This window comes from Paenibacillus plantarum (assembly GCF_013141695.1).
GTDB classification, from domain to species: Bacteria; Bacillota; Bacilli; order Paenibacillales; family NBRC-103111; genus Paenibacillus_E; species Paenibacillus_E plantarum.
Map to the genome: position 1 here is coordinate 1 of NZ_WHNY01000008.1, position 57,671 is coordinate 57,671.

42 protein-coding genes and 1 pseudogene (1 of these 43 running past the window's edge) are annotated in these 57,671 nt (G+C 47.9%); 14 read left to right on the plus strand and 29 right to left on the minus strand.

Features of this window, described 5'->3' with window-relative positions; translation table 11 throughout:
- Nucleotides 1-464 precede the first annotated feature (464 nt).
- The 5 genes from GC096_RS03335 to GC096_RS39020 form a co-directional block, all read right to left on the minus strand.
- Nucleotides 465-623 carry a hypothetical protein gene (locus GC096_RS03335; protein WP_171628885.1) on the minus strand — a complete coding sequence of 53 codons (159 nt, stop codon included), beginning with the start codon at nt 621-623 and terminating at the stop codon, nt 465-467.
- Between the two features lie 161 nt (nt 624-784).
- Nucleotides 785-1,633 carry a hypothetical protein gene (locus GC096_RS03340; RefSeq protein WP_171628886.1) on the minus strand — a complete coding sequence of 283 codons (849 nt, stop codon included), beginning with the start codon at nt 1,631-1,633 and terminating at the stop codon, nt 785-787.
- Between the two features lie 100 nt (nt 1,634-1,733).
- Nucleotides 1,734-2,942, minus strand: coding sequence for a multidrug effflux MFS transporter (locus GC096_RS03345; RefSeq protein ID WP_171628887.1), 1,209 nt, complete (start codon nt 2,940-2,942; stop codon nt 1,734-1,736).
- Between the two features lie 416 nt (nt 2,943-3,358).
- On the minus strand, nt 3,359-6,649 hold the full coding sequence (locus GC096_RS03350; protein WP_171628888.1) for an OmpL47-type beta-barrel domain-containing protein: 3,291 nt from the start codon (nt 6,647-6,649) through the stop codon (nt 3,359-3,361).
- A 297-nt stretch (nt 6,650-6,946) separates the two neighbouring features.
- Nucleotides 6,947-7,081 (minus strand): hypothetical protein, encoded by a 135-nt coding sequence (locus GC096_RS39020; RefSeq protein ID WP_281366722.1) that lies wholly within the window; start codon nt 7,079-7,081, stop codon nt 6,947-6,949.
- 321 nt (nt 7,082-7,402) lie between these two features.
- Between GC096_RS39020 and GC096_RS03355 the strand changes: the two are divergent.
- Nucleotides 7,403-7,981 (plus strand): annotated as a pseudogene (locus GC096_RS03355) (AbfB domain-containing protein); the annotation flags it as partial.
- A gap of 100 nt (nt 7,982-8,081) precedes the next feature.
- On the opposite strand, the gene GC096_RS03360 reads toward GC096_RS03355, so the two are convergent.
- Nucleotides 8,082-9,215, minus strand: coding sequence for an NADH:flavin oxidoreductase (locus GC096_RS03360; protein WP_171628890.1), 1,134 nt, complete (start codon nt 9,213-9,215; stop codon nt 8,082-8,084).
- 154 nt (nt 9,216-9,369) lie between these two features.
- On the opposite strand from GC096_RS03360, the gene GC096_RS03365 reads away from it, so the two are divergent.
- Both GC096_RS03365 and GC096_RS03370 read left to right on the plus strand, forming a co-directional pair.
- Nucleotides 9,370-9,699 carry an ArsR/SmtB family transcription factor gene (locus GC096_RS03365; RefSeq protein ID WP_082595317.1) on the plus strand — a complete coding sequence of 110 codons (330 nt, stop codon included), beginning with the start codon at nt 9,370-9,372 and terminating at the stop codon, nt 9,697-9,699.
- A 232-nt stretch (nt 9,700-9,931) separates the two neighbouring features.
- Nucleotides 9,932-10,969, plus strand: a complete 1,038-nt coding sequence (locus GC096_RS03370) for a glycosyltransferase (protein WP_171628891.1) — start codon at nt 9,932-9,934, stop codon at nt 10,967-10,969.
- 71 nt (nt 10,970-11,040) lie between these two features.
- Here the strand turns inward: GC096_RS03370 and GC096_RS03375 are convergent, their stop codons facing one another.
- Nucleotides 11,041-13,032, minus strand: coding sequence for a glycosyltransferase (locus GC096_RS03375; protein ID WP_171628892.1), 1,992 nt, complete (start codon nt 13,030-13,032; stop codon nt 11,041-11,043).
- Nucleotides 13,033-13,388: 356 nt separating this feature from the next.
- Between GC096_RS03375 and GC096_RS03380 the strand changes: the two genes are divergently transcribed.
- Genes GC096_RS03380 through GC096_RS03395 form a run of 4 tightly spaced genes read left to right on the plus strand, consistent with a single transcriptional unit; the run spans nt 13,389 to nt 16,258 of the window.
- Complete coding sequence (locus GC096_RS03380) at nt 13,389-14,414, plus strand: GHMP family kinase ATP-binding protein (protein WP_171628893.1); 1,026 nt, start codon at nt 13,389-13,391, stop codon at nt 14,412-14,414.
- A 2-nt stretch (nt 14,415-14,416) separates the two neighbouring features.
- Complete coding sequence (locus GC096_RS03385; RefSeq protein WP_281366723.1) at nt 14,417-15,001, plus strand: D-sedoheptulose-7-phosphate isomerase; 585 nt, start codon at nt 14,417-14,419, stop codon at nt 14,999-15,001.
- Between the two features lie 4 nt (nt 15,002-15,005).
- Complete coding sequence (locus GC096_RS03390) at nt 15,006-15,710, plus strand: nucleotidyltransferase family protein (RefSeq protein WP_171628895.1); 705 nt, start codon at nt 15,006-15,008, stop codon at nt 15,708-15,710.
- Nucleotides 15,707-16,258, plus strand: coding sequence for a D-glycero-alpha-D-manno-heptose-1,7-bisphosphate 7-phosphatase (locus tag GC096_RS03395; RefSeq protein WP_171628896.1), 552 nt, complete (start codon nt 15,707-15,709; stop codon nt 16,256-16,258). Before GC096_RS03390 ends, GC096_RS03395 begins: the two co-directional genes overlap by 4 nt.
- 452 nt (nt 16,259-16,710) lie before the next feature.
- On the opposite strand, the gene GC096_RS03400 is transcribed toward GC096_RS03395, so the two are convergent.
- The 6 genes from GC096_RS03400 to GC096_RS03425 all read right to left on the minus strand — a co-directional run bounded on the left by GC096_RS03400 (nt 16,711) and on the right by GC096_RS03425 (nt 25,442).
- A complete protein-coding gene (locus tag GC096_RS03400) occupies nt 16,711-18,333 on the minus strand; it encodes a response regulator transcription factor (protein WP_171628897.1) in 1,623 nt (540 codons plus the stop codon).
- A gap of 3 nt (nt 18,334-18,336) precedes the next feature.
- Nucleotides 18,337-20,127, minus strand: coding sequence for a cache domain-containing sensor histidine kinase (locus GC096_RS03405; protein WP_171628898.1), 1,791 nt, complete (start codon nt 20,125-20,127; stop codon nt 18,337-18,339).
- Between the two features lie 107 nt (nt 20,128-20,234).
- Nucleotides 20,235-21,584, minus strand: a complete 1,350-nt coding sequence (locus tag GC096_RS03410) for an ABC transporter substrate-binding protein (RefSeq protein WP_171628899.1) — start codon at nt 21,582-21,584, stop codon at nt 20,235-20,237.
- Nucleotides 21,585-21,728: 144 nt separating this feature from the next.
- Nucleotides 21,729-22,556, minus strand: coding sequence for a carbohydrate ABC transporter permease (locus GC096_RS03415; protein ID WP_171628900.1), 828 nt, complete (start codon nt 22,554-22,556; stop codon nt 21,729-21,731).
- A gap of 18 nt (nt 22,557-22,574) precedes the next feature.
- Complete coding sequence (locus GC096_RS03420; protein ID WP_171628901.1) at nt 22,575-23,519, minus strand: carbohydrate ABC transporter permease; 945 nt, start codon at nt 23,517-23,519, stop codon at nt 22,575-22,577.
- Nucleotides 23,520-23,996: 477 nt separating this feature from the next.
- Nucleotides 23,997-25,442 (minus strand): DEAD/DEAH box helicase, encoded by a 1,446-nt coding sequence (locus GC096_RS03425; protein ID WP_171628902.1) that lies wholly within the window; start codon nt 25,440-25,442, stop codon nt 23,997-23,999.
- Between the two features lie 126 nt (nt 25,443-25,568).
- On the opposite strand from GC096_RS03425, the gene GC096_RS03430 reads away from it, so the two are divergent.
- From GC096_RS03430 to GC096_RS03445, 4 genes are read left to right on the plus strand one after another with little or no spacing between them, the layout of a single operon-like run.
- Nucleotides 25,569-27,155: a spore germination protein gene (locus GC096_RS03430; RefSeq protein ID WP_376769469.1), complete on the plus strand. Its 1,587-nt coding sequence runs from the start codon at nt 25,569-25,571 to the stop codon at nt 27,153-27,155.
- Nucleotides 27,156-27,192: 37 nt separating this feature from the next.
- Nucleotides 27,193-28,380: a Ger(x)C family spore germination protein gene (locus tag GC096_RS03435; RefSeq protein WP_171628903.1), complete on the plus strand. Its 1,188-nt coding sequence runs from the start codon at nt 27,193-27,195 to the stop codon at nt 28,378-28,380.
- 6 nt (nt 28,381-28,386) lie between these two features.
- Nucleotides 28,387-28,620, plus strand: a complete 234-nt coding sequence (locus GC096_RS03440) for a hypothetical protein (protein WP_171628904.1) — start codon at nt 28,387-28,389, stop codon at nt 28,618-28,620.
- Nucleotides 28,621-28,642: 22 nt separating this feature from the next.
- The gene (locus GC096_RS03445; RefSeq protein ID WP_171628905.1) at nt 28,643-29,743 is read left to right on the plus strand and encodes a GerAB/ArcD/ProY family transporter; all 1,101 of its coding nucleotides are present in this window, start codon (nt 28,643-28,645) and stop codon (nt 29,741-29,743) included.
- 192 nt (nt 29,744-29,935) lie between these two features.
- Here GC096_RS03445 and GC096_RS03450 read toward each other — a convergent pair whose 3' ends face one another.
- Nucleotides 29,936-30,370: a GNAT family N-acetyltransferase gene (locus GC096_RS03450; protein WP_171628906.1), complete on the minus strand. Its 435-nt coding sequence runs from the start codon at nt 30,368-30,370 to the stop codon at nt 29,936-29,938.
- A 174-nt stretch (nt 30,371-30,544) separates the two neighbouring features.
- Between GC096_RS03450 and GC096_RS03455 the strand changes: the two genes are divergently transcribed.
- A complete protein-coding gene (locus GC096_RS03455) occupies nt 30,545-31,417 on the plus strand; it encodes an AraC family transcriptional regulator (protein ID WP_171628907.1) in 873 nt (290 codons plus the stop codon).
- 582 nt (nt 31,418-31,999) lie between these two features.
- Here the strand turns inward: GC096_RS03455 and GC096_RS03460 are convergent.
- Genes GC096_RS03460 through GC096_RS03495 form a run of 8 tightly spaced genes read right to left on the minus strand, consistent with a single transcriptional unit; the run spans nt 32,000 to nt 46,396 of the window.
- Entirely contained in the window at nt 32,000-33,469 is a 1,470-nt protein-coding gene (locus tag GC096_RS03460) for a DHA2 family efflux MFS transporter permease subunit (RefSeq protein WP_171628908.1), read from the minus strand.
- Nucleotides 33,466-33,693: an MbtH family protein gene (locus tag GC096_RS03465; RefSeq protein ID WP_171628909.1), complete on the minus strand. Its 228-nt coding sequence runs from the start codon at nt 33,691-33,693 to the stop codon at nt 33,466-33,468. Before GC096_RS03465 ends, GC096_RS03460 begins: the two co-directional genes overlap by 4 nt.
- Nucleotides 33,694-33,722: 29 nt before the next feature.
- Nucleotides 33,723-40,895 carry a non-ribosomal peptide synthetase gene (locus GC096_RS03470; protein WP_171628910.1) on the minus strand — a complete coding sequence of 2,391 codons (7,173 nt, stop codon included), beginning with the start codon at nt 40,893-40,895 and terminating at the stop codon, nt 33,723-33,725.
- 13 nt (nt 40,896-40,908) lie between these two features.
- Nucleotides 40,909-41,832 carry an isochorismatase family protein gene (locus tag GC096_RS03475; RefSeq protein WP_171628911.1) on the minus strand — a complete coding sequence of 308 codons (924 nt, stop codon included), beginning with the start codon at nt 41,830-41,832 and terminating at the stop codon, nt 40,909-40,911.
- Nucleotides 41,833-41,850: 18 nt separating this feature from the next.
- Nucleotides 41,851-43,482, minus strand: a complete 1,632-nt coding sequence (locus GC096_RS03480; RefSeq protein ID WP_171628912.1) for a (2,3-dihydroxybenzoyl)adenylate synthase — start codon at nt 43,480-43,482, stop codon at nt 41,851-41,853.
- 14 nt (nt 43,483-43,496) lie between these two features.
- Nucleotides 43,497-44,705 carry an isochorismate synthase DhbC gene (gene dhbC, locus GC096_RS03485; protein ID WP_246302548.1) on the minus strand — a complete coding sequence of 403 codons (1,209 nt, stop codon included), beginning with the start codon at nt 44,703-44,705 and terminating at the stop codon, nt 43,497-43,499.
- A 24-nt stretch (nt 44,706-44,729) separates the two neighbouring features.
- A complete protein-coding gene (locus GC096_RS03490; protein ID WP_171628913.1) occupies nt 44,730-45,515 on the minus strand; it encodes a 2,3-dihydro-2,3-dihydroxybenzoate dehydrogenase in 786 nt (261 codons plus the stop codon).
- 8 nt (nt 45,516-45,523) lie between these two features.
- Nucleotides 45,524-46,396 carry an alpha/beta hydrolase gene (locus tag GC096_RS03495; RefSeq protein WP_171628914.1) on the minus strand — a complete coding sequence of 291 codons (873 nt, stop codon included), beginning with the start codon at nt 46,394-46,396 and terminating at the stop codon, nt 45,524-45,526.
- Nucleotides 46,397-47,245: 849 nt separating this feature from the next.
- Between GC096_RS03495 and GC096_RS03500 the strand changes: the two genes are divergently transcribed.
- A complete protein-coding gene (locus GC096_RS03500) occupies nt 47,246-47,416 on the plus strand; it encodes a hypothetical protein (RefSeq protein WP_171628915.1) in 171 nt (56 codons plus the stop codon).
- A 377-nt stretch (nt 47,417-47,793) separates the two neighbouring features.
- On the opposite strand, the gene GC096_RS03505 is transcribed toward GC096_RS03500, so the two are convergent.
- From GC096_RS03505 to GC096_RS03530, 6 genes are all read right to left on the minus strand, one after another.
- Entirely contained in the window at nt 47,794-48,822 is a 1,029-nt protein-coding gene (locus tag GC096_RS03505; RefSeq protein WP_171628937.1) for a FecCD family ABC transporter permease, read from the minus strand.
- Nucleotides 48,815-49,822, minus strand: coding sequence for a FecCD family ABC transporter permease (locus GC096_RS03510; protein WP_171628916.1), 1,008 nt, complete (start codon nt 49,820-49,822; stop codon nt 48,815-48,817). The genes GC096_RS03505 and GC096_RS03510 overlap by 8 nt, the downstream gene beginning before the upstream one ends.
- Nucleotides 49,823-49,832: 10 nt before the next feature.
- Nucleotides 49,833-50,840 carry an ABC transporter substrate-binding protein gene (locus tag GC096_RS03515; protein ID WP_171628917.1) on the minus strand — a complete coding sequence of 336 codons (1,008 nt, stop codon included), beginning with the start codon at nt 50,838-50,840 and terminating at the stop codon, nt 49,833-49,835.
- A 100-nt stretch (nt 50,841-50,940) separates the two neighbouring features.
- Nucleotides 50,941-52,533 (minus strand): AraC family transcriptional regulator, encoded by a 1,593-nt coding sequence (locus GC096_RS03520; RefSeq protein ID WP_312886178.1) that lies wholly within the window; start codon nt 52,531-52,533, stop codon nt 50,941-50,943.
- An 85-nt stretch (nt 52,534-52,618) separates the two neighbouring features.
- Nucleotides 52,619-53,371 (minus strand): 4'-phosphopantetheinyl transferase family protein, encoded by a 753-nt coding sequence (locus GC096_RS03525; protein ID WP_171628918.1) that lies wholly within the window; start codon nt 53,369-53,371, stop codon nt 52,619-52,621.
- A 93-nt stretch (nt 53,372-53,464) separates the two neighbouring features.
- A complete protein-coding gene (locus GC096_RS03530) occupies nt 53,465-54,598 on the minus strand; it encodes a serine hydrolase domain-containing protein (RefSeq protein ID WP_171628919.1) in 1,134 nt (377 codons plus the stop codon).
- Between the two features lie 190 nt (nt 54,599-54,788).
- On the opposite strand from GC096_RS03530, the gene GC096_RS03535 reads away from it, so the two are divergent.
- The gene (locus GC096_RS03535; RefSeq protein WP_171628920.1) at nt 54,789-55,373 is read left to right on the plus strand and encodes a P-loop nucleotide/nucleoside kinase family protein; all 585 of its coding nucleotides are present in this window, start codon (nt 54,789-54,791) and stop codon (nt 55,371-55,373) included.
- Between the two features lie 76 nt (nt 55,374-55,449).
- Here GC096_RS03535 and GC096_RS03540 read toward each other — a convergent pair whose 3' ends face one another.
- Nucleotides 55,450-57,671 carry the 3' portion of an S-layer homology domain-containing protein gene (locus GC096_RS03540; protein WP_171628921.1) on the minus strand. The gene runs 1,924 nt beyond the window's last position, so the window shows 2,222 of its 4,146 coding nt (coding positions 1,925-4,146); the start codon falls outside the window, past its right edge — the gene reads right to left on this strand; the stop codon is at nt 55,450-55,452.

The following is a 57,671-nucleotide window of genomic DNA, read 5'->3' on the forward strand; positions in this document are numbered from 1 at the left end:
AACTGCTGAAAATAACTACATGTTATCCAGTTAAATGATTATTTCAGCGATATTAGTTGAAAATAGCTGTACTTTTTCCATCTAATGTTGGGTTACGTGTAATGTTGGGGGGAGTAAAGGGCCTGTTGGTTACATGCAATACTGGGGAGTGAGGGAGAGAGTGCTTAGTTACTTGCAATGTGTGGAGAGTGTGGGAGTTGCTGGGTTACGTGTAATATTGGGGAGTGAGAGAGAGAGTTTGGGTGGAGAGTAAATGAGAGTGGAATGGAGTAAAAGAAAGTGAAGGGAGCATCGGTAGCAGGCATAAACAAATGTCCATCGGAATTGGGAATTATGAGCAAGCTAATTTGTTCTGACGGGAATCACCAGTTAGCGCATCTAAGTTGTTCTGTCGCGATTCAACGGTTAATAGTTAATGCAGCTAATCTCTTCTTACTGGAACGCACAATTACTTAACTAACCACTCACTTTTGCGGCTCCACAGTCACTTTCTCCTTCTCCGCCTCACCTGAGCACTCAAAACATACTAACGATTTATCCGCCTGCATGACCCCATCCAGAAATCCCATTTTACAATAAATGGGCTTCTCACATGTGCAACAATGTCCAATGAGCTCTTCCATATCGGCTCCTCCTCCTTTGAACGTCTCTTCTCTTCTCTTTCCACACCAACTAACCGCTTCCCTCCATCGCACCCGACTCGGCACAAAAAAGGTTGCCTTCGCTCGATGTTATCGAATGTGGCAACCTTTTGCTATCTCTATTCGCCAATCATGACTACGAATTACGTTGACGAAGGCGTTGCTGACGGTGATGACGGAGCTGGTCTGCGCTCCCCGCCGTGGCCTGGCTTACCTTTGAACGAACCACCGTCTCCACGTAGCTGTGGTACTGGGCGCTCGCCGCCACCTTTGCGTTCAACGAAGTTTTTCAGTTCATCTGTCAGGCTGTCTTTGAGCTTAGCGATCAACTGATCCTCCGTGAGGCCTTTCGCAGCTGCGATCTCGGCTAGGGACTTCCCTGCTTTTCGCTCAGTCGCCAGTTCTTCTTCGGTTATACCGAGAATCGGAGCGATTTTGTTCGGAGCAACCCCAACGCCACCAGGCATTGGCATGTTAGGCATGTTGCCGCTGCGAGGCATCGGCTTTTTATCAAAATTCATCGCATGGGGTTTCGCTTCTACCATTTTTTTCAAACGATCGGCAAGCCCTTCTTTGAGCTTATCCGCCTGTTCTTGCTTGATTTTGCCCTCGCTAAGTGCTGTATCGATTTTCTTCGTTTCTGCCTCTGTCAATTTAGCAAGTAACGCGTCTTCACTGAGGTTGGCTTTCTCCTGCGCGATTTGAACGAGGGTTTTGCCCGCATCAATTTCTGCTTTAAGAGCCGCTTTATCGATGCCAAGGATGGAAGAGAAATCGATTACGCCTCCAATACCGCCGCCTTTACCAAAATCAAAACCGCCCCTTGGTCCTTGTTGCCTCTCAAAGCTATGTTTATCCTGAAACTTCTTAGGTGTTGGTGTCGTGTTGGTGTCGTTAGCAAACGCTTGATTATGCTGAAGTACGAAGCCGCCACTGATCAATAATCCAGCTGCGAGTGTGCCGATAAGCCACGTTTTATGAATGCGCTTCATCCGTGTATGCCACCTTTTTCACAATTTGGTCAATTCTTCTTTCAGTATAAACCTTAATTGTGAAAAATCCTTGAATTTTTCTAAAAAAAGTGAGCCGATCTTACGCTTTTTCTCGCGTCATGAAAACGAAACAGAGTACGCCACCCAGCTCCATAACAGCGATGATTATGCCTAAAGGCACAGCTGTCTGGCTGCCGCCAAGACCGACTAGCGGTGCTACTAAACCGCCGATGACGAAGGTCATAAGGCCCAACAAGGCTGCGGCGCTGCCGGCTGTTTTGCCTTGATTTTGCAGCGCCAAGGAGGACGTCGATACCGAAACCGGACCAATACAGGCCACGATAAGGAAGAACGCTGGCAATATCACAATCAGCCCAGCTCCGCTAAGCGTTGCCACGAGCAGCAGCAGTCCTCCTAGAACAGCTATCACTAAGCCTCCGGCTAGCAAACGGTGATTGCTGACTTTGCCCGCAAGTCGCCCCGTAATTTGCCCGGCGAGGATGACGCCAGCCCCATTCACGGCAAAGATCACACTGAACATTTGGGGAGAAACATCAAATATATCCTGCAAAACAAACGGCGATCCCGAAATATACGCGAACATGCCCGCGAAGATGAGCCCCTGCGTTAACGCATAGCCCATGAACAAACGGTCTGTGAGCAGACCACGGAATATGCGCAGGGTATTCGTAAGCCCGCCTTTCGAGCGGCGTTCCGGCGGGTGGGTTTCTTTTAGCCCAAGCACAACAATGATGAGCATCACGACACCGATCAAACTGAGCACGAGAAACACACCGCGCCATGAGGTGAATTGCAGCAGTTGGCCGCCGATAATCGGTGCAAGGATGGGAGCCGAACCATTCACCAGCATCAGCAGTGCAAAAAATTTCGTCAACGCCACGCCCTCATACATATCACGAACGATCGCTCGGGAAATGACGATCCCAGCAGCTCCCGCCATCCCCTGCACGAAGCGCAGGATCAGGAACGCCCAGATCGATGGCGCAACCATGCACAATGCGGAGGCGACGCCATAGATCAAAAGGCCGACCAACAGAGGCATACGTCTTCCGCGCACATCACTCACCGATCCAGCGATGAGCTGGCCTAGCGAGAGACCGAGCATGCAGGCAGTTAAGCTCATTTGTGCGAGCGAAGTTGTTGTATGGAGATCACCTGCAATGACAGGCAGCGCCGGCAGGTACATATCGAGAGAAAGCGGCCCGAAGGAGGCGAGTAAACCGAGTACCAGCACCATCCATAAGCGGCTGCCGCTCGTTGTTTCTTTGGTTTGTGAAGCGATAGACATAAGTGATCACATACTTTCCTAATGATCCATTTAACCTACCATTGGGATATGGATTTGTCTAGTTGGTTCGTCCTGAAGGAAAAACCTGCTTCTTAAGAGCCCTGAGGAGACGCGGAAGGGAACCTAGGTGCGCTATTTTTGATTAAAACAGCGCATTCGCTGTGGAAGGGAACGTAGGGGCGCTATTTGTGCCATTTTTGCTTAAATCGCCCTTTTTCTTAGAAATAGCGCACTCTCGTTCCCTATCCGCCCCAAAAACGGGCAATTTCGCGAAAATAGCGTCCTCTCGTTCCCTTCGAGGTTGGGGTTGCGGTTCGGGTTCGGGTTGAAACTCCCCCATCCGAAACAAATAACAACCCCTCTGGTCTATGACCAGAAGGGCTGTCCTTCAAGCTCTGTGCCTTTCTGTCCTCCGGTTATTTCGTAACCGTGACACTCACCACGTCACTTGTTGTTACGCCAGCTGCATTGAACAGCTCGACGCGATACTTATACACGCCGATTGCGCGACCAGCGATGGCTGTAACAGCGCTTTGTGCACTTGGCGTAGCGGCTTGCAAACTTTTCTCATCAATGAGCACGTCATTTTCGTAGAGGCGATACCCTGTTGCGTTGGTGCCCCACCACATGTTCATGGTCACATTGTAGTTGCCATCGCCATCCCAATTATTCTGCGATAAGACAGGCTTACCTGGGGATGCCTCTGTGATCGTTACAACGATGGGCTGACTAGCTGTCGTACCGAATAAATTAATAAGTTCACTGGTATACGTGTACGTGCCGTTTGGTTTACCGGATATATCCAATTTGACGACTTGAGCCGCTGGGGAGGCATCGGAAAGTGTTTTCGTGCTAATAAGAACACCGTTCTCGTATAGTTTGAAAATGGAACCATTATTCCCCCACCACATGTTCATCGTGATCGTGTAGTTGCCATCTTTTAAACCAGCATAACCGTTGTTGGAGGATAATACAGGCTGGCCAGGAGCGCCGATCGATAATGGTTTAACCACGTTAAGTGTCTGCGAAGCAGTCGTCGTGTTCCCTGCAGCATCCGTTACAAGATACGCCACCGTGTGTGCACCTACGGCTAAACTGCCTGCGGCAATCGTTTGACCACTTGTAATTGCTTGACCATCCAAGGTCAGGGATTGCGCTACAACTCCCGAAATGGCATCATTGGCGACCAAATTGAATGTCACCGAAGTTCCATAAGCCACATCCTTGACGGCATGCCCCGACTCCGTAAGGGTCGCGGTTGGCGCTGTTTTATCCAGCTTCACTTGCAAGGACTTTGCCGCTTCAACATTGCCCTGCGCATCCGTAGAGGAATAGCTCACTGTTGTTGAGCCCTCAGAACTAATCGAGATTGGCGCTGTGTATGCCGTAGAAGTTCCGCCATTGATGCCATATAGCGTAGTCACCGCTCCTGCTTGATCATCTACAGCAGTTAATGTTACGGTAACGTCATCCTTGAACCAACCCGCTGCATTCGGTACACCGGATAAGGTTGCTGTCGTTAACGGTGCTGCGGTATCAGCAGCCACGCTGAAATCGCTCAAGCCCCGTGGCTTCAATTGGAATACACTTTTGAAAATCGCGCCAACACCTTGAATCGTCACCTTTTGCCCCGCTGAGTAAGGGAAGGTGCTTAAAGATAAACCTGTTCGTGTATCGACACGAATGTGGTTGCTTACGCCATCTTTGACAGCGTCGAATTCAAAAGAACCCGTCGGCGTTGCCGTGATGATGTTGCTGATTGTGACGTCATTCAGTGTGAGCAATTGCCCTTGGTTGTCCGCTGTCACAGCGGATACTGGGGTGGATGCTGGGAGCGCAGCGACGCCTGTTTTGGCAATCTCTACAGGATCAGTAAGTTCAAACTCCGTATTGAATAGCGCTGTTGAAGCTGTTACTTTTACCGTATCCTCTTGGTGGAAGCCGCTCAAGCTTTGGAATACATACATGCCGCCTGTTGCATCTTGCAAGTAGAAGGCTTGCCCGCCAAAAGCACCCGGCTCTGTCGTAACGACACCTTCAACAGTCACCAACGTACCTGCGGCTTTCGCACGTGCTTCCGAAATGGCGATCTTGGCAGGAATCGGATTTTCCTCTTCCGGCAAGTTTTCTGCAGGTACGTTACCAAGCGTGACGGCTTCTGTTTTCAGATTCGTACCATTCAGGCGCAATCTGAGATTCGCCGGCGCGGTCGTTCCCGGAACAACGCGTACATTCAGGTCCTTCGTGGCGTGTCCGTTGATATCTGCCGTTACGCTAAAAGCGGAGCTATACGCATAAGCTGTTGGCCACGTGCCATCTGCATTTTGTACCTTGGCGATTTGTGATCCACCGGTAACTAAATAGATGCCAAGGCTGAAGCCCGAGACCGTTGTCGATGGCGGCAAGTTATCCACAACGACCCTGATTGGGAAGTCTACTGCATTCGGCAATACCGCTTGTTTCACGAAGCTGTACGTCGTATTCGCCGTAGCTGCAGGTCCGCCATACGAGCCGGCTTTGAACGTGCTGCGGTCGTACCATTTATAGCCAGCGTTTGGTGCTGCCCAAGGCTCTGGTTGTGGTTCCGTCGATGCTGCCGGAGCTTCAAAAGGCAGCAAAGCCGTCGGCTGATCCAGCTGCAAGCCGCTTACTTCAGCGAAGCTGGTATAGCTTTCTTTCGTCGAAAGCCAGTTCACCATGTTGACGAGTAGTTTGCCGTCGTCCACTTCTTTAAACCCATCATACGTCGTCTTCTTCGCGCCCGTATCCTCGCGCACATATTTCGGCGTTGCATCCTCGACCGGTGAGGAATCCCCGATGAAAGCTGCCTTACCTGCGCCTGCTTTTGCAACAGCCACATACGGCCCTTCTGCCACTCCGCCGCCATTGTACACACCTTGATCAACCGCATTCGCCCAAGCCTCATTCGTCTGTGGCAAGTACACAATGCCCTTCGCCTTCGTCGGGTCAATAATGGCTAGCGTAGATCCTGCGTGCATCGCCACACTGGAGACACCTGTCGTTATCCCAAAAGCTTGCGCAGGCGCTACGATGTTATTCGCATTAATATCGCCGAGGGCGTTATAGCGGAAACGCAGACCGAACTGTGTCGCTAGCCAGTCCGAGCTTGCTACATCTTGCATCGCAGAAGACGCTGACTCTTCCGCGCTCATGCCTGCTGCTGGATTCGTCCAGGCTCCACGGCGATAGCCGTTGAATACCTCGGAGCCATCCCAGCGGTTTTTGTTACGGTCGGCGTTGTAATGATCGCCGATGAAAAATATACTGCCGCCTGCCGCCACATATTGGGCTAGGGCGTTTTGCTCACTTGTTTTGTACGGAACATTGGACTCCGCTACCACGAACACATCATAACCGCTCAAATCGGCCAACGTAATTGGTGTCGTTTTGCGCAGTTCTTTTACATAATAACCATTGTTCGCTAACGCATTGCCGAAATCCGAAAAAGCCCCATCAATGACCCAATCCGCTGCTCCAGCTGTCTGCTCATGCGTATTGTCAAAAAGTACTTTCTTCCCTGCATTCCCGTTGACGACTTTGGCTTCAATGAACGGCGCTGGATCTGTTGGTCCCTCCGCCATTACTGCCTGCCAGCTGCTTGTCGCCAGCACTTGGAACGGTATTGCTACTGTCAACGCCAACGTTGTCTTCCATAACCTCGTCTTCCATCCTTTGAGCCTACTCATTACAATTCCTCCTTAGCTTATTGGCTGAGTCAAAATCTTTTCTACATAAGCGCTTGCATATCGGACAGACAAGCTATCTAAGAACCACCTTATTTTACCATAGGATAATTGCGAAATTTGCTATTTTATTGTAAAGACATGGAAATTTGTGCAGAAAACCAAAGAACTAGATGGATTTCCAAAAGAAACTCTAATTACTGCCCACTTGTGCCACCTACTATCGCGCGTCGCCTGCCTCCGCTATTCTCATCTCCGCTCATCCACCTACCCACCCTCACCTTCTATTTGCATCTCTACTTAACCCACTTGCCTCCAACTAATCTCATCCACACTTCTCCCCACTTGCCTCCCTCTAATCTCATCCATACTTCTCTCACTTGCCTCCTCTAATCTCATCCACACTTCTCTCCACTTGCCTCCCTCTAATCTCATCCACACTTCCCTCCACCTACCACCAACTAATCTCATCCAAACTTCCCTCCACCTGCCTCCCCCTTACCTCCCTCCTCCCTCATCTCCACCTCCCCCGACTATAGTTAGATGGAAATTCTCCAGTTATTTCAAGCAATTTTCCTCATTAATTGGATTTATATGGAAAATGTACAGCTAATTCAACCCCATTCAGTTAAAATAGCGATAATAGCCAAATTTAGCTGCATGTTTTCCAGTTAGTTCATCAAACACCTCGAAAATCACGAATTTAGATGTAGGTTTTCCAGTTATTCTGTTCGAGGAGGAAGGATTGGCCAACCCACCACCTATGGTTTTACAACGGATACGGTACACTTCACGGCGCGCTATGTGCGGATCAACCTCGTGAATGCTGTGTTGTTCAACAATCCGAGCAACTGGTACACGCCGACGTTATACGAGGTTCGTCTCTTCGGGCCTTCGACGGCCGATGCCACTGGCTATAGTAAGTTTGCGTCGTACAATTTCCCTACGTACTTCATACGTCACTCTAATTACACGCTTCTCGTAGATCCTAACGTTTCACCTGCTCTGGATTCACAGTTCCGCGTGGTACCTGGTTTGGCTAACGCGTCTAGCGTTTCACTCGAATCCATCAATTTCCCAGGCTATTTTATCCGGAAAAATGCGAGTAATCAGATCGTCCTTGCACAATTTGATGGAACGACGGCTTTTAACCAGGATGCTACTTTCAACCTTGTGGCCGGTTGGGCCGACAGCAGCAAAGTTTCCTTCCAATCCTATAGCGCTCCTACCTATTACATCCGCCATTATAATTACGTACTGAGAGTTGAGGTCATCAACGCTTCTAGCACGGCAACAGTCAAAAGTGATGCAACGTTTACGCGTACGAATTACTGAGCATCTGTCTGATTGCGGTAAAAAGAAAAACAAGGCAGCCGGTTCATCCGGTTGCCTTGCTTCGTTGTAGCCAGATAGCGAGTTTCACATGTCTGACGGTTTAATATAAACGCTTTAGAGCATCAGCGGTGAATGGCAGCAATTCGTCGAGTCGACCGCCCCGCACTTTGTCAGCCCACGCAGGGTCAACCAACAGCGCGCGCCCAATCGCAACGAGATCGAACTCATTCTGCTCTAGGCGAACAAGCAGCTCATTGATGTCAGCTGTGCCTGAGCTTTTCCCACTGAAGGAGCCCAAGAATTCATCATCTAAACCAACTGATCCTACTGTAATCGTAGGTTTGCCCGTTAACTGCTTCACCCAACCTGCAAAATTGAGGTTAGATCCTTCGAACTCGGGCTCCCAGAATCTGCGAGTCGAGCAATGGAATATATCCACGCCTGCTTCTACAAGCGGTGCAAGCAATTGACCGAGCAATTCAGGTGTAGCAGCAAGTTTGGCTGTATATTCTGCCGATTTCCACTGTGACAGCCTAATAATAATCGGGAAATCTGGCCCTACTGCGCGGCGGCAAGCTTCAATGATTTCAACGGCAAATTGCGTACGAGCCAACATACTGCCACCGTACTTATCCGTACGTTGATTCGTTTTCTCCCATAGGAACTGGTCAATCAAGTAACCGTGGGCGCCATGAAGCTCGATGCCGTCGAATCCAATTCGTTTCGCATCCGCTGCCGCTTGCGCGAAGGCTTGCACGACTTGATCGATTTCTGCCTGCGTCATCGGTTCATTCAGTTGTTCGCCTGTTAACGTGCGGCCTGACGGTCCAATCGATGGCGCTTCCGGGTGCGGAAGTGACCCATTCGCGCGAGTCATTCCGACATGCCAGAGCTGAGGCACGATACGTCCTCCTGCTTCGTGCACAGCAGTGACAACACGTTTCCAACCTGCGAGCGCCTCTTCTCCATGGAAGTTAGGGATATTGGGATTGTCGGTCGCCGCTGGATGATTGATTAGTGTTCCTTCGGTAATAATAAGACCAACGCCATTCTCCGCGCGGCGGCGGTAATAATCCACCACGTCCTGCCCAGGGACACCTCCTGGCGAGAAGGCTCGCGTCATCGGAGCCATCACGACTCGATTCGCAAGTTTAAGATTGCCTAGTGTAAAAGGTTGGAACAACGCCTCCACAGAATGGGATTGCGTCGTTTGATTGGTATTGGTAGTAGACATGGTCGTTCCTCCGTTTCATTTGGGGGTAGGGCTTGTTTATGCTATGCGTTCCCCGCACTTATCTTTTCTTTAATTCGATTGTTATCGAACAATAGAAATATAGCACGCAATGTGGTAAAATGCAATCACTAAGCGTTAACGAGGAGGAAGCATCCTGAAAGTACTATTTCACCCAGACAGAGCGGATATGCATCTCTCATCCGTCCTCTATGCGTTAAGCGATCCCGTCCGGTTATCTATCGTTTCCGATCTCCACAAACAAGGAGAGTGTACATGTGGCGGCATTGATGTTAGTGTCGTGAAATCAACCATGTCTCATCATGTGCGCACGATGCGTGAAGCTGGTGTTGTTCACGTCCGCGTGCAAGGGACCCAGCGCTTCTTGTCATTACGCAAGGATGATTTAGAAGAAAGATTCCCGGGTCTGCTCAATTCGATCCTACATGCTTACGAAAACTCTAAGGAACCTATCCCCGAACCATAATTAGATGAGATGGAAATTTTATATGTAAATTGGACAAAGTAAATAGTTGAATCAAAAGGAGCTAAGCAGATTTGTGCTTAGCTCCTTTGCTATCTACCCACTGCTGTTTCTTTCGCCGCGATTGGGCCGACAAAAACTCATACGTAGTTATTCGTCCATTCGTAGGTAGAAACGCCTGAATATACTAAGTTGGATTACAGATCGCTCACCCTTACAGCGAAGGAGGTCCTCTATGAAAAAAGTTCTCCGGCAGGCAGTTAGAAAGACGGCCAAACCAAACCGGAAACAAAAGCTGCTTAAGAGAAGCCGCAGGAAAAACGGAATCAAATTGACACAAAAGCGGAGAACAATCAAATTGCGCAAGCGTCCATTGCGAACTATCAAACTTCGCAAGCGTCTACTGCGAAAAGTTAAAAAACGCCTGCGAAGAAGCCGATCATTACGATCGACTCCCCAGGCCAAGCGGCCTCCTCCTTTATTACATGTTCCTGCCGTTTATAAACCGCTGAATGTTCCACATGCTCCGCTAGTAGAACCGAAACCCAAGCTTTCGGTTATTGTGCCGATTTTGAATGAGGAAAAGTTCCTCCCACTGTTTCTAGAAAGTGTCGCTTCCTATGCAGATGAAATCCTTATTGTGGACGGAGGAAGCACCGACGACAGTATAAATATCATCAATCAGTGGAAAAACCGTGCGAATATTCGGCTATTCCATATGAAGCAGACGGGCTTACCCTACTCCGATGACTGGAACGAGTCCGTCGTAAGGAATTTCCTGGTCGACCAAGCAATTGGAGATTGGATTATGGCGATCGATGCAGATGAAATCATGGACGATAGCTTCCGTGATGCCTTGCCTCGGCTTATGGCCCAGAAAGAAGCAGATGCTATCTCATTTCCGTGGGTGCAATTCTGGATGAACCCCCAAACAATACGCATAAGTGCACCTAACGACGAACACTGGTCTGTCAATAAATGGTTTATGTGGCGCAATCATATGGGTATACGATACGACGATGCCAAGAATCACTGCAAAGTGCATCTGTTCGGACGTTACATGTGGGAAATTCCCAATAGGGCTGAGCCGATTTCAGCCTTCCATTACCATTATGCTTTCGGTTCCCAAGTGAAAGCGAATGATAATCGCCGACGCGATGTCGATCAATATTTAGGAAAATCGATAGGTCGTATCGAATATGACATCGTGACGAAGCCTTTCACTGGGAAACATCCAGCTGTTATGGACCGTTATTTTGCTAAAAAGATGTGAAAAACAGAAAAAAAGTGCCTGAAAGTCGAAACTTTCAGGCACTTTTTTCATTTCTCTACATTTTTCCTGCACTATAAGGCGGACCTCATACTCTCTAAGGCTTTTGCTCGGGAGAAGTAAGTTTCTACGTACATCCTACTTTGTTCGGCCTTATGCGCTAATAGACTGTCATTGTTGTATAACTGGATAATTTGTTCAGCAAATGCATGAGGAGCGTTCACAGGCTCAATAATCTGCCTAATATTCTGCAGCCCTTCTATCCCCGTGTTGGTCGTAACTAATGGCATATGATGGCGCATAGCTTCCACCGTTTTGCCTTTCACACCTGCACCGTACCGAAGTGGAATGATGGCAATCTTCGTATTTCCATATAGCTGTCTAAGCACATCGTCCGGTATAAATCCGGTGACAGTAATCCGATCTGATTGTAATCCTATTAAAGCAGGCGGTGGATTGGAACCCGCGATGAACAAGTGTATGTGAGGAATGGCTTGTTGAACAATAGGCAGAATATCGCGACAAAACCACAAAATACCGTCTGTGTTAGGACTATGGTTGAAGCCGCCAACAAAGAGCAGACCATTGCGTTCATGCCATTGCTTCGATGTCGGTATCGTATGGTCAAAGTAGTAGGCTGGAAGTAATACCGTTTGTTTATTTGGAAAATTCCCTTCGATAATTCGTTTTTCCGAGTCGCTGCAGGTCAGAACCGTATCCGCTTTGCTGAACATGTCGAACTCCAGCTTTTTAATGAATTCGGAGGCTTGGAGCAGTTCGCGGTTGTTCTCCAAACCGAATCGCCTCAGCTCTCGGACATAATGCATATCATGACCATAATACAGAATTTTTGCACGGGTAAAAGCCTTGATCAGATCCATATAGTGATGTGAAATGTTGGGCCGGTTCAACAGAACATAATCAATGTATTCCTTGTGCCTAACAATCCAGTGCTCGTAATACCCGCGATCTTGCGGTCCGTAAAGGATCTCAATGCCAAGCTGTTCTAGTTCTGTGCCATATGGCTCCGGTTTGATGAAGTTATCTGGTAAAAATTTGACATTAAAGCCCATGTCCACAAATAGTTTCAGATACATAAATGTCGTTCGGCTGCCCGCATCTTTGTCGAAACTTGGAACGCCGTAATCAATGACCAGGATGGTTTTTTTATTCCTTGAGCGTTCCCTCGCCCAGAAGAGGTGCTCACCGTCAGCAAGTTGATCCCGCTGCAGTACGCCCGCCCATTTTTCTCTAAATTTCTGCTGGTTAATCACCTGATATTTCTTTATCCCTGTGTTAAGGTCTGTGCCGTGGGACACGCCCTCATAGTGTACGACAACAGATTTGGGTTGGTAGATAACCTTGTATCCATGTTGCCTTGCTTTAAATGCAATATCCACATCCTCTGAGTAAGCAGGCGCGAAATGCTGATCAAAACCACCTATTCGATTCCATACCTCTTTACGAATCATGATCGATGCCCCTGAGATGTAATCCACTTCCTTGACATAATTGTATTCATGTTTGTCTGGACTATCTAATCGACCGTAATTCCTTGCATACCCGTTATTAAAGACAATGCCCCCGGCCTCCTGAAGTCTCCCATCCGGATATATCAATTTAGACCCTATAATTCCAATGGTTGGATCTTTCTCGGGTAAAGACAACAGATGTGCCAACCAACCGGGAGTCACGATCGTATCATTATTTAAAAACAATACATACTTTCCTTTGGAAATCGCTGCCCCATGATTGCAGTTATGAAGAAATCCCCTCTTCACCTTGTTGCGAATGACAGTGACTCGTTTGACAAAATGTCCGATACGGGCTGTTAGGTCGTTTGACCGATCATCCATCACGATGATCTCATAAGGAATTCCATGTGTATGCTGAACGATGGACATCAAACATTTGTAGGTAAAACTCCATTTGTTGTAGACCGGAATAATAATACTGACCAATGGCTGAGATGAGCTCGGTACCACCAGCCTATTCACGAGTCGCAATCCTTTATGGATCCGGCGACCTTTGAAACGTCGGTTCCTGTTGCGTTTATAAAGCTTCATAACTGACCGTTTTCTCCGATTCTTCCACCTTGCACGTACGGATTTCCCACGTTTAAGCACTAGACGCCGGCCTGGTTTAGATCTACGGAGCTTACGCACGCGTATAGACCCCAATATCGTTCTCTTCGTTCTCCTAGCCTTTAGCTTCACCACAACACCTCCTGGCACACTTCATTATCACATAGCTATACTATTCCCTCTGTAAAAGGTCTGAATGGGACAAACGTTTATTTTCAAAAAGTACGAAGGGTGGAAAATATTCCACGCTGCGCCATCCGTCCATACAAGTTGTCTTATTCAAACATATGCTGAATTGGTTATGAAGTATATTGGACAACATGGAACGGAGGAAGCATATGATCATTAGATCTAAAGCCCCTTTAAGATTGGGACTAGCCGGTGGCGGAACGGATGTGTCGCCCTACTGTGACTTATACGGAGGATGCGTACTGAATGCAACGATTGATTTATACGCCTATTGCACGATTGAGGTCTTCGATGACGGTAATCTTACTTTTGTCGCTGCGGATCTCAATGAAGAATTTCATACTGTCGCTCTTCCAGAGTTGGAATTAGATGGATGTTTAAGCTTGCATAAAGGCGTGTATAACCGGATTGTCAAACAATTCAGGCAGGACCAGCCTCTCTCTTTTCGGATGACCACTTATTCCGACGCTCCCGCAGGATCCGGTCTCGGTTCATCATCCACGATGGTGGTCGCTATGCTGAAGGCTTATGTAGAATGGCTTAATCTGCCGCTCGGGGAGTATGAAATTGCTCAACTAGCCTATGACATCGAGCGTATCGATGTTGGATGGGGTGGCGGGAAGCAGGATCAATATGCAGCCACCTTCGGTGGATTCAACTTTATTGAGTTTTACGAAAATAATCGGGTTATTGTGAACCCACTTCGGGTGAAAAACTGGATTATCAGTGAATTGGAGAGCTCTATGATTTTATATTACACAGGAGCATCAAGGGAATCTGCCAAGATCATTGACGAACAAGTCCGCAATACACGGAATAACAAGCCGTCCGCCCTACAAGCAACCCATATCGTAAAAGCAGAGGCTTATGCGATTAAGGAATGTATTTTAAAGGGAGAAATCAACAAGTTTGCTGAGCACTTAGGAAAATCCTGGAGTGCCAAAAAAAAGATGGCTGCCTCTATTACGAACGAACGAATTGACTTCATATACAGTACGGCGATGAATGCCGGTGCACTAGCTGGCAAGGTATCCGGAGCAGGAGGAGGCGGATTTATGATGTTTATCGTGGATCCCGTCAAACGCATACAGGTTGTACATCGCTTGAACGAATTAGGAGGTAAAGTGTTTCAATTCCATTTTACAAAGAGCGGAACGCAAGGATGGAGGGTATAAATTTGAAAGCATATATTAGCAGCGAAATTATACGGGCAATGGAGATCAAACGGGCGATTGCTAAGGATAGAGTTTTACTTCATTTAATCGAGCAGGCAGCTAGAAAAATGATCGAGGTTTACCGAAATGGTAATAAAATAATGCTCGGCGGCAATGGAGGAAGTGCGGCCGATGCCCAGCATATTGCTGGCGAATTCGTCAGCCGCTTTTATTTCGACCGTCCGGGCCTGCCTTGCATCGCACTTACGACGGATACCTCCATTCTTACAGCAATCGGAAACGACTACGGATATGAACAGTTGTTTGCACGGCAAATTCAAGCTAACGGCCAAAGTGGAGACTTATTTATTGGCATTTCCACTTCCGGTAACTCCCCCAATGTCATTAGAGGTTTAGAAATGTGCCGTGCCAAGGGGATCACGACAATTGGTTTAACTGGTGAGTCAGGAGGCCGTTTGGCTGACCTCTGCGATATCTGCATCCGAATTCCCTCCCAAGAGACCCCGAGAATTCAAGAAGCGCATATTCTGATTGGCCATATTTTGTGCGCGATCGTAGAAGAATCTATATTTGGTAAGGGATTTTAACCCTATGGAAGCAATCATTTTAGCTGGCGGGCTGGGGACACGTTTGCGGGGGGTTATATGGGATTTACCCAAACCGATGGCTCCCGTAGGGGGCAAACCATTTCTTCAATACATTCTCGAGCGATTGGAGAGGCAAGGGGTTCGCAGGGTGATCCTGGCGGTAGGATACAAACATGAAGCCATTCGCTCCTATTTCGGCCATCGTTTCGGAGAAATAAGAATCGCCTATTCGGTGGAAGAAGAACCACTAGGAACCGGAGGAGCTCTCAAGAAGGCGATGACTCAGATTGCCAGCGATCAGGTGCTGTTAGTAAATGGAGACACGTTGTTCCACGTCGATATCCCGCAGTTGATACAGGTTCATATTGACCGCGCTGCGGACTTGACGCTTTCACTTAAGCCGATGAAACAATTTGACCGATACGGTGCCGTTATCGTAAGTTCGGACTATAAGGTGCTCAGCTTTCAGGAGAAACGGATGTGCGAATCTGGCTTGATTAATGGTGGTGTATACGTAGCTCGTACCGATATATGGGATCCGTTCGAGCTGTCAGCCCCATTTTCATTCGAGCAATTTCTAGGAAATCCTGGTGCACAGAAGCTTAACCTGTATGGCTTCCCGAGTGAAGGTTATTTTATCGATATCGGCATTCCGGAAGACTATGCGCGTGCGAAGTCTGAGCTTGGCACTGGAGGTGGGGACGGATGAGACCGAAGGCGCTTTTGCTTGACCGGGATGGTGTCATTAACCTTGATAAATCGTATGTTTACAAAGTAGAGGATTTCGAGTTTAGCACAGGGATATTCGAAACACTCTTACGTTTCCAGCATGCGGGGTTTCTACTCATCATCGTAACCAACCAAGCAGGTATTGGCCGGGGATTTTACACGGAGCACGACTTTATGGCGTTAACGGCATGGATGACGGAGCAATTCGAGGCGCATGGCATCCGGATTGCTAACGTATATTTTTGTCCCTACCACCCGGTACATGGCATCGGTGAATACAAGCAAGATGCCTGTTGCCGAAAGCCTAATCCGGGTATGATTCTGCAAGCCATGCGAGAGTTTCAGTTGGATCTTGCCTCATCGGTGATCATAGGTGATAAAGAGAGTGACATCGAAGCAGGTTTGCGTGCTGGAGTCGGAACCACGATCTTGATTCGCAACGGTGAGGCAAGTACTGCTACAGCGGCTACGTTTACTGTGAAGCATGTAGGTGAGGCAGCTGAGCGTTTTTTCGGAACATGTAAATAAGTCATCACATGTGAAAAAAAACGCCTCCGCCGTCCTTCAAGGACGGAGCGTTTATGGAGAAATACAAGAAAAGGGACTGTACTTGAAGAGTACGTCCCTTTTTGTTGCGGCAGCCGTGAACCAAACACTAGATTAACTGTATTTTGTACAGCTAATTTCATGATTAATTCGTGTTTCCGTGATTTAACTGGAAATTATCCATGTAATTTCAAGATTTCGAGAGAATATCGATGAAATTCGATGATTTAACCACATAAATTCCATCTAATCGTGAAATTTGGAGGAATTTGCGAGAATTAACTGTATGTTTTCCATTTAACAGGGTATATTTGTGCGCTAGCACGCGATCGCCGACGGGGATTCTTCTCTTCCGCACATTATTAGCCACATTTAGAAGGAAATCCTGCAAGTATTTTGCAGGATTTTTGTGCTTTCACAGCGGGGATCACTAGCTAGCTCCCCTTCGTCTGCCCTCGATACGCATTCGGCACGAAGCCGGTATGCGCCTTGAACAGCTTGCCGAAGTAGTTCTTATTCTCGTAGCCGAGCATATCCGAGATTTGTTCCACGCTTTTATCCGTGATCTCCAGAAGCTCCTTCGCTTTCTCCATCTTCATCCGCGTCACGTACTCGATGAAGTTCTCGCCCGTCTCCCGCTTGAACAAGCGGCTCAAGTAGCTCGGGTGCAGATGCAGATGCGCCGCGGCATCTTCCAGTGATATTTTCGTATCGAGATGGTTGTACACGAACCGCTGACATTCGAGAATCTCGCGATTATGCGACTCCCGATACACTTGTCCTGCCCACTGGATGGCCTGCTGCAAATAATCCTTGAGCCACAGCTCCATTTCGCGGATGGAGGACAATTCATGCACATCGTGATGCAGCAACTCCGAGGAAAACGTCGATTGATAGTGCTGCAGCGACTTGAGGCGCATCCGCACATCGAGGATCATTTTGAGCAGCCAATCCTTCACCTCTAGAGGGCGGAACCGATTGTACTGGATGTAATCGACCCACTTCGAGACGAAGGCATCAATCCCTTCTGCACGCTCATCGAACACCACGCCGCGGAATTCATCCAACGCCTGCGCATACTGAGCGAGCAGCTCCCCGCCGTCCCCGAATCCTTCCCGCAAATGCTCAAGCTTGCTGATCGAGGACTCTGGCATGTAGAATCGGATCGCCTTAGCCTCTACCATACGAATTAATTGATCCTTCAACGCCCGAACATCCTTCACCGGAGTCCCTGTGATGAACGAAAAGGAGATTTTCGCATACTTCTGCAAGCAAGCCTGCAGCTGCCGCAGCGTCTGCTCCATCTTCTGGCTGTTGTTTACATGCAGCTCCGAGAAATGCGGGAATAACAATACAATTTCACCCGTATCGTAGGTGAACAGGGTCACTTCCTTTTGATCAACGAGCAGCTCTTCCACGATATTCTGAATCGTATATTCGAATAAATCTGTCGATTGAAACCGGCTATTCGCCTCTTTCACCCGATTGGCATAGCCGAAAACAGGCAGAACCGCATGCTTCGTAAGCCTTATCCCAAAATCTTCCGCTTTGGTGCTCCACTCTACAGCATCAAATAACGGCTCATTCACAGTGCTTCGGATGAACTGGCGCTTCGACGCGCCGCGTTGCTGCGACACCTCTTTCTCCAGCTTGCGGCTCTTCGACTGCTGACGATCCTCTGCATCCAACTGCTCTTTAAGCCTGATCAATACCTCCGTGATATTGCTGACGTTCATCGTTTCCTTCAATATATATTCACTCACCGAAAGTTTAACGGCCGCCTGCGCATAATGGAATTCATCATGACAGGAAAGAATCACAGCCTTCACGTTCGGATCCTCCTCGCGGAGGGACTTGATTAATTCCAACCCATTGATCTCAGGCATCCCAATATCGCTGATCAAAACATCGATTTTGGATTGCTGACCAGCTTTCAGCGCATCCAGAGGACTCGCATAAACGCCAGTCAATTGATAACCGAGCTCTTCCCATTTTATCGTCGTCTTCAGAAATTCAAGAACTGGAATATCATCATCTACAATCATGACGGTGTACATAGGTTACACCTCCTTCTCAGGTTGCTGTGGAAAGAGCAGAATAATCTGAGTACCATGTCCCAGACTACTTTCAATGCTGTAATCGAAATAATGACCATAAATCATCCGAAGCCGCTCAAACACATTATGTATACCAATCCCCGATAGGGAAGGACTGCTTCCTTCTTCCGCTACAGGCATTATTGGGCTGGCTTCTAAATGATTGCGAAGCTCCAACAACCGCTCTGGCGTCATGCCAACACCGGAATCCTGGACCTCTACCTGCAGCCTGCCATCCTCAACAAGTCGGGAAATAATCGTTATTTCACCTGCTTTACTTTTAAGGCCGTGAATATACGCATTCTCAATAAGCGGCTGCAAGAGGAAACGCGGAATTTGAATAAGAAGGGTGTCCGAAGCCGCGGATACTCGAAGGACAACCCGATCCCCGTGCCTCGAATTCAATAAACGAACATAGTGCTCGTTGATCCCGATCTCTTCATGGAGTGTTATGTATTCGTTATTGCGATTGATGGTCATGCGCAAGAGGGCAGACAATGAGCTGATCAATTCTGCATTCTCTTCATCGCCTTTCATCATGATCTTCAACCGAATGGAATTCAATACGTTAAAAAGAAAATGCGGATTAATCTGTGCCTGGAGCATCGCCAGCTCTGCCTTCCGCTTGAGCTCTTGCTCTCGCTTATTCTCGAAGAGCGTCAACTCGATCCGATCGATCATCCGGTCAAAAACATAGCCGAGCCGACCGACTTCATCCCCGCCGCTAATGTTCGATCGTTCACTTAATTGACCAGACTCAATTCGCACGACGGTTTGGACAAGCTTGGCGATAGGTTTCGTCAATGTACGGACCACATAGAGCAGCACAAGTGCGAACAGTATTAAAAAGAAGAGTTGAATAAGGAAATCTGTTTTCCGAAACGACTCGATTTGCTGTGCTGCCGCTTTGTAAGGCGTCATGTTGACGAGTTTCCAGTTGGGCGTTATTTGATTACTCTGCATAATATACTCTTCACCCGCTACCTTGACAAAGGAGGAACCCTCCTCGGAAGGAAGCTGATCGTAATTAGCAAATTGTGTGCCGATATGACTAGAATCCTTATCAACCAAGACTCGGCCTTTCTCATCAATGATGACCATCGTTTCATTTTCCTTATATTGTGCAAACAAGTCCTGAAGAGCATTCAACTCAAGCCCAACAATGACATAGCCATAAGTAGTACCATTCAATCCAAGTGGCTTAGCTGCTGCTAGCAAGTACGGTTGCTTTGACTCACTATTGTAATTAGGCTCAGTCCCAATCCAATGTACTTTATAACCCGTTACCTGATTTACTTCCTTCATCCACTCTTTCTCCAAAAATGATTTCGGGTCGAAATTAATGGTCGTATAGGAAGCTACATACTGCCCATTGGGGAGTAATAATGTCACATTCATATTCCCAAGCGTATCATTGACCGTTGTAATTCGATTATTTATTGAAAGTTTCGCTTGAAAAATGTCCCCAATTGTCGTCGTGTCATCCACATGACCTAGCATGAGGATTTGCTTTCTTAGCTCCACATCAAATTGAATGAAATTCATCATATACACCATGTTCTTCAATTGTCCAGTTACAATCTGGCTCGCAATACGCATAGACTGCTTTGCACTGTCTGCCACTTGCGAACGAACCGCATCCCGTGTGAACAGATTCGATACATTCATCGATATGATGGACGGTAATACCAGACAAATCAGAATCGTCAGTACTAATTTATTACGAAGAGATAATGTGCGAAACCATTGAAGCACTAACTTTTCCCGCCTTTCCCAATAAAATGGGAAAAAAGAGGGGCCATAAGGCCTCCTCTTGCTTCCTATACACAGTATACCAGTAAAGTTAACCTAATCGTTACCGATTACTTTGCATTACTTTTTCTGATGTCTTCGATTTTCGTTTTTGCTGTTGCAATTGTTTTGTCAAGATCTTGCTTTCCAGTTAAGTACAACTCAACTTGCGTTAAATATTCTTTCTCTTGTTGCAAAGCGTACGTTGGAGGAACAACTAATTTTGTTGCCTTGTTAACTTTCAATGTAGCTAACAAGGAAGTTTTGTCAATAAATTTCACTTGATCTGGTTTACCGCTTGCTAGGATCGCGTCTACGTTTTTGTTAATATCCGCTTTTTTCCAACCAGAGAAGAACAGACCTTGCGTTTGAATACCTTCCGTTGTGTACCATTTAACGAAGTCATAAGCGGCTTGTTTGTTTTTGGAGTTCGCAGCAACACCCATGAAGTCAGCGCCAACTTCGGTTAGACCGTTTGTATCTTTCGCATCATATTTCGGATACGGAGCGAATACCGTATTGAACTTCGCGTTTTGCGACAGCTCACCAACCATCCAGTTACCTGTTGCTAGCATCGCTGTTTTACCTGCGTAGAATACATCACGGTAAGCCATTTTTTGGGAAACAACTTCCGCGTAAGGTACGGACGTTTTATCGACGTTTTCCAGTTGATTTCGTAGGTTCAATGAGAAACGAACCTGCGGATTATCAATGTTTTCTGTACCATCGGATTTCACTAGGTATGGGTTTTCCATATTGTTGTTCAAACCAAGAAGTGCGTAGTCTTTCCAGTTGTGGAAGTAGGATCCGTATTGTTTCGCTGCGCCTTCACCAGAAGTCATTTTCTTCGCGTATTCCGCGTAGTCATTCCAAGTCCATTCTGTCGGAACTGGAAGTTTAGCTGCGTCTAATTTGTCTTTGTTCAACAAGACGAACCATTCGATCATTTTACCAGGAAGCGCATAGTATTTACCATTCACCACTGGATCAAGTTTGTACTCGTCTTTAACAACAATGTTATCTTTTTTCAAATACTCATCAAGAGGCTCAAGAATCCCTGCACCTACACGTTGTGCGAAGTCAGAAGCACTAGAGTACATTACTACGTCCATTTGCTCGCCGGAAGCTGCTAGTAGATCAAGCTTTTTCATACCTTCTTGGGAATCGCCCTTCTCGGACATGCTCTCATAAACCACTTTAACGTTCGGATGAGTTGCAGTATAAGCTTCAACTGTTTTGTTCCAGTTCCCTTGTGCTTCTGTGTACCATCCTTGTACCTTAATCGTAACAGGTGCTTTTGTTGAAGAAGTTGCTGCACCGCCAGACGTTTCTGCTGGTTTATCTTCACTTTTACTTCCACAGCCTGTCAATGCAGCACTGATTGCTAGAACGCCGCTTAATACGAGTAAACTCTTTTTCATATAAACCCCTCCAAGAAGATATTTGTATATGTTGCGCTAACTGAAAACCTTTACATGACGAATCGTACCAAACTTCGTTCGAGCACACGAGGCAATATTTTAACCTCATGCACTCTTATTTTGACATCTTGCTTGTAGCTGTGTTTAGCCTTTTACCCCACCCATGGAAATCCCTTCAATAACTTGCTTCTGACCAATGATGAAAATAATCAACAAAGGCAAGATTGCAGAAACGGATGCTGCCATGATCAGGGAGTAGAAATTACCATTTAAGTCGGCAAAAGAGTAGATGCCGAGCGGAAGCGTAAATAAGGATTTGTCTCTTAGGAAAATAAGTGGGTTCTGATAATCGTTCCACGTCCAGATAAAACGCAGGATCGCATACGTTGCAATCGCAGGACGTACAAGCGGTGTACAGATCGTCCAGAAAATGCGGGCATGACCTGCGCCATCAATCCTAGCAGATTCCATGTACTCATCATGAATACCTAGATAGAACTGACGCAGCATGAATGTACCCAATACACTGAAAGATCCTAGAAGAATAAGTCCTAAATGTGTATCGTACAAGTGCATTGAACGGAGCAAAATAAATTGTGGTACGAGAATCGCCTGACTTGGAACCATATAAATAGCAAGAACGAGAACGAAGATCACATTCGAGCCGCGGAATTTAATTTTCGAAAAAGCGTAAGCAGCCATGGATGAAAATAGCACAGATAAGGCCGTAGTGATCACAGTAACTTTAATCGAATTCCAATAGTACAAAGGAAATTTCGTCGTCCATACCTCTTTATAGTTCTCTATCAGGTTAAAATGTTTCGGAATCCACTGTATTGGGAAAATGAATACGTCGGCTTCAGGCTTCATGGATGCTGAGATCATCCAAATGAATGGTGTCATGAACAGGATGCCGAAGAGCGCCATCACGATCGTAATAATTATCTTTTTGAGACTTTTTTTATTATCCATGGGTTAACCTCCATTCTATTAATAATTGACCCATTTACGTTGGCCGAACCATTGTATTAACGTGATCAAGAGTACGAGTAGTAGAAGCACAATTGCCATAGCAGACGCATAGCCGGATTGCAGATTAATGAAGGCTGTTTCGTATAAGCGGTACACGACTACACTTGTTGAGTTCGCCGGTCCACCACCGGTCAGTACGGAAATGACGTCGAATACTTTGAACGTTCCAATAATTCCGGACACGAGCAAGAAGAATGTTGTTGGTGACAGTAAAGGTACGGTAATGCTATAAAATTGCTTCCATTTGGATGCACCGTCTATATCGGCTGCTTCATACAGATCTTTCGGAATGGATTGAAGTCCCGCCATGAAAATAATCATGTTGTACCCAATATTGATCCACACCATAAGTCCCATTACACAGTACAAAGCGTAATCAGGGTCAGCCAACCATTTCGGTGGATTAGCAATCCCCCAATCGATTAAGGTTTGATTAATCGGCCCATAAGTGGGATGGAAGAGAACTTGAAATATGATCGCTATCGCAACCACACTTGAGATATACGGAATGAAGTAAATAACTTTGAAAAAACCTTTGAAATACACTTGCTTATCAATCAGTACCGCCAAAACCAGTGAAACAATGAGGGTTAACGGAACAACGACCATCAGAATCATATTGTTTTTGAGTGAAAGTAGAAAGACACTATCGTGAATGAGTTTGGTAAAGTTGTCCAACCCGAGGAATTTCGCTTTCGAGAACCCGGCAACAAAGTTCCAATCGGTAAAGCTCAAGAAGAAAGATGCGATGATTGGAAATAACGTGAATACGAATAAGCCGATGACCATGGGACTAACAAAAAGATATCCGGCCAAATTCTCTCGAATTTGCTGTTTTGACTGTTTTGATTTCACTTTCGTTCTTGGGATACTGCCTGCTTGCGATTGTATATGGTTAGCCATGAAATTCACCCCATGTCGTGTTTTCTATAGTCTACCTTGTGTGCGATTCATGGATAAGTCACAGATTTGACCCTTTCGAGTAATATTTTAACCTGCAGCGTCGATTACTATGATGGAATAAAAATAAAACAGCCGATTTGGATGCTCAGCCGCGCAATAAAGCCCTTTTCGAACTTAATGAACAGGCCCGAGCCGCTAGACACTGCTTTAACGACACGAACCCAAACTAACTGGAAAACCTCCTGTTAATTTTAGGAAATCCACTATTTTCAGCGATTAGATGGGTTTTCTACATCTATTTCCACCGAAAGTAGCTCGTCGCGCTCAATTGGATGAAATTAACAGCAGAAAATCCATCTATTTGCTTTAATCACCAAAAACCTGTCTTTTTAAATGTATAAAATCCAGTTATTTGCCTCCGCACCACTTAGATAAACAAAAAAACCAGAACACCTGACGGCATCCTGGTCCCTTCTACTACTTATTCGCTTCATGCACCTTCAGCAGTTTCCCCTTGATGGTTGTATTCTTCATGATCTTGAGTACCATCGGCCCTTTACCATTCAAAATGTCGACGTACGACACATTATCTTGAATCGTAATGATGCCGATATCCTCCGCGGTGACACCTTCAATCTTAGCGAGGGTGCCGACAAAGTCGACGGCGCGAATCTTTTTCTTCTTGCCCCCGTTAAAATAGAGCTTCATGATGCCCTTGTTCAACTGGTCACTACGATCCCGCTTAATCACAGGCGTCGCCTGCATCTTCTGATCGAAGGCAGCCTGCTTGGCGGCAACCTCTTCGGAATCCGGTGCATCCTTCCTTGGAATTTCGAAGCCAAGATAGCCCTCGATATCCGCAAGGAACTTGTCCTCATGCGGCGTTACGAACGAAATCGCCTTGCCCGTCTTCCCTGCTCGTCCTGTTCGTCCGATTCGGTGTACGTAGCTTTCCTTCTCCATCGGAAGATCATAGTTGATGACATGCGTGATGTCCTCCACATCGATCCCACGCGCCGCGACATCCGTGGCCACGAGGAATCGGAACTCTCCGCGCTTGAAGGCATTCATGACCAGGAAGCGATCATCTTGCACCATACCGCCGTGAATCTTATCACATGGATAATCCAACTGATCGAGCTGTGTGTAGAGCTTATCGACATGCTCTTGTGTCCGGCAGAAAATAATGCAGTTCTCCGGATTCTCCATCACGAGCACATTCTGAAGCAATGGCCACTTCTCGTTCTCCCGCACCGTGATGAGAGAGTGTTCAATCTGAACCTTCGCAGCTTCTGGCGTTACAATCTCGATATCGATTGGATTCCGCAAATACTGATGACACAGCTGCTCTACATCCTTCGGCAACGTTGCCGAGAAGAGCATCGTCATCCGATCCGTCGACAGCTCATCAATGATCGCGCCCACCTGCTCAATGAAGCCCATCCGCAGCATTTCGTCCGCCTCATCGATGACCAGATACTTCAGGCGCTCTACGTCCAGCGTCCCTTTCTGAATATGATCCAACACACGTCCCGGTGTACCGACGACCACGTGACACTTCTGATGCAGTTCGATCTTCTGCTTGGCAAATGGCTGCTTCCCATACAGGGCTACCGCCTTAATCCGCTTAAAACGTCCGATGTTCGTCATATCTTGCTTCACTTGATCGGCGAGCTCCCGTGTTGGCGTCAGGATGAGTGCCTGCGGCCTGTTCTCTTCCCACTCTACCAACTCACAGATCGGTATGCCGAATGACGCCGTTTTCCCGCTCCCCGTGCGGGATTTGACCGTCAGGTCCCGCTCCTGCAGCGCGATTGGAATCACCTTATGCTGCACATCTGTCGGCTGTGTATAACCGAGTGTGGTTAGCGCACGCGTGATATCCTCACTTAATTGATAATCGTTAAAGCTTCTTGTCGTCACGATTTGACTCCCCTTCTTGTTGCTGTGGCTCTATTCTACTACATCTGGAGGCGGAAAAGAAAAAACATGACTGAAATACCCATTATTCGGCAATAGTAACAAAAACAATTCAGGGTGGTACGCTCCATGAAGAACTCTATCTTTACCTTCATGCAAAAATTACTGAAACAAAAATACCAACCGGATACAGCCAGTATTCGTGAAGCCAATCAAATTCACACCATGCCAGATAACCTAGAAGAGATCCTGCTCACGATCGGAGAGGGACTAGGTCATAGCACCGATCTTGTAATTCGAAGAATGATGATACCAACCGTGCCTCCTTGTAAGGCTGCCATTGTGTATGTAGATGGACTTGCGAATGTCAAAGAAATTCTGGACTCCCTTCTTATCGATTATCGATCTGGCGATGTGGCTTTACCTAAGCTAGATGACATAGCACCTTTACCTTTAATCAAAGAGTACTTATTGAAATCAGGTGAAATCACAGGCACGTCCGACTTTGAAACGCTCTATCATATGATTTTATCTGGTGATACGGTCATTTTAGTGGATGGATATAGCGAAGCAATCTGCGCGAGCTCACGTGAATGGAAAGATCGAGGGGTCACAGAGCCCTCCTCTCAGACTGTTGTAAGAGGGCCTCGCGAGGGATTTTCCGAAACCTTGCGCACGAACACCGCATTGGTTCGAAGGAAAATCAAAGATCCTCATCTATGGATGGAAACCAGGCAGATTGGCCGTGTGACCCAGACCGATGTTGCCACCATGTATATCAAAGGAGTCGTGGATGACTCGATTGTCGAGGAAGTGCGTACCCGTTTAGCACGGATCGATATAGATGGAATTCTCGAGAGTGGCTACATCGAGGAGCTCATCCAGGATGAAGCCTATTCGCCATTCCCTACCATCTTCAATACAGAGCGACCCGATGTTGTTGCAGCAGCACTTCTAGAGGGACGAATCGCAATCTTGATAGATGGCACACCATTTGCTCTCATTGTACCTGCCGTATTCACGCACTTTATGCAAGCAGCGGAGGATTCTTACCAAAGGTCAGATATTAGCTCGTTAATCCGTATTCTCCGTTATATATCGCTGATGATAGCCTTACTCGCTCCTGCTGCCTATATTGCTGTGACGACCTTTCACCAAGAGATGATTCCGACAACACTGCTCATTAATATTGCTGCCCATCGGGAAGGGATCCCCTTTCCTGCGTTTGTTGAAGCATTTCTCATGGAAGTTACCTTCGAAATCCTGCGGGAAGCCGGAATCCGAATGCCTCGTGCCATCGGGCAAGCCGTATCCATTGTTGGTGCGCTTGTCATTGGACAAGCCGCTGTTGAGGCTGGATTAGTGGGGCCAGCAATGGTCATCGTCGTCGCGATTACAGCCATCTCTACTTTTATTATCCCTTCGTTTAACATGGGCATTTCCATTCGGATGATCCGTTTCATCCTAATGATGTTCGCTGCATCTCTTGGTCTATATGGGATACTCATTGGCATTATTGCTCTGGTGCTGCATTTATGCAGCTTGCGTTCTTTTGGCGTTCCTTACCTAGCTCCATTCGCGCCCTATAATCTGGAGGATCAGAAAGATAATCTCATTCGCCTCCCTCATTGGGCCTTGTTGAAGCGTCCAAGCTTCGTTAGTTCAAATAATAGAGAGAAACAAACCTATAATCCTCCACAGAAACCAGAATCCTAAGCGTGTTCAGTCTAATCTGGGGAAGGTGATCCAAACAATGATTAAACGTGCAGTACTTATTTTCCTCATTATGCTGATCGTAACGGGGTGTTGGAACCGCAAGGAGCTTGATCAGATTTCCATTGCAACAGCTATTGGCATTGATAAACTAGGGGATCATTATCATGTTTCGGTCCAATTACTCAACTCCGATGAAATCACATCAACGAAAGGTGTTGGCCAGCGACAGCCCGTTGTGACACTCCAGATAAGCAGCGGGAGTACGATATTCGAATCGTTCCGCAAGCTAACGACGAGTTCACCACGTAAAATACTTTCATCCCATTTACGAATTCTTGTCATTGGAGAAGGAATGGCCGAAGATGGCATATCCAAGATACTAGATCTCTTGTCAAGAGATCACGAACTGCGCTCAGACTTCAATATCCTATTAGCTAGGAATGCTACGGCTAATGATATCCTACAAGTGTTGACACCACTCGAGAAAATTCCAGCTAACAAGCTCTATACTTCTCTCATCTCTTCCGAGAAAAATTGGGGAGTTACCACCAATGTTGACTTGCATCAACTTATTTACGATTTAGTGGATCCAGGTAAAGATCCCGTGCTTTCGAGTATTCATATTAAAGGGGACCCGGAAAAAGCGAAGTCTCGCGAGAACTTAAATTCTGTTCTTCCGCCAGCAACCTTGGAGTATAAGAGCTTAGGTGTTTTCCATAAAGATCAGTTTGTTGGATGGTTAACAGACAGAGAAAGCAAAGGATATAATTATGCCATGAGTAACATCCAAAGTACGGTTGTTGCTCTTCCGTGTGAAGCTGGCGGCAAAATGTCCATAGAATTGATGAGCACGCGGTCCAAAATCCAAGCAAAATTTGTAAAGCAACAACCACAGGCCTTCGTCAATGTTCTCGTCGAGGCAAATATCGGAGAGGTAGCCTGTAAATTAAACTTAAACTCCACCAATACCATACAAGCCATTGAAGAACAATTGAATGAAGAAATTAAGCAGACGATCCTAGACTCCGTAGCGAAAGCGAAATCCTACAAGTCAGATATATTCGGATTCGGAGCTGCCATTCACCGTGCGAATTATAAACAATGGATTCTCATGAAAGATAACTGGGATCAAGCCTTTGTTGACCTGCCGGTTCAAGTGGCAGTGCATGCCAGAATTCGCCGTACGGGCTCGGTTGTTGAATCTTTTCTTGATCAAATGGAGTGATTACGTATGATTTGGAGTCTTATTATTGTTCTTGTCTCGCTTTGGGCACTGAAGGTTCAGATCTCTCTGTTAAAAGCTAAGAAACAGCACAGAGAAATTTGGTTTTTCATTCTATCTCTCAGCATTTCCGCCCTAATGAGTATAGCTGTTAGTTTAAAGTTGCCTCTGCTTAATCCATTAGATGTGATCACTTACGTATTCAGTCCCATGGGGAAAATGATCACAACCTTACTCACGTAGCTGTAAGTCAAAGGAGTCAGCGATGTTCGAAAAAGAGAAAATTAATCTGCGCCAATTTAAAATATTAGTTTTGCTATTCAGCTTGGGCAGTACAATCTTAATCGTGCCTTCTGTCCTTTCGTCTTTTGCCCATCAAGATGGGTGGATCTCTGCCGCACTAGGTATCACGCTAGGGGGAGCGGTGATAAGCCTCTATGTTACGCTAGGTAATCGGTATCCCAATCACTCCTTAATGGCCTATAGCGAGTTGATCCTAGGAAAATGGTTAGGTAAATGCATCAGCATCCTCTTCTATCTATTTTTCCTTATCATAGCCTCGTTGGTTCTTCGTAATGTTGGTGATTTTATTACAACCATCATTATGCCAGAGACGCCCATTCAAGTAATTCACTTTGTATTCCTGCTGATTATTATGTTCGGAGCAGGGTTAGGCTTAGAAGTGATTGCCCGTTCTGGGGAGGCTTTTCTACCTTGGGTTCTATTGTGTATTTGTGTGCTTATTGGCTTTCTGATTCCACAGATTAAAATGGAACGCTTACCACCTATATTTGAAGCGAGTACCAAAGCAATTATCCACGGAAGTTTATCGGTACTTTCTATTCCCTATTTGGAAATGGTCGTCTTTCTGATGATCTATCCTGCTATTCACACCAATTTGAAAAAAGGCAAAGGATTTATTCAAGCAGGCTTCATGGGTGGTTTGGTTATTTTCACCATAACTGTATTATGTATCGTCGTACTTGGTTGGGACTTCACCTCACGCCATACGTTTCCTAGTTACACATTAGCTAAAAAAATCCAGCTCGGCGGATTCATCCAACGCATCGAAGTATTGGTCGCGATCATTTGGTTTGTCACCATCTATTTCAAGCTCGTTATTTGCTTCTATAGCTCACTGGTTGGACTGCAGCAAATCCTTAACTTGCGTACCTATCGCCCGTTCATCGTGCCAAGTGCGCTTATGCTGTTTGCACTCGCCTTCCTTGTTTACCCGAACATCATCTATTTCCGAGATTTCGCTTCTAATATATGGCCTCCATTTGCCCTAACTATCGGGCTGTTCCTGCCTTTAGTTTTGTTGATCGTATCTTATTTTAGACATGCAGGCAGGTTGAACAAATGAATGGGGAGTTCGTTATCGCTTCTTCATCCAACATGACAAAAACGTCACTTGTGCTCGATGACTTCATAATGTAACCGTTCGTACATCCGAATATTCTCTGGGATGATGAGTTCGGATTCGTCGATCGTAGCTTCTCTGATGGGTAGAGTCATCATGGCTAGGCTCCTTTTTATAGAGAGATATTTATCAAACTTAGTTACGAGCCATGTTCCTTACATAATCAGGCATCCTTCGCATGTATCGCTCTGTATCATGTTCAAAATCATACTGCTTGTACAGCTCATGCGCATCCTTCGTACCTAGCAAGCCTACGAGGTCTTTATACTCATCACAGGTAATCAAGCTTTCCACTAGTTTCTTACCGATCCCCATGCCTCTGTAGTCTTCATCAATAAATACATCGCATAGATAAAACATCGTCGCATTGTCCGTTACGACTCTAGCGAAGCCAACTTGCTTGCGCCCTTCATATACGCCATAGCAGACAGAGTTCTGAATCGCGCGCAGCGTCCTTTCTTCCGGTCGTTTGTTCGCCCAATAGCTTCGTGAGAGGAAACCTTGGATCACATCTACATCTAGCCGTTCTTTATTATCGCTAATAACAAATTGATTCCACATAATCTCCATCGTATCTACTCCTCTACTGAACTGGGTTCATTGATTTCCATCTATAATACTACATTCCATTGCCTATCTGATATTCTCTTTTCGCTTGCGCGGAATACCCTGCAAACTTGTGCACGAAATGTCGGATAACCATCTGCAATTCCTGCTATTCTATGGATAGAGGAGGTCAGAACGATGGATTTGCTTAAAAATATGAACAGCGCGCTCAAGTATATCGAAGACAACCTGACAGACACGATCGACACGAATGAAGTAGCTCGAATTGCCTTATGCTCCGAATATCATTTCAAGCGTATGTTTTCCTTTCTCGCGGGCATTCCGCTATCCGAGTATATCCGCCGCAGACGGCTCAGTCTTGCCGCTTTTGAGCTCAGAGACAGCACTATTAAAGTCATTGATATCGCCATCAAATACGGGTATAACTCACCGGATTCGTTCACGCGATCTTTTCAAATTTTACATGGCATTACTCCGTCAGAAGCTAGACTGAATGGGCAATCATTGAAAGCCTATCCGCCTATGACCTTCCAAATCACCATTCAAGGAGGAAATGAAATGAATTATCGTATTGAGGAAAAAGAAGCGTTTCATATTGTCGGCATTCACAAACGAGTGCCCATTATCTTTAACGGCGTTAATCCTGAAATTGCTGCGATGTGGCAAAGCTTGAACGTGGACTTAATTAACACCCTTAAACAACTCTCCAATGTCGAGCCCATTGGCCTGGTAAGTGCCTCTACCAACTTCTCCGAAGGCCGCATGGAGGAAAAGGGAGAGCTTGACCACTATATTGGCGTTGCTACAACGAATCCGTGTCCCGACAATTTCGCACAACTCGACGTATCTGCCTCGACGTGGGCCGTTTTCGAAGCTATCGGACCGTTCCCCGAAACGCTGCAAAATGTATGGGGACGCATCTACTCAGAATGGTTCCCTTCCTCTGGCTATGAACAAGTCGCTGGACCCGAAATGCTGTGGAACGCGGATAAGGATACAACTTCGCCAACGTTTCGAAGTGAAATTTGGGTACCGGTGAAGAGGATGTAGTGAAAGCAATTGCTAGATCGCGAGGGGGCCTCTCTCCAGGGATTCCCGCTGGGCTTATGAACCCCAACCCAACCTCCCCCCCCCACGCAGGAATTCTGCTCGATCACTAGTTGTTGTTTTCCATCACCTAACGGACATGAATGCCGTTATATCAGATAGATTAGGTCTTTTCAGAATCTAACGGACACAACAGCCGTTAATTGAGCATTATGACTCCAAATATATCTGATATTTGGTAAATAGCGGCCTATGCGTCCGTTAGATTTTCGAAACCTCTGAATCCAAGCAAATAACGTCGTTGGTGTCCGTTAGCAAAGCTAAGAGGGGTGTATCCCCACAACCTTGGCCTCACTCCCCGTTAACGGCCAAGGTGACTGGGAGGATCTCTACAGTAGCATATAGAAAAGCTCCTGGATTCCTGCATAATTGCAGGAATTAGGAGCTTTTGGGGTTAGATTACATCACTATTGGCATGTAGGAGCAGCTTTCAGTGCATCCTGCTACTGTAGTGATGTTTTTCATCACTACAGCGTAGAGGTTGATGAGTCATCCGCCGGAGGCTGACATCTAGAAGGCCGTCATCTAGACGCTGACCGAGGCCTTCTCCTTCGGCGCGCTACTCACCGCGGGCTTCTTGTACTGAACGCCCGCGGTGTCCCGCTCCCGTAGCGTGAGGGAGAATCCCCACGCTACTACAAGAAACCCGGCCGCGCCAAGCAGCGCGACCCGATACGCCACTCGGCTGGTCGCCTCGCTGGCGGCTCCAACAGCAGCGGCATCCGCCGTAGCTGCTGACACGGCCGCCAGCAGGCTGCCGAGCAAGGCCACCCCCAGCGCAGAACCTAGTCGGTTCTGCACCTGAAAGAGCGTCGCCGCCTGCCCCATCTGAGGCGGCTCAATCCGGGCAAAGGCCAGGAGCTGGATCGCTCCGACCGTGTGCCCCAAAGTCAGGCCGCCGCTGAGCAGCAGCCCGCGGACCAGCCATGGGTTCGTGTCTGCGCTCACCAGGCAGAGCAAAGCGAAAACCACCATCGCGCAGAGCAGCGCGATTTGAATGATCCGGCGAGGGCCGAGCTTCCTCGCCGTCCACGGCATGAGCTGAGACGCGGCCATGAGGCCGAGCGCCTCGGGAAATGTCGTCAAGCCCGTATGCAACGCGGACGCTTTGAACACATCCTGATACATCAGCGGGAAAATAAAGAGCATGCCGAGCAGCCCCGCTGCGGTACACAGTGCGATCATGCCTGTCGTACGGTACAGGCGATCCGCGAACAAGCGCAGTTGGAGCATGGGCTGCGCCGTCCGTAGCTCAACGAAAACCAATGCCGCGAGGAAGATCAAGCCGGTCAGTCCTGTAATGACAATTTCAGGCGAGCGCCAGCCATGTGCCGTCCCTTGACTCAGTGCATAGATCAGCATAGCGAAGCCAGGTGCACTAAGCAGAAACCCAGGTAGATCGAGCTTGCCGACTGCCTGCTTACCGCTTTCTTTTAACCAAATCATCCCCAGAATAATGGCGATAATCCCGATGGGAATATTAATGTAGAAGCACCAACGCCAAGTTAATTGTTCCACGAAAAATCCGCTCACAATAGGACCAACAGCAGGAGCTACTGCAATAGGCAAAATCAAGGAACGTGAGATATTCGCCCTCTCCTGAGGTGGGAACGCTCTGAACAACATCGCCATCCCAACAGGCGCAATCAAGCCTCCGCCAATTCCTTGAAGGATGCGGAAGAAGATCAATTCGCCAAGGCTTGATGCAAATCCGCAGCACACGGAAGCAACGGTGAATAGCGTTACAGCGATCATCAACATGCGTTTGCCGCCAAAACGATCACCCAACCAACCCGCCATGGGCAGCACTAGCGCCACGGAAACTAAGTAACCAATATTTACAGTTCCGGCAGCTGCCGGTGAGATCTGAAGCTCCTCACAAATAGACAGCAGCGCCACATTCACAATGGTGGCATCCATGGCGACTAAGAACATCGCCGCTACGTAGACCATTCGGATAACCGTTCGAGGGTTCAGAAGCTTGGACTCCGTCATCCTCTCTCTCCAGCCGTCACTTCGGACTTGCGCTCGGAAGCTTGCTGTGGACGCATATCCGTCCAATGTGACTCAATATAAGCTAAGCAAGCTTCTCGATCCAGCCCGAACACTTGCATCCACCCTGCAGGCACAAGGGCAAAAGCCGGCCAGAGTGAATACTGGCCTAATTCATTAATCAACACGACAAACGCGTCATCTTTCTCCTCGAAAGGATTGCTCACTTGCTCATCTCTCCTCGTCTTCTAATTAGTTACTCCCGATACCTTGCCTCTAATTTCCCGGATAAAATACGGCCAATTTCGGCCAACGGACCCGGTTGACACAGATCCTTATGCCGGCAGGCCAGATCATACTGCTCGATCTCCCCATCGATGTAATCCATCCACGTCGTTGGCGCGATGGGCTCGAACCAATCCGGAATCACTGTGGAGTGGACAAAGAGCAGATTGCCTGCAAATTTCCCTGGTCGATACGTGGCCAAAATACGCACCGAGTTGACATAAGTATCCTTCAAGCTCATGATGACGGATGGCTCCAAGCTAGCTAATGCACTGCCGTCACTGCGCAAAATGTCCACAGCCGCCGCCATATCCAACGGTTTATCCCCTAAGCTGTCAGGGTCGTACCCACCTAGTGCTAGCAAGGCAATGAGCGCTTCCTCCTCATTCGGACCTTCGCGAAGCGGCAGGAAGTGACTCGGGAACGCATCGAGCATCACAAGCATCGCGATTTCCTCGCCATCCCCTTGTAGAAGCGAAGCAACTGCATGGGCTACGTTACCGCCTAGTGACCAGCCCAGCAAATAATACGGGCCATGCGGCTGCACGGAGCGAATATGCGAGATATAGTCTGCCGCCATTTCCAGTAAATCGCCAGGAAGCGGCTCCGGCCTTGCAATACCTCTCGCTTGCAGACCATAGATCGGATAATCCGGCCCAAGCGATTTCATCAAGCCTGCGTAGCACCAGCTAAGACCTCCTGCTGGGTGGATGCAGAACAGAGGCGAGCGTTTACCGCTCGTTCTTAGCGGCAACAGTACCTCAAGCGCACCTTCACTGCCGCCGCCCTCCAACCGCTCCGCTAAGCCGGCAACGGTTGGTGCCTCGAACAACGTGCCGATGCTCAAGGATACGCCAAGCGCTTCGCGAATGCCGCTCATGAGCTTCACAGCCAGCAGCGAGTGGCCTCCGAGATCGAAGAAACCATCGTCGATGCCGACTCTCGGCAGTCCTAGCGTCTCTGCATAAAGATCGCAGAGAATTTCTTCTTGCGGCGTACGAGGCCCTCGGCCTACAGCAGATAAAGAGAAATCCGGTGCAGGCAGCGCCTTGCGATCCAACTTGCCGTTCACCGTGAGCGGAAGCTCCGCAATTTCTACGAAAGCTGATGGCACCATATAGCTCGGCAAAGCTATTCCCACCTGATGACGAAGTGCCATGACATCCAATTCAACTTGCGAGTCTGTGATGACATAAGCGACTAGTCTTTTATCCCCAGGCGTATCCTCACGCACAATAACCACAGCTTGCGACACACCATGAACCTGTGCAATGACCGCTTCGATTTCACCTAACTCAATGCGGAAACCGCGGATTTTGACCTGATGATCCATGCGTCCGATATAATCGAGCGTCCCATCCTGACGCCAGCGAGCCAAATCGCCCGTCCGATACATCCGCGTACCCGGCGCACCATAAGGATCTGCAAGAAAGCGATCTGCCGTTAAGCCAGGACGATTCCAGTAACCGCGCGCAAGACCTGCACCAGCTACATACATTTCGCCAGTTACCCCCGGCGGCACATGCTGTAAATGAGCATCCAACACATATACGCCAAGATCAGGAATCGCACCGCCGATGAGACTATTTGCCTTACTTTCGGTCATCTCGCGCGTAATCGGATTATAGCTGACATGAACCGTCGTTTCCGTAATGCCGTACATATTGATTAACGTAGGTGCATGATCCTCATGTCGGTCGTACCAATCTTTCAGATGGCCCAAGTCCAAGGCTTCTCCGCCAAAAACAACATAACGAAGCGCCAACGCCTGACCTTGCAGCGGATTTTCTTTATCAGCTTGCATCAATTGGTAGAACGCCGATGGCGTCTGATTAAGTACGGTAACCTGCTCGTCACACAGAAGTTTTAGGAACTCATCTGGCGAACGCGTAATGCGATGAGGCACTACAACGAGACGTCCACCATGGAGTAAAGCGCCCCATATTTCCCATACGGAGAAATCGAATGCATACGAGTGAAATAAAGTCCACGTATCCTGTTCATCAAAATGGAACCAATCCTCTGTCGCTGAGAACAATCTCACGACATTGCTGTGCGGGATGACGACACCTTTGGGTTTACCCGTCGAACCAGACGTATAAATGATATAGGCCACGTTATCCTGCGATAACGGCGCAGTCCTATCATCGTCCGTTGGGTTAAACTCGATGTATCGACTCAGAATTTCACTCGTCGCCGGTTCATCCACGATTAATACTTCCTCACCGCTTAGAATAGCGGCCGTCTCCAAGCAACCAATTACACAAGCAGGTTGTGTATCCTCCAGCATGAATGCCAAGCGATCCAGCGGATAATCTGGATCCAGCGGTAAATATCCCGCGCCTGCTTTCAACACGGCGAGCACGCCGACTAGCATCTGTGTTGACCTCGGAAGGAGTAACCCGACGATTTGCTCAGGTCCGACACCTTGGGCAATCAAGTAATGGGCCAGTTGATTCGCCTGTACATTCAGCTCGGCATAGGTGAGGGATTCCCCTTCATAGACAACTGCTACGGCATCTGGATACAGCTGAACCTGAGCCTCGAACAACGTCACTACATTGGTAGATACAGGGGACTGCTCTTTCATCCAACGCTCAGCACTTCTGGCATGGCCCAATCTTTCTTCCGCTGTCAAAATATCCAGTAAGCCAATCGCCTTATCCGGCTCTGCCCAAGCTTGCTCCAGCAGAAGCTGTAAGCGAGATGCGAGCTTCTCCACGGTTTCACGTTCGTACAAGTCACTCGTGTACTCGAACCAGCCATCGATACCCGCTGGCGTACCATCTTCCCCTCGCCGTTCACGGAATTCAATCGTGAGATCGAACTTCGCACGTCCCACGGTATCCAGCCTAAGCTCCGCATCCATACCTGGGAGGGTAAGCGCTGGTTCGGGGGTGTTCTGGAAGGCAAGCATAATTTGGAACAGCGGATGTCTGGCTCTCGATCTAACAGGGTTCAGAATTTCAACTAACCGTTCAAAAGGCACATCTTGATGATCATAAGCTGCCAAATTCACAGCTCTTACACGCTCCAACAGTTCACGGAAGCTTGGATCACCCGAAGTATCTGTCCGCAGCACAATCGTATTAATGAATAAGCCGACCAAATCGCCAAGCGCATCATCGTTGCGTCCTGCAATCGGACTACCCAGCGGTATATCTGTGCCAGCCCCTAATCTTGTAAGTAGAGCCGATAATCCAGACTGGATGACCATGAACAGGCTGGTACGACTTTCACGAGCTAATACTAGTAAGCGACTATGTAAATCTGCATCAATACGCATCGTAATCGTATCTCCGCAATGCGTCGCCTCCGCTGGACGCGGATAATCGGTTGGCAGCTCTAACTGATTCGGCAGATCCTGAAGTGCATGGCGCCAGTAGTCCACTTGACGTGCTATTAAGCTATTCGGATCACTTTCATCCCCTAGCAATTGCTCCTGCCAGATCGCATAGTCCACATACTGTATCGGCATAGACGACCAAATTGGTGCCTCAGCTCGCGTGCGAGCTTCATAGGCAGCGGACAGATCCCGGGTCAGCGGATCCAGTGACCACCCGTCCCCAACAATATGATGAAGAAGCAACAACAGGACATGCTCATTCTCACTTAGGTGATACAAATGAACACGGAACGATGGTTCTGTGGCTAGATTAAATCCATAACGTACAGCAAGCGCAAGCTCATCTTCTAACTCAGACTCCGAAATCGATGCGGTTTGCAGATATACCGGACAATCGGCTCCATCCAAAACAAGCTGTGAAGCTTCCCCATTATGCTCTGGGAAAATCGTACGCAATGTCTCATGCCGCTGAACGATGTCTTGCACCGCAGCTTGCAGAACCACATCATCCACCGTACCTGACAAACGTGCCACGAGCGGAATATTATAGGTTGGGCTCGGCCCTTCCAGACAATTGAGGAACCATAAGCGACGTTGGGCAAAAGAAAGCGGAGCTTTCGCCGTCCGAATGGCCGGACGAATAGGTGGCCTAGCGGCTGCCGCCGAATCAATCCGCTTCGCAATCCCAGCTACCGTTGGCGTCTCGAACAGGCTCGCGATGCCCAGCTCAACTCCCATGACTTCACGTATGCGGCTCATGAGTCGACCGGCGAGCAAGGAATGCCCACCTAGATCGAAAAAGTTATCGTCAATGCCAACGCGTGGAACACGCAATACTTCAGCAAATAGTTCGCTTAGGATTTCCTCCTGTGGCGTACGTGCCGCTCTACCTGCCGTGTTCGCTTGATAGTGAGGTGCAGGCAAAGCTTTACGGTCCAACTTGCCGTTCGGTGTTAACGGTAATTCCTCGAGGAAAACGAAGGCTGATGGGACCATATAGTCCGGCAATCCCGCTGCCAAATATTCACGCAACGCCGCTGCATCAACTACAGCCCCGCTAGCCGCTACAAGATAAGCGACGATCCGTTTATCACCAGGCTGCTCTTCTCGTACAACAACCGCTACCTTGAGAATGTCCGGATAGTCGGTCAAGACCGTTTCAATCTCCGAGATTTCAATGCGGAATCCACGGATTTTGATTTGGTGATCGGCACGGCCGCAGTAATCCAAGTTGCCATCTGGCAGCCAACGAGCAAGATCACCGGTACGATACATCCGCGTGCCTGGAGGGCCATAGGGATCAGCCACAAAGCGCTCCGCTGTCAACGAAGGACGGCGCAAGTAACCAATTGCTAAACCATCACCAGCGATGTATAAATCGCCAGTTACGCCAGCAGGCACAGGCTGCAAGCCGCTATCCAGAATATACAGCTGCGTATTCCAGATCGGCCGACCAATTGGAGGCTTGTTGTATTTGTCCTGTTCGGAAAGTGCAATAAGCGTCGACCAGATCGTCGTTTCTGTCGGTCCATACAGATTCGTCACTTTACAGTCGAGCGCTTGGAGATCGCGCAGCAATCCGTTAGCCAGAGCCTCACCGCCTACTAGAATGCGTAGGCCTCGCAGTGACTCTGGGGCTTGCTCAACAAGGGCATGCCAAAGTGACGGTGTGGCCTGCATCAGCGTGGCACCGGAAGATTGAATGATTTTAGATAACGCCATCGGATCTTGAATCGTACGCTTGTCAGCAATAAGAAGCTGTGAGCCCTGCAGCAAAGGCAAAAAGATTTCGAGCACGGAGATGTCAAAGGCAACAGTGGTAACTGCCAGTAACCGATCTTCGGCTCCTAGCTGAAACTGATCTTGCATCGCAAAGAGGAAATTCGTGAGATTCCCATAGGAAATCGCCACACCTTTCGGCTTACCTGTAGACCCTGAAGTGTATAGAATGTAGGCGGGGTCCGACATGAGAGGCGTACTTAGACGATCCTCATCCGATACGTTTGTAGCACCAAGTAAAGCTAACTGCTCAATTGTAGCTGGTTGATCCAGGACCAACTGATCCTGATTAGCACCTGTCTGAGGCAAGCGCGTCGACGTTTCTGTATTGGTAATCGTGACTAAGGCCTGAGCATCATCGAGCATATACCCAATGCGGTCCGCAGGATACTCAATATCGAGCGGCAAATAGGCAGCACCGGTTTTATGCACTGCCAGCATGCTGACGATCAGATCAATCGAACGCGGCAAGGCAAGTGCCACGATGCGCTGCGGTCCTGCACCTAACGTAATAAGCAGGCGAGCAAGCTGGTTGGCACGCGCATTTAAAGTACCATAATCCACGGTTTCTTCATCATGAAGGATAGCCGTGCTGGCCTGGCTCAATGCCGACTGAACTTCGAACAAATCCGTAGATCTCTTGGCAGGCACCGTGCGTGCCGTATTGTTCCATCGTGTTAGCTCTTCTGTGCGTTCATGGACAGCAAGAAGCTCGATTCGCCCAATGGGCTCTGTCGTGGGAGCAGCTGCCAGCTTGCCAAGCAATTGCACAAATCGCTGATGATGCGCCTGCAACTCCACTTGGGTATACAGCTCTGGATTCCCATCCATATCGACCTGCAAGCCACTGCCATCTGCTTTCAGATACACATTGATCGCCAAATCATCGACAGGACCTGCTGATAAATTCGTTTTGCTGCCCGCAAATCCGTTGAAATTCAAGTTAATATCGAAAGGCATGATATTCACGAGCGGACCAAACAATCTGCGGTTATCCGCTACTCGCTTCAGATCACGCCGCAGTTCCTCATGACGGTAGCCCTGATGCTTACGAACCTCGCGAATTTCACGCGCAACCTGCTGTACTAGCTCTGAGATCGTCATCGCAGGTTTCACGGTTAATCGAAGTGGTACGATATTCATCACCATCGCAGGTGTATTAAGAGACACAGAGCCTAATCTTCCCATCATCGGCAACCCGAGGATAATTTCTGGAGCTCCAGTGAGTCGGTGTAAGTACGAGGCTACCGCTGCTAGCACAAGATCCGACCATGCCGCTGCATGTTGTTGGGCTGCACTGCGCAGGTTTCTTGCTTCAGACGAAGACAATTCCGTTGTACATCGTAAGAAATGATCGGAAGGACGAGGAGAACGATCTACAAGACTGACCGCATCCGGCTCGTCGGCAAAACGATGCAACCAGAATTCACGGTCCTTCTGCGCCTTCTCCGAACGGCGATACGCTGCATCCTCGTCCAAAACTAGCTGCCAGGAGCCGAAGCTCCCCTCCGCCAGTGGAAGATGATTCATCATCGCTGTATAGACTTGGGCTACCCGCTTCGTGAGCAGGGCAAACCCATAGCCATCCATCACAATATGATGAATGCGTTGATACCAAATGAAGCGGTCTTCTTTTATTTTAAACAGCGCCTCCGTAAATAAAGGTCCTTTCCCAAGGTCACAAGGCTTTGCAAGATCTTCGTTCATCCAAGCGCGTGCGGTTTGGGTTGGTTGGCTTTGTTGACTGACATCTATATAGTGAAAAGGCCAGGACGATGAGCTTATGTTCGTAACTTGCCACGGACCTTCCCCATCTTCTTCAAATAGCACATGAAGCGATTCCGCTTCTTGCACGACTTGGCGGAGCGATTTTTCAAAGGTTACCGGATCGACCGGTCCGTCAATCTCGACATATTCCCCTGTATTGTACATGGGATTACTTGGATCCAGCTGTTGGGCATACCAGATGCCTGATTGCGCACCCGACAAGGGAAGACGCAGCGTTGAAGCGACTAGCATGTAAGCAACCTCCTTATTTTCTAGCAAAATAGTCGAGATTCGGCACGGGAATTTGCAGTCTGGTCGTAAGCAACTGCCACCAGCTCGCTAAAGTAGGCTGTTCAGCGAGTTCTACGAAAGTGACCTCGGCTCCTAATCGGCGCCACTGCTCGACTAAGCTCATAATGCGTATGGAGTCCAAACCTCTCTCATTAATGAGATCCTCTTCGTACGTGAAGCTATCTGGGGATTCATTCAGCAGTTCTGCCACCTGCTCGCGTACGTTGTCAATGCTAAGGAGATTCCCCTCTGATATTGGGGCTGGCGCTATATGACGAAGCACGTCCTCCGTTGTCAATGTCACGGCACAGCGCTGTGCCGCATAGTTGATCGCCATATGGTGATTCTCTAATGAGAAATCGGCTACTGCATCCGCCACAAAAAACGGTTGAATATCCTGCATGAACGCCTCACAAGCTGTCATCAAACAGCCGATATGCGCATAAATCCCGCTAACGATAAGTTGATCCCTGCCGCTATCCTGCATGATCTCTGCCAGGTTCGTTTTGCGAAAGCCGCTGTAGCGCCATTTCGTGAGGACAATATCGCCTTCCTCGGGGGCTAGCTCAGGTACGACATGCTTGAGTTCCGGATGGTCATTAATCCCGGTGCCCCAGAAATCAAGTAACAGGCCGCGTTGCTCTGGCGTTTGGGCATCTGGCTGAGCCGTATACACAACAGGAATACCGAGCTTCCTGCACTGTTCGCGCAGGGCATAGATATGAGCTAGAAGCTCATTAACAGGCGATTCGCCTAGCGTAAAAGCATTCAAGAAATATTGCTGCATATCGTGGATAAGAAGCACGGCGCGCTTCGGATCGGGTGTCCAAGCTACACGATTTTGCGGTAAATCAGCTGCCACTGGCATGCGGTAGGGTTGAATTTTAGGAAGAGCCATAGATGTCCACTTCTTTCTTTATAAGGATCCGTTGGTGACGGTTGTTAAGAAAACTTCGCGCAGCGCTTTTTTGCTCACTTTGCCCACGTTTGTTTGTGGAAAAGTCTCGACAAATTGGATACGATCAGGAATTTTGTAAGAAGCAAGCCCGCGTGTACGCAGGTAGCTTTTGAGCTCGGCGGCAGATAACGTCTGCTGACCGCGTGGGATGATAAATGCACAGGATCGCTCCCCGAGAAAGGTATCCGGCATGGATACTAAGGCAGCATCGAAAACACCTGGATGCGATAACAGGTGGTTCTCCACTTCTTCCGCGGCGATTTTGTCACCACCACGATTGATCTGATCTTTGGCCCGGCCTTCTACGACGATGTAACCTGCCTCGTTGACTTTGACCAGATCTCCCGTTCGATAGAAGCCATCTGCTGTAAATGCCTTCGCATTATGCGCCTCTGCCCTATAATAGCCTCGAATCGTGTAGGGGCCTCGGGTTAGCAGCTCGCCAACCTCTCCGACGGGAACCTCGTTATCTTCCTCGTCAACAATGCGAATTTCATCCCAGTCCGACATCGGTCTGCCTTGTGTTCGTACAATGACATCCTCAGGGTCGTCTAGCCGTGTATAATTCACCAGCCCCTCAGCCATGCCGTATACCTGCTGCAGCTTACAGCCAAGAACAGGCTCAACACGACGCGCCGCTTCTTCGCTAAATTTGGCCCCGCCTACTTGAAGAACCTGTAGACTGGATAAATCATCCTTGCGTGCAGAGGCAGCCTCCATCCAGATCAAGGCAAGTGGAGGAACGAGTGCCGTAATGGTCACCCCTTCCTGCGCAATCAACGGAAATGCATCGTCCGGGCTCGGCCTTGCAGCCAGTACAATTTTCCCTCCTGCGTACAGCGTGCCAAGCACGCCAGGGGAGCTTAGCGGGAAGTTGTGTGCTACTGGAAGAGCAGCGAGGTACACGCTCTCTTCATTTAACCCGCAGATTTCATTGCTGCGTCGAAAGCTATACATATAATCATCATGTGTACGGGGAATGAGCTTGGGTAATCCTGTGCTTCCGCCAGAGAGCTGGAGGAACGCGACGTCACTGGCTTTTACATGTGGCCAATTAGGATCAGACTCTGATTGCATGTCAGCTATGCTAGCGAGGGATTGGAACAAGCCTGGGTCGCCAGCCACACAAACATGTTGTAACGATGGAACCTTAGACTTCATATCCTGTGCGAGAACGCGGTAGTCGAAGCCCGCTTCGTGGTCAGGAATGACATAAGCAACTGCTTCGCTCCATTCGCATAAATATTGAATCTCACTCTGCCGGTGAAGCGGCAACGCAAACACTGGAATTGCCCCAATTCGAAACAAGGCAAAAATGACAGTAAAAAACTCAACCCTATTCGGAAGCTGCACGACCACGCGATCTTCTGGCTTAATGCCCAGTTGTAAGAAGCCTGAGGCGAGCTTATTCGTTTGTTGGTCCAGATCCGCATAACTATAGCGGCTTGCTCCACTCACTACTGCGGTTCGGTTGCCGTGCTTCAATGCTCGTTCTGCCAGCATGTCGCCGAGCGTTTGTCCTTGCCATAAACCTTTTGCCCGATATTGTGCAGACCACTCTTCTGGCCATGTTGGACAATTCGCTAACATATGATCTCTCCTGTTCATGACTCTTGATTTAATCCCATTGCATGAAGCATCGTTCGGAACTTGGCTGATGTCTCCTGAAGCTCAGCTTCTGCGCTGGATTCTGCAACAACGCCAGCTCCTGCGTATAAATCCAGCGATTGATTGTCTCCAACTGCGCAGCGAATCGTGATGATCCACTCCCCGTCTCCACTCGCATCACACCAACCTACTAATCCTGTATAAAAGCCACGGTCAAATGGCTCAATGTCTTTAATCGCTTCTCTAGCAAGCTCTGTCGGTGAGCCGCAAACAGCCGGCGTCGGATGCAGGGCAACGGCAAGAGCCAATGATGAGATAGACGGATCTATTAATTCCCCCCTTATTTCGGTCGACAGATGCCACATGGTTGAAGTTTGCACAAGCGAAGGTGTAGCTGGGACATGCAAGGGATCACAGTACGGACGAAGTGCTTCCGCCACGGCTTCTATGACCAGCGCATGCTCGCGTAAATCTTTCGGGGATTGGAGAAGGGCCTGACTGCGTCTTACATCCTCCTCAGGATCTGCACTTCGTGGTGTGGAGCCAGCAAGCGGGTTAACAACGACTACGCGACCTGTTCGGGCTACGAGGAGCTCGGGGCTAGCGCCGATTAAAGTTTTATTTTCTTTGCTTGTTTGACCTTTGGTCAGATCTACCGCAAACGTATACCCATGGGTATTATGAATGGCTAAATTGTGAAGCAACTGCTGCAGATTGATGGGCTGTGGTGAGGTCAGTCTTAGGGTGCGTGCGAGCACGATTTTATCGAGTTCACCTGCGCGTAAGCGGCCTAAGGCTTTATTGACCCCCTCTACGTATACTTCTGGGGCTGGCACAGCCTCCATGTCAATTCGGCTTCCCATTGGACGCCATTGACGTTCGCTCTGTGTAAAGCTAAGCGGGCCCAGTTTCCGTGTTTCCAGAGGTACGACCAATTGCGCAGGCTGCATAGGGTCAAAAGGTACAGCGCCCACTAGCATCGGCAGGCTTTGCCCTGGTTGTTTGAGCTGAGCTAGCAAACGTGCCGCGCGTTCAGGCAGCGTTTGAAGCTCGTTCGCTCCTTCCGATCGTGGCAGCACAGCCAGCGTTCCTTGCGCAAGCAAGGTTGCATGGGGAGAAGCGAAGAAAAACGAATTCCCCGGACGGTAATCCGCTAGCAGATCCGCCGCTGTGGGCATCGTGGCTATTTGAACATTGGCATTCATGTTAATCATCCTCCTTCATTTGGTTCAGACGCCAAGTGTAGCGCCACCATCTACTCGTAAATCATGCATAGTCACATGCCCTGCACGCTCTGACGCCAAGAACAGCACGCTATTCGCGATATCGGCAGGTGTCGCTAGCTTCCCGAGTGGGATACCCGTTCGGTACGTTTGCGGAGAGCCTTCGATGGTCCGCTGTGCACCATGCTCATCCGTCCACATCCCGCGCAGCATAGGCGTATCCGTCGAGCCAGGCGATACAATATTGCAGCGAATTCCATACTCAGCAAGCTCAAGTGCCAAGCATTTGGTAAACATCGTCACCGCTGCTTTCGAGGTTGCGTACGCAGCCATGTCCATGCGAGGAATGGCTGCTGCATTCGAACTGACGGTGATAATCGTCCCTCTGCGACGAGGAATCATGCGTTCACTCACTGTACGCGAAACGTGAAAAACACCACTGAGATTAACTCCGAGTGTATGCGCCCAATCCTCGTCAGAGTAGGAAACGATAGGGCCCATACGCAGCACTCCAGCCGCATGAACAAGAATGTCGATAGGGCCCAGCTCCTGCTCGATCTGAGCAATTGCTTGCTGCACAGCCTTGCTATTGGTGACATCCAATGGATAGGCCGTCACATCAAGGCCGTGACTTGTTTGGTTGGATGCGAAGGTTTCTATGGCCGCCTTTTGGACATCGACTGCAGCTACTCGCGCACCTTGCTCCGAGAAAGCTTGAGCGACTGCTGCCCCAATGCCTTGCGCTGCGCCAGTTACGAGTACGATTTTGCCTTTAAATTCGTTAAGACTCATCGGCTCACTTACCCCCTTCGCAGGAAGCGAACAGCACGACTTACCAGTGCCGGAAGCACAGAAACATGTCCTTCGCCTTCAAACTCATAGAAATGCGCATCTAACTTTTCATTTGGCAAGAGGGCTAAGCGCTCATACAGCTCTTTGGCATTCTCGCTCATATTGCTCGGGTGATTCCTCTCTAGCTCACCTATGGTGATGAGAAGCTTATGTTGAATTTGCCCCTGCTGAAGACAGGAAGTATACTGGTCCTCCTGTTCGCGCAGCATCGCTTTGTTCCAGTGAACCGATGGACTGCCTGCAATATAGGTTTGAAACGTGTGCGGCCGTGTGAATAAGGTTTGCAACACGAAAAGTCCACCTAGCGAATGCCCAAAGACCGCTTGTTGCTTCGTATTAATCGAATAATCTCGTTCAATGCGTGGCTTAAGCTCCTCCTCGATGAAAGCCCGAAAAGCATCTGCCCCCCCGACCTGGGGTCTTGCAGCATCCTTGTTACGTACGGGTAGAGCATCAAGCACTTCTTGCGGCGTCGGCATCGTAAAATCATAAAACCGCGAGGAATCGAACGGCTCGCCTGTCGGATAGCCAATACCGACAACGACTGCCGGGTAGACACCTGTCTTCTCGGGAACGCGTGATTGTACACGCATCGTTTCAACCATCGTGGCAAAAAGCGCATTGGCATCCAGCAAATAGATGACTGGGAATCCTTCAGGCGGCGCCTCCTGCGAAGGCTTAAATACGTAAATTTGATAGGGCTGCTCTCTTGTTGCGCTGTGAAGAAGATACTGCTCTGTGTTCGGTAATGTAAAAGACTGACGGACAACTTCCCTCGAAGGCGTAGTGGTCTCGATGGATGAATGGGATAAACGGGTCATTGGGTTTCCTCTCTTCTCCTCTCGTTTCAGGTTCAACGATCAGGCTGGATCTCGTGTGTTTACGGATCGATGGATTGTCTACGGAAGTAGTAGTTGATAATGATTCTCATTATTGATTATAGGGGAAGGTAAACGCATCGACCATGAACGATATCCACATATTGGAATGGAGAATGTTCAGGTCAGCGAAGCGAGTTAGTTGATTCCTGTGAGAATATTGTGAGGGTTAGGGGTGAATAGCTCCCTCCCTGCAGTGGATTAACTGTAAAAACTCCAGCTAATTTCTATGGAATCCCTCGATTTTTATGTTTAACTGGATTTCCTACATCTATTTCTGGCGATATCAGTGAAATCCGCGACTCCGGCCCAAATTAGCTACAGGAAATCCATCTATTTGCTCGACAGCGCGATTTCCCGGCAAATTTACTGTAGGAAATCCAGTTAATCCAATCAGAGTCAATAAGCGAGGGGTAAGGGTGTACAAGTAGCTTGTTTGGAGTGTGTGTGCATGTGGTGCGTGGAACGATGTGGTCATGGGGATGTGGGGTTTCAACTAGCTTGTTTGGTGTCGGTATACATGTGGTGCTTCAAACGATGGGTGGTGGGAGTAGGCTTCAACTAGCTTGTTTGGTGTGGTAGTGCATGTGGTGCGTCAAACGATGTGGTGGTCGGAGTGAGGGCTTCAACTAGCTTGTTTGGCGTGGTAGCGCATGTGGTGCGTCGAACGTTGTGGTGGTGAGAGTGAAGGGTTTCAACTAACTTGTTTGGCGTGGTCAGTTCATATGGTGCGTTGACCGTTGTGGTGCTGGGAATGAGGGGCTTCAACTAGCTTGTTTGGTGTCGGTGTGCATGTGGTGCGTCAAACGTTGTGGTGCTGGGTGCGAGGGGCTTCAACTAGCTTGTTTGGCGGGCGGGCATGTGGTGCGTTCGAACGATGTGGTCGTGGGAGTGAGGACTTCAACTAGCTTGTTTGGTGTCGGTGTGCCTGTGGTGCGTCAAACGATGTGGTGGTCGGAGTGAGGGGCTTCAACTAGCTTGTTTGGCGTGTGTGTACATGTGGTGCGTGGATCGATGTAATAGTGGGAGTAAGGCGCTTCAACTAGTTTGCTCGGTGCCGCTCACCCCTTTCCTGCGGCAGATTAACTGTATAAACTCCTGCTAATTTCTTTGGAATCCCCCGATTTTCTTGTTTAACTGGATTTCCTACATCTATTTCTGGCGATATCAGTGAAATCCGCGACTCCGGCCCAAATTAGCTACAGGAAATCCATCTATTTGCTCGAAAGCGCGATTTCCCGCCTAATTTACTGTAGGAAATCCATCTAATCCGCCCAGAGGTGGAGGCTAGTGGAATGAACACAAAAACCGCCCCCTCCCAGGGGCGGCTCCACCACTCTCTATCGGCGATGCTTATTCCGATACAGCAGCCAAACGAAGTACGGCACGCCAATAATGGCGATAACGACGCCGACGGGCATCTCCACCGGCGCGAACGCCATTTTGGCGATGAAATCGGAGATCATCACCAAGAGCGCGCCGACAATCGCGCTGACGGGCAGCAGCCGGCGATGCGTTATGCCGACGAGTCGGCGAGCGATATGCGGCGCCATGAGGCCAATAAATCCGATGCCGCCGGAGACGGATACGCAGGCACTTACAATACCGATACTGCTCAGCAGAAGGATTGCTTTCTCTTTGTCCACAGCGGCGCCCAGCCCGCGAACGCTCTCTTCGCTCAGCTGGAACACATCCAGCACAAGAGATCGCCAGATAAGAACTGGCGTCAATATGATCAACCACGGCAGGATGGAGATAATATACTTCCAGTTCGCATTATAGATGCTGCCGGATACCCAGACGGCAACCATCTCGAAATCTTTGGCATTCATTTTGAGCGTAATGAACACGGTCACTGCAGACAAGCCCGATGCAATCGCGATCCCCGTGAGCAGAAGGCGCTGCGAATCCAGTCTCCCTTCCTTTTGGGAGAAGACATAGATCAGAAGCGCTGCGCCCAGCCCACCGACCAAGCCGACAATAGGCATGACCAGAATCGCCGCCCAGCCCGTGCCTTTCACCTTCCCTTGAAAGAAAAACAGGAAGATGACCATCGCCATCCCCGCTCCCGCATTGATACCCAGGATGCCCGGATCGGCCAAGTTGTTTCTGGTCAAGCTCTGCACAACTGTTCCCGCCATCCCTAGCCCCATCCCCACCAACAAAGCGATGACGATACGAGGTAGTCGGAACTCTAATATCACTAGATCATAATCATGTTGCGCATCAATCCGCAGCAGGGTTTTAAACACATCTTTCAACGTAATATCGAAAGCCCCATTTGTTAGGGACATATACGCCGTTAGTAACAGAAGTCCAATACCAACGAGAATCTGCAAAGCATAGTACCGATCACTTCTTTTATCGATGAGACTCCCCTCCTCGTGTGCGAATGAGATAGAGGAAGAACGGTACACCGAGAATCGCGGTAACGACACCGATCGGCATCTCGAATGGAAAATTCAAGAATCGGCTCAACACATCACACAACCCCAAGAAAACGGCACCGATCACAGCCGAACATGGAATAATCCATTTGTAATCGATTCCCGTTAGAAACCTTGTGATATGTGGGACAAGCAGGCCAACAAATCCAATTTTACCTGCAATAGCCACAGAGATACCCGTCAGTAATACGACGCTTAATGTCGTTAACAATCTGACCTGCATCGTCTTCTGCCCAAGCGATACGGCGATTTCGTCCCCTAATGAGAAGATCGTCACCGACTTGGACATCCATATGGCAAGCCCCAGACCTACAACGGCAAAAGGAACCGCCAGCATAATCAGCTGTGGATCCAGTTGATGCAGGCGTGCGTTATACCAGAAACTAATATTTTGGGAAACTTGAAAATACATCGCAATTGCCGCAGACACACTACTCAGAAACGTCCCAATTAGTGTCCCTAGAATCGCTAAACGCACAGGTGACAATCCCCCTGGTAATAGCGAAGCTAGCCCAAATACAATAACGATGCTTAGCGCCGAGCCAGCAAAAGACGCCATAATCATAGCCATCATCGAGGAATAAGGTGCAATGACCATACACAAGGTTACTGCGAATGCTGAGCCATCGGATATCCCCATGATTGAAGGGGATGCCAGATAGTTCCTGGTCATCCCCTGCATGAGAGCGCCCGACACCGCGAGGAACGCACCGACGAGCAGTGCTCCAATAACCCTTGGCAGTCTAGCGTGCATAATAATTTGATGATCGACATCGTTCGCATCAAAATGGACGAAAGCTTCAATGATACGGCTGAAATCCATGCTTTTGGCCCCATATGAGATGGACAGCACGATCGTAAAAAATATCGCGAAAGGTGCTGCCAATAAGATGAGGGTTGGTGCGGGTACTCTCCATTTCATAGCTCTACTCTCACTTTGCTTGAACTAATTTAGAGCCATTAATCGCTTCTAAGAATTTAATTTTACTGTAAGCTGTACCGCCTTGTAGTAATGGATCTACGAGATTGGTATATAATTGACCATTTTTAACGGCATTAATGTTTTTGAAGATTGGGTTGTTTTTCAAGTCTTCGAACACTTTCGGTGTATCTTTGTTCTCTTCCTCAGAGAATTCAACAATCAAGTAATCCGGGTTCATCTCAGCAAGCTTTTCGAGTGAAACGTTTTGTTGCGCTTTCGCTGCTTTCACTTCCGCCGGCACTGTTGCACCAAGCTCAGCGTAGATAGATGGATTAAAGAATACATCCTCAGGGAAGATGAATAAGCTGCCTGCACGTACGCGAATTGCCAATACCTTCTTATCTTTGAAAATAGGACCGATCTTCGCTTTCAAAGCTGCTGAATCCGCTTTGTACTTATCTAGTACTTGCTTCGCTTTATCTTGTTTGCCTGTCAATTCGCCAAGCAAATTCAAGTTATTTTCCCAATCTGTTGCAATGTGAGATACCGGAATCGTCGGGCCCACTTTGGTCATTTTCTCAATTGTCTCCGCAGGGAATTTGGTGCTCATGAGAATAACATCCGGCTTCAGCTTCAAAATCGTTTCAAGGTTCGGCTGTGCTTTCTCGCCTACGCCCTCTGCTTTATCCGTAATTGGCGCGAATACAGCTGGGAATTTGCCACCAACCGTTAGTGCACCAACTGGCTTCACATCTAGCAGCAAAGCATCTTCCAAAGACTCAAGTGCGCCCGTAATAACGAGTTTATCCACTTTTCCAGGTACCGTGTACTCTTTACCCACGTATTTGATGACTCTTGGCCCTGATGGCGTTGCTGCGGGAGCAGCTGTTGGAGCCACGGAAGCAGCCGGAGCTGTTGTACCTGCTGCTGCAGGAGCCGTTTCTGTTTTCCCCCCGCCACATGCCGTCAATCCTAACAGAACCAATGTCGTAATACCGATTGTTGCTAACTTTTTCATTTTTCTTAAATCCCCTCTCTATCCGTTACGAATGATAATCATTCTCATCAAATTATAAAAGAAGTTGCCCATGTCGAACATGGACAATATACGGAAGTTCTCATGTACGATTGTCACATAAATGCTCATGAATGTCTTGAACCATGCGCTCCATGGCATAGGCAGAGTACTCTCGCCACGGATCAGAGGAAATGAGGTGTAGGCGATTTCTGCGTACAACTTTCAGGTCCTGCCATGGGGCAGACGTACGGATTCGCTCCCAATGCTGCAATGTCTCTGACTCCTGCCGTATATTGAGAAGCAAATGATCCGCATCGAGATGGGCCAACGCTTCCAGCGTCAAACTTTGGTTATCTGCGTACTGCTCTGAGCCCAGCGGTGCCTGTAAGCCCAGATCGAGAAATACATCTCGCATCCCACGTGTCGGGAATAAGAAGAAGCTATCGCCTAATAAGCTGGCAATCAACACTTTATCATTCTGAAGCTCTTCCTGCAGTCGCTCTCGTACGAGCTTAATCTCACGGTTATAACCGTCTATCCAAACAACTGCCTCATCTAATGCACCAACAATTTGTGCCGTGGCGTGCAATTGCTCCTGCCAGCTTTTATCATACAGCGGTACAATATGAACAGGGGCAATTTGAGACAATCGCTCCTTCTCCTTCATTGCCAACTGGTCTGTGCTAATGATGTAATCCACCTGACTGTGCTCCAGTGCTTCCACGTTGGTTTCCCAATCCTCATTAAACCGGTAGCCACTCAAGTGCAAAGGGATATCTGTGCGATATTTATTATAGTAGTAGGAACTCCATTTGGGGTGTAGGGGGGCAGCGTAAGGCATGATCTTGAGTGCAAGCAATTGTCCGAGCACCGTCGATGAATAAGCGACGATTCGTTGTCGGCGATTTTTCAAATACACGGTCGGGGAGACACCAACTTCTTTCTTAAACATGCGGCTAAAATAAAACTCATCATTATAACCCACTTGGTAGGCAACATCCTTCAAACGTACATCGGTTTGCAGCATCAATTGCTTCGCCATATTCACTCGGACTTCCGTAAGGTAGTCGATGGCGGTTTTGCCGTACGTTTTTTTGAATAAACTCACGTAATATTTCGGACTAATTTCAGCCATACGTGCGAGCTGTTCAATCGTCATACTTTCCTTATAATGGGCTTCGATATAGCTCTTCGTACGATCCATAGCGGCCCGTGAGTCGGACTTGGGATTCTGACGAATATGCGTCATCACCCAATGCATCAGTTCTAGAAATAGAGACTGTCCTCGAAATCGCTCCACAGCGCTCTCACTTCTGCAGCTTGAAAATAGCTGCTCACACAGCTGAGTCAGCGTGCCCTCGATATGGACAGGCAGCTCGCCCATGAGTGGGAAATGCACCTCATCATCTGACGTATCACCCTGAATATCAAAAACAATGAGATACAACTCTGACTTCTGTCCATCACAAAAACCAACCGTTTCGCCTGGCATTAGAATATGTACAGTGTCCGGTTGCATACGAAAAGTTTCCAGATCTATTCGCAAATGGCCTTCACCTTGCTTAACAACGATCATGCAGTAAGAAGAAATAAATTGCTGAGCCAGGTTTCCCTCTTGAATGAATTGAGCAGTGCGAAATTTAAGCCATGTATGATCAAGGCAAAGGAACGTGTCTTCATCTTTAGTCAACACTTCAGACAAGGTAGCAGGCTCCTCTCTATTTATGAAAATGAGAATCATTATCAATATAAAATTTAGCACAAAAAGCGAAGGCCTGTCAACGATTTACAGACCTGAATGTGCTTAAAATATAGTTTACATCTACTCGTTCCGGACTTTTCACGTGTGCCGATGGTTTGCAGCATGTCGTTAAATAGTAGGTATTCGTGTCTTGAGCGCGGAGCAGTTCAAAGGAAGAGAGCTGCCACGCCTCGCCGCCTAATCGTTTCAACCCCTCCACACCTTCTGAGGTCAAGACTGAGAAGTCGGTAAGCGACAGCGATAGCCCTTTGCCTACAGCTTTGATATAACTTTCCTTGGCCGTCCAAATCCGATAGAAACGCAGTTGTCTCTCCCTCTCTTGAGCGCCTTCCAGCACGAAGCGATATTCATCCTCCGCAAAAAAGGATCGTGCAATCCCCTCTTCGAAGGCTTGCACGCGTTCCACATCGACGCCAACAGGTTCGTTGTCCACCAGACAAACCACCCAGTCCCCCGAGTGGGACACGTTGAAATGGTAGTTACTCACCCCGCTAAGCCTCGGTTTACCGTAGCTATTGAGCTCGAACCTGATGCTTGCATTGTCCATGTGAAGGTCCTCGACAATTCGACTACGAAGCAGCAGATCCGCCATCAATCCTCGGATCAGATCTTCTCGGTGACGAAAGCGATGCAGGCGTGCCCGCTTCTCTTCCGATATATAGGTGAGTCCTTCGGTTACCACTTCTGGAGTTATTAACGTAATTGGTAATACATATAAACGCGCGATAGCGAACACCTCATTTATGCAACAAATCATCCATGGAACCATTCACTCATTTCGATCCAATACCTGCGAATCCTCCTTTTGCACAACATGCACACGTAGAAAAGCTGTGTATCCTCTGATACACAGCTTTCACTTTTACATATAGGGTGTTTCCTCGAAGCGTTGTTTCGCTTGCTGCAATTGTTCGAAAGCCACAGGGTTTTCAGAGAGCTGCTTGTTCGACCTTACAGCCTGCACCACGTGGTACAGCAGACTTTCTGGCATATCCACATCACCGGTATTCGCTGTCAATGCAACAATCATCTTCAATTCCGGAATACCGAAGATACGTCTGCCGCCTGAACCCGAAGCATAGAAAATTTCCATTTCCTTGCGACTTCCTTTAGTTAAACCTTTGGCAAGTGATTTGGTCCACCAATAATAGCCATAAGAGCCTTGCGTACCATTACTATAATTTAAAGTTACTCGCTTCATGAATGATGTGCGAATCCAAGATTGGGGAATAATTGACTTTCCTTCCCACTGTCCTTCATTCAGATACAGCAAGCCTAACTTTGCCATGTCCTCCAGTGATAACGCCAATGCCCACGCGCCAATTGTAATGCCTTGATGATCATGATTCCATTTCACATTCGTTATGCCAAGCGGTTCGAATAACCGCGACATCGCATATTCAAACATGGACATACCCGTTACTTTTCCGATTACTGCCGCGAGTAAATGTGCGTCACCGTTCGAATAGTTAAACACCGCACCAGGTTCATGTTGCGCTGGGCGATTTAGAATATACGCTACCCAATCCGCTGCATGCATCATCTCTGTCGATGATTGTTCCTGATCATTATCCCATGAAAGTCCTGAAGTCATGCTAAGCAGATGCTTCAATTGGATCTTTGATTTTAAAGGATCATGTTCTAACTCTGGAAAAAATGTAGCCAGACGCTGTTCAATCGTCTTCAGTTTTCCCTCTGCTAAAGCAATCCCGATTAATGCTGATGTCACGCTTTTGGTAACTGATTTCATATCTTGCGGAATTTCAGGCTGAATCCCTTCTTTGCAAGCATCTGCCACCCATACACCATTCCGAATAACGGCTATACTGTGCACGCCTTGATCATGGAAAACGTCAAAAGTCTTAGCTAACGTAGCTGAGTATAATCCTTGTGCCTCAGGCGTTGATGTTGGCCAGCCATGCGTAGGCCATTGAGCCGGTGGACGGGATGTTGCTTCCATACTACTTCGAGTTGGACTAATCACATTTGTTACCACAAGATCGATCCTTCCAGTTTGGTTTTCCCCTTTTTTCTTGTAATATACAGAAAAAGTGTGAAGCAAATGTGGTGTGAATCTTAAAGAAACCTTAAAATAGCTGAAAGTTTCCTGAAAATCTGTGTTGAAAACGCTCTTATGTTACAATTTGTTGAGCAGTCACTAATACCGTTTATTCCGGAGGTTACATATGCGCAAATTTATCTTCTTCATTGGTCCTGCGGGCGCAGGCAAAACAACGATAGCAAGAGCTTGGGTGCGCCGACATGGCGGAGCTTTCTTAGATATGGATACATTACTGCGCCCCGCGGCAGAAGCGATCATGACCCTTGCTGGGCAAGATCCCAGCGATCGGGATTCGCCTTTTTATAAGCAACATTGCCGCGATTTGGGATATCGCATCACGATGGATGCGGCACTTGAACAGCTCACATTGGATCAGGATGCTATCGTGATTGGGCCATTTACAAAGGAACAGGGAGACCCGCTGTGGCTGGAAGGGGAGTTGGCTCGTATCGGAGCTTCCATACAGGATGTCCGTGTTAAGGTGATTTACGCGTATTTACCGTATGAGGATGTTTATAAGGAGCGTATTCGCTTAAGGGGCTTGGAATTGGATGTATGGAAGCTGGACAATTGGGAGCAATTCCGTTCTTCTCTGCAGCGCAGAGAAGTTACTTGGCGGATGGAACCGTCATCTCTCCTGTATTGGGATAATTCGGAGCCTTTATCGGATGCTAGGGAAGCTGAATTAGCTGCCTTTATCCTGGCTTGAATTGGGTGTATGGGAGCAAATGAAAGAACCCAGCAAACGCAATGGTTTGCTGGGTTCTTTGGTCGGTATTGGCCTTTTAATTCTTTGGCCACTCCGCATTTTGAAGCAGCTTATTAATCAATAAAGCTGTTTGTCCGCGCGTAGTTTTGGCATCCTTTTCAAAGGAGAATCCATTATTTGCATTCAAAATATTTCGTTTCAAAGTCATCGCTGCGGCATCACTTGCCCACGCATCCACTTGCCAGGATAATTCACTCATGCGCTTTACATACTGTGCACGCTCTGAATCATCCAACTTCGTAGCAGCATTAATAAATTTCAACGCATTACTGATCATCGTAACAGCTTCTTGATGGGTAATGCTTTGCGTAGGTCGGAAGGTTCCATCTTCATACCCACTAATGAGGCTAGAACTTACTGCCGTATCGACAGCTTGGCTAAACCAATCTGTCGGGTTCACATCCATAAACCCTTTATTCGTACCACTGACTGACTTTATGCCCAATCCTCTTACTAAAAGAGTTGCAAACTCTGCACGGGTTACACTCGAATCAGCACGGAAAGAGCCATCTTCAAAGCCTTGAATCACATGGCTAGCTGCTAAAGATTCTATGTCCGCTTTGGCAAAATCGTCATCTTGTACATCGGCAAACTGTTTCTGTGCTGTGTACACGGTATAGATCGAGTTTCCTTTTCTCCACAGTGTTGCATAGGCTGGTTTACCGTCTTTGTCCAAACTGATGGTTAACGGAACCGAAATCAACGTTTTGGAGGTTGGGTCCCATACGGCACCGTTCAACTTTTCACCTGCATTTAATTTAAAATCTTTAGGTAAAAGGATCACATGTCCCACATATTCAGAAAATGAATCAATCGTTGCAACAGTTTTATTATTCTCCACGAGTGAGAGCTCGTAGGATAGGGCTTTCCCTACACTTTCCCCGCCATTAGAAGATATCGTCTTCTCCAAGTTCACTTGGTCAGCCGCAGGCAACTTATCAATACTAATTCGTAGTCCCATTGAATCTTTTCCGCCATTTGCTTTCACAGCTTCTTGCAGCACATCAAAAGGGATCCGCGTGGTTCCTATAGTTGTATTGAAAACTAACATAGCATCTTCTACCTTGTTTCCAATCTCCTCTAGTAAGCCGGCATTGATTTGGAAATCATAGCCTTCCGCATTTGTCTTTAAATCGATCGGAATTTCATTTTTGCCAGCTTTGGCTTGCTCGTCCGCTAACTTCTTCAACTGATCCGAATCGATGCTAGATGTGATGCGAATCTTACCATTTTGGTTGATGATGTCCCATTTGAAAGACTCGATAGTGCCCATCGGGCCACCGCCAAATCCGCCACTTACGCCAGTTGCAGGCTCTTTATCGTAGGCTTTTTGTACTTTTAGGCTTGGTAGTCTATTCAATCGTTCATAAGAAAAATACAAACTCCCCGCTTCTTTGCCTAGCTCTGGGACACTAAAGGAAATGGTGGTCGCATTACTTGCCACTGTACCAACTAAGAAGGTATTTGATGTAGTGGCATCACCATATACACGGACAACGTCATTGGCCTGCAGTCCCGTTAGGGTTATGGTGTCCGCTGTATCGGATTTGTTGTTCGTTATACTAATTTGGCTAGCTAGTAAAGGTGGACTGTATAGATCAACTGAAGCTGGTAGACTCTCTCCTACTTGCGAAATGCCATAGACCGCAAGCTTGGTTGCACCATTCGGTATCTGGGTATTCATTGGAATACTAGATTGGTAGGTACCAATGAAATTCTTAGGCACACTCATAATTGGCTTCAACTTCTGCAATTGATCATTTACAAAATAAACTTCATAGTGCGAAAATGGTGAATTCGTTGCCGGATTCTCGGAAAAGAAATAAAAATAACCACCTATTTCACCATCTTCACCGTCTGTATCCTTGTATATAATCTGACTTATGCCATGGAGCTGTTGGTCAACTGTTACAGAACTAGCCGCTTCTCCAAGAATATTGTCTGAAAGGCTATAACGACCCAAAAGCAAATATTCATCATCTGCATTCACAGCACTGAGTTCGATAAGTTTAGCATCCGCTGGAATTTGATTATCTAGGATAGGCATACTATATTGCTGCTGTCCTTTGTTTATTTCTGGTAAAGGTCTTCCAATAGGATTAAGTCGGTTACCAAGAAATTGCACGACATAGCCTGTGATATTAGCTTCATTAACCATAGGCATCCATTTTAAAGCAGCGTTTATATGGCCGGCACGATTATCGATGTCTTCAAAGTAATCATTTCCACCAGTCACTG

What these genes read in the sequence shown, in the direction of transcription:
- GC096_RS39020 (WP_281366722.1), bottom strand. Translation starts at nt 7,081, where the DNA reads ATGAGATTAGAGGGAGGCAAGTGGAGAGAAGTGTGGATGAGATTAGAG.
- GC096_RS03490 (WP_171628913.1), bottom strand. Translation starts at nt 45,515, where the DNA reads ATGAGTCTTAACGAATTTAAAGGCAAAATCGTACTCGTAACTGGCGCA.
- GC096_RS03515 (WP_171628917.1), bottom strand. Translation starts at nt 50,840, where the DNA reads ATGAAAAAGTTAGCAACAATCGGTATTACGACATTGGTTCTGTTAGGA.
- GC096_RS03510 (WP_171628916.1), bottom strand. Translation starts at nt 49,822, where the DNA reads ATGAAATGGAGAGTACCCGCACCAACCCTCATCTTATTGGCAGCACCT.
- GC096_RS03455 (WP_171628907.1), top strand. Translation starts at nt 30,545, where the DNA reads ATGGATTTGCTTAAAAATATGAACAGCGCGCTCAAGTATATCGAAGAC.
- GC096_RS03345 (WP_171628887.1), bottom strand. Translation starts at nt 2,942, where the DNA reads ATGTCTATCGCTTCACAAACCAAAGAAACAACGAGCGGCAGCCGCTTA.
- GC096_RS03400 (WP_171628897.1), bottom strand. Translation starts at nt 18,333, where the DNA reads ATGTACACCGTCATGATTGTAGATGATGATATTCCAGTTCTTGAATTT.
- GC096_RS03360 (WP_171628890.1), bottom strand. Translation starts at nt 9,215, where the DNA reads ATGTCTACTACCAATACCAATCAAACGACGCAATCCCATTCTGTGGAG.
- GC096_RS03420 (WP_171628901.1), bottom strand. Translation starts at nt 23,519, where the DNA reads ATGGCTAACCATATACAATCGCAAGCAGGCAGTATCCCAAGAACGAAA.
- GC096_RS03375 (WP_171628892.1), bottom strand. Translation starts at nt 13,032, where the DNA reads ATGAAGCTTTATAAACGCAACAGGAACCGACGTTTCAAAGGTCGCCGG.
- GC096_RS03450 (WP_171628906.1), bottom strand. Translation starts at nt 30,370, where the DNA reads ATGGAGATTATGTGGAATCAATTTGTTATTAGCGATAATAAAGAACGG.
- GC096_RS03460 (WP_171628908.1), bottom strand. Translation starts at nt 33,469, where the DNA reads ATGACGGAGTCCAAGCTTCTGAACCCTCGAACGGTTATCCGAATGGTC.
- GC096_RS03445 (WP_171628905.1), top strand. Translation starts at nt 28,643, where the DNA reads ATGTTCGAAAAAGAGAAAATTAATCTGCGCCAATTTAAAATATTAGTT.
- GC096_RS03500 (WP_171628915.1), top strand. Translation starts at nt 47,246, where the DNA reads ATGTGGTGCGTCAAACGTTGTGGTGCTGGGTGCGAGGGGCTTCAACTA.
- GC096_RS03535 (WP_171628920.1), top strand. Translation starts at nt 54,789, where the DNA reads ATGCGCAAATTTATCTTCTTCATTGGTCCTGCGGGCGCAGGCAAAACA.
- GC096_RS03430 (WP_376769469.1), top strand. Translation starts at nt 25,569, where the DNA reads ATGAAGAACTCTATCTTTACCTTCATGCAAAAATTACTGAAACAAAAA.
- GC096_RS03370 (WP_171628891.1), top strand. Translation starts at nt 9,932, where the DNA reads ATGAAAAAAGTTCTCCGGCAGGCAGTTAGAAAGACGGCCAAACCAAAC.
- GC096_RS03340 (WP_171628886.1), bottom strand. Translation starts at nt 1,633, where the DNA reads ATGAAGCGCATTCATAAAACGTGGCTTATCGGCACACTCGCAGCTGGA.
- GC096_RS03335 (WP_171628885.1), bottom strand. Translation starts at nt 623, where the DNA reads ATGGAAGAGCTCATTGGACATTGTTGCACATGTGAGAAGCCCATTTAT.
- GC096_RS03470 (WP_171628910.1), bottom strand. Translation starts at nt 40,895, where the DNA reads ATGCTAGTCGCTTCAACGCTGCGTCTTCCCTTGTCGGGTGCGCAATCA.
- GC096_RS03410 (WP_171628899.1), bottom strand. Translation starts at nt 21,584, where the DNA reads ATGAAAAAGAGTTTACTCGTATTAAGCGGCGTTCTAGCAATCAGTGCT.
- GC096_RS03390 (WP_171628895.1), top strand. Translation starts at nt 15,006, where the DNA reads ATGGAAGCAATCATTTTAGCTGGCGGGCTGGGGACACGTTTGCGGGGG.
- GC096_RS03475 (WP_171628911.1), bottom strand. Translation starts at nt 41,832, where the DNA reads ATGGCTCTTCCTAAAATTCAACCCTACCGCATGCCAGTGGCAGCTGAT.
- GC096_RS03525 (WP_171628918.1), bottom strand. Translation starts at nt 53,371, where the DNA reads ATGGTTCCATGGATGATTTGTTGCATAAATGAGGTGTTCGCTATCGCG.
- GC096_RS03395 (WP_171628896.1), top strand. Translation starts at nt 15,707, where the DNA reads ATGAGACCGAAGGCGCTTTTGCTTGACCGGGATGGTGTCATTAACCTT.
- GC096_RS03480 (WP_171628912.1), bottom strand. Translation starts at nt 43,482, where the DNA reads ATGTTAGCGAATTGTCCAACATGGCCAGAAGAGTGGTCTGCACAATAT.
- GC096_RS03380 (WP_171628893.1), top strand. Translation starts at nt 13,389, where the DNA reads ATGATCATTAGATCTAAAGCCCCTTTAAGATTGGGACTAGCCGGTGGC.
- GC096_RS03440 (WP_171628904.1), top strand. Translation starts at nt 28,387, where the DNA reads ATGATTTGGAGTCTTATTATTGTTCTTGTCTCGCTTTGGGCACTGAAG.
- dhbC (WP_246302548.1), bottom strand. Translation starts at nt 44,705, where the DNA reads ATGAATGCCAATGTTCAAATAGCCACGATGCCCACAGCGGCGGATCTG.
- GC096_RS03495 (WP_171628914.1), bottom strand. Translation starts at nt 46,396, where the DNA reads ATGACCCGTTTATCCCATTCATCCATCGAGACCACTACGCCTTCGAGG.
- GC096_RS03435 (WP_171628903.1), top strand. Translation starts at nt 27,193, where the DNA reads ATGATTAAACGTGCAGTACTTATTTTCCTCATTATGCTGATCGTAACG.
- GC096_RS03350 (WP_171628888.1), bottom strand. Translation starts at nt 6,649, where the DNA reads ATGAGTAGGCTCAAAGGATGGAAGACGAGGTTATGGAAGACAACGTTG.
- GC096_RS03415 (WP_171628900.1), bottom strand. Translation starts at nt 22,556, where the DNA reads ATGGATAATAAAAAAAGTCTCAAAAAGATAATTATTACGATCGTGATG.